The sequence below is a fragment of the Parasedimentitalea denitrificans genome, assembly GCF_011813015.1.
In the GTDB taxonomy this organism is placed as follows: domain Bacteria; phylum Pseudomonadota; class Alphaproteobacteria; order Rhodobacterales; family Rhodobacteraceae; genus Parasedimentitalea; species Parasedimentitalea denitrificans.
Genome location: NZ_QHLQ01000019.1, coordinates 1 through 57,671 on the forward strand (window position 1 = coordinate 1; position 57,671 = coordinate 57,671).

Below are 57,671 nucleotides of genomic sequence, written 5' to 3' on the forward strand. Positions count from 1 at the left end.
CCGCAGCGAGGTCGCTCAGAATGTCCGACCCGTCATCCTCGGACGTCTCGTCAATCTCCACCGCGGCCAAACTGCTCAGCGCATCGTCGGAGCTGGTGTCTTCTTCCTCGGCCACTTCCACCGCAGCGAGGTCGCTCAGAATGTCCGACCCGTCATCCTCGGACGTCTCGTCAATCTCCACCGCGGCCAAACTGCTCAGCGCATCGTCGGAGCTGGTATCAACTTCCTCGACCACTTCCACCGCAGCGAGCTCACTCAGGATATCCGCGCCGTCATCCTCGGGCGTCTCGTCAATCTCCACCTCTGCCAAACTGCTGAGCGCATCGTCAGAACTGGTGTCCTCTTCCTCGGCCACTTCCATCGCGGCAAGGTCACTCAGGATATCCGAACTGTCATCCTCGGGAGTCTCTTCGATCTCCACCGCTGCCAGGCTGCTGAGCGCATCGTCGGAACTGGTGTCCTCTTCCTCGGCCACTTCCATCGCAGCAAGGTCGTTCAGAATATCCGCGCCGTCATCTTCGGGCGTCTCGTCAATCTCAACCGCTGCCAAACTGCTCAGCGCATCGTCGGAGCTGGTATCCTCTTCCTCGACCACTTCCGTCGCAGCGAGCTCACTCAGGATATCCGCACCGTCATCTTCGGGCGTTTCCTCAATCTCCACCGCTGCCAAACTGCTGAGTGCATCGTCAGAACTGGTGTCTTCTTCCTCAGCCACTTCCATCGCGGCAAGGTCACTCAGAATATCCGACCTGTCATCCTCGGGCGTCTCATCAATCTCCACCGCTGCCAGGCTGCTCAGCGCGTCATCAGAACTGGTGTCAATCTCTTCAACGACGTCCTGTGCCGCCAAGGCGCTCAACACGTCGGCGCTGTCGTCTTTTGGTTCCTCGGCGACCTCTACCGACGCAAGGCTGGTCAGGGCCGCGCCAAGGTCATCCGACTTTGCAACTTCCTCTGGTGCGCGGGCACTCAGGTTGGCCAGAATATCGCTACTTTGGTCAACCTCAGCCTCTGGAAGCTCAACGTCACGTAGGCTGGACAAAGCGGCATCCATCCCTGCCCCAGCGTTTGGCCCATCAGCGGACAAGGCCGACAACAAACTGGTATCGCCCAGAATTTTCTCGATCAGCGCCTCGGCTCCGGATTTACCATCCATATAGGCCATCAGATTGCTCAGCTGAGTACGGGCCTCTAGCAGAGGGGCCAAGGCATCCACTTTGGCGGCAATTGCACCGGGGGAAAAATCGGACATCTTTTCAAATGTCAGGTCAACCGCCAGATTGCCCTCGCCGGTCAATGTATTGGGCACGGTAAACGCGGCACGTGGGGCAACAGCTTTCATCCGGTCGTCAAAATTGTCGACGTCGATTTCAAGGAACTTGCGGTCTGCAATGGCCGGTTGTTCCACCTTGGATTTACCCGTCAGGTCGCTCATCACGCCCATGACAAAGGGCAACTGCACCTTCTTTTCAGCACCGTACAATTCAACGTCATATTCGATCTGCACCCGAGGTGCGCGATTGCGAGCAATAAATTTCTGCGAGCTATTCGCCATTCGACTCTCCTCGTGCGGCTGCAAGTTCTGCGCGTAGAGATCGGATCTCGTCACGCAATTCCGTCACATGCTCGTCGACAATATCCGTTTCTGACCGCACCAATTCGCGCAGCTTTTCAAACTCGGCCTCGGCGTCATCCTCCACTGCGGTCTGCATGGTGTTGACCAGCAAACCGATGAACAAATTCAACACCGAAAACGCAGTAATCACAATGAAGGGCACAAAGAAAACCCAGGCCATCGGGAATTCGATCATCACTGGCCGCACGATCCCCATCGACCAGCTTTCCAGCGTCATGATCTGGAACAATGAATACAGTGACCGCCCCAGGGTTCCGAACCATTCGTCAAACGTCGCGCCGTACATCAGCGTCGCCATCACCGCAAAGACGTAATAGACAATCGACAGCATCACGATGACCGCGCCCATACCGGGTAAGGCATCCAACAATGCCTGCACCACCGCCCGCATCTGCGGCACCACCGACAGCAGTCGTAGGGCGCGTAGAACACGCAGCCCCCGCAGCGCTGACAGCCCCCGCGTGTCGGGCAAAAAGCCAATCGAAACCACAATAAAATCAAAGATATTCCAGGCCGAGGCAAAGAACCGCCAACCATAGGCGAACAGCTTTAGCACCAGCTCGGCAACAAATATCGCCAACACAGTGCGGTCAATCACCGACAGCAACCCACCGATCTGGTCGGTCACCGTAGACGACGTGCTAAGCCCAAGTGTGATCGCATTGAAAATGATTACGCCAAGGATTGTATTCCTGACGCTAGCACGTTCCACAAATTCCCGCGCGCGATCTCTCATTCCTAACTCTGGCTTGGCTTCCATTTGCTGTTGCACTCTCCCGGGTATCCCTTTGTTGCAGCTTTAAAAAGCTTTGACCGCAGATGATGACACATCAGCGGCGTTCTTGAAGAAATCAGCCCACTTGTTGGGGGAGTCGAGAGAGGGTGCCTTCTTGGGTTGCGCTTTGATTAGATCTTCCTTGGCCTTTTTCAGCGCCGCCAGCACATCCGAGGGTTTTCCGCCCAACTGCGTTTCGAATTTCAGCAGTTCTGATTGGCCTTTTTCCAGATCTTTACGGGCCTGCTGAATTTTCTTGTCTCCACTTTTGTCGCCGTCCAGCTTGGTTATGGCAGTAGAAAATTCCTGTTTCATCTGCCCGACCTTCAGGGTCATTGCCTCGTGGTTTTTGTTGGCGGCTTCAATCGCTGTCAGCGCCTTGTTGATCGCCTTTTCTGCATTGCTAACCTCATCGGCTGCGATCGCAACATTTGCCCGATATTGTTTGGCATATTCGGCGATATCCTTGGCCGTAGAAATCACCAGCGACACCGATTTGGTCAATAACGCCACTGCGCCAACAATTGTTGCTGCCAACAACGGTGCCGCAGCACCGGCGGTGGCAACAGTTGCAACAACTGCAAATGCAATGGCAGTGGCCACAACGACGAACTTGATGACAGTCCAGATCAGTTTGCCATGGTCTTTCTTTAGCTTTGACCCTTCCTGAATTTTTTTGCAGCCCGCCTCGTGGGCCGGTTTGGTCAGCTTACCAATGGCATCCTGATACAGTTTTTGCGCTTCTGCCGCGATTTTCACTAGTTCATTCTTCTTGAACGCGTTCATCTCGTCCGAAGCTTTTTCCACCTGTTTGCCAGTCGGCGGGGTCTTGGCGTATTTCTTGGTAAAGGCCTTCTCCATCGACATCATTTCTTTTTCGATGCCATCCAGAAGCTTTTGAATAGCTTTCAAAAGGCCCGCCATAGCCTTTTTATAGGCGAGCTGAATCGCCTTGCCGACCACTACAAGATATGAACTTTTGCTCGTGTCACTGATTTTTGTCAGACCAGAGTTTGTCCAGCTGAAGGTGGCATCCGCCTTCAGCTCGACATATTTCTTTGCGCTGGTCATCTTCATCTTTTCAACGACTTTGTAGCCGCTCGCTTCCATAACAAACTGCATTGAGTAACCCTTTAAAATCAATCAAATGAATAGCTGAACTCACCGTCTGTTATATCGATCGCCACCTTCTCGACCTCTTTGCCCTCCATTAGGCGGCGCAGGAATTCGGCCGAGATGTCAGGCAGCATGGTGTTTGTCACAATCGCGTCGATCATGCGGCCGCCGGACTCAAGCTCTTGGCAACGTTCGACGATCTTATCGACCACTGCATCGCTGTACTCGAACGGCACGTTGTGTGACTCCATCACCCGTTTCTTGATCCGGTTCAGCTGCAGCACAGTGATCTTGGCGATCATATCCGGGCTAAGCGGGTAATACGGAATGGTAACCAGACGCCCGAGCAACGCCGCTGGGAAGATTTTCAGCAGCGGATCGCGCAGCGCCTTGGCGATGCCTTCGGGTTCCGGCAGCAATTCGGGGTCACTACACAGATCCATGATCAAATCAGACCCGGCATTCGAGGTCAGCAGGATCAGGGTGTTCTTGAAATCAATGACCCGGCCCTCGCCATCCTCCATCACGCCCTTATCGAACACCTGGAAGAAAATCTCGTGCACGTCGGGGTGGGCTTTTTCAACTTCGTCCAACAAAACAACCGAGTATGGCTTACGCCGAACGGCCTCAGTCAGCACGCCGCCTTCGCCGTAACCGACATAACCCGGAGGCGCACCTTTCAGGCTGCTGACAGTGTGGGCCTCTTGGTATTCGGACATGTTGATGGTGATGACGTTCTGTTCGCCACCATACAGCACCTCGGCCAGCGCCAATGCGGTTTCGGTTTTACCGACACCACTGGTCCCGGCCAGCATGAACACGCCAATTGGTTTCGACGGGTTGTCCAACCCTGCACGCGAAGTCTGAATGCGCTTGGCAATCATCTTCATCGCGTGATCCTGTCCGATCACCCGTTTGGCCAGATGCTCTTCCAGATGCAGAATGGTGTCGATTTCGTCGCTGACCATGCGACCCACCGGAATACCGGTCCAGTCACCAACCACCGATGCAACCGCCTGATGATCTACAATCGGCAGGATCAGCGGGCTTTCTGCTTGCAGGGTTTCCAGCTCGGCGTTTTTGTCCTTGAGCTGCTGCATCAGATCAGCGCGTGCCTCGTCGTCCAACGGGCTATCGCCGGCCTCTTCCTCAGTTTCGGCGGGTGCGTCCACTGGCGCCGCGCCTTCGCGCAGTTTGGCGCGCAGATCCAGGATCTCTTCGACAACAGCCTTCTCTGCATCCCAACGTTCGGTCAGACCAACCAGCCGTTCTTCCTCGGCTGTTTTAGCAGTCTCAACCGCCTCGCGCCGGTCAGTGACCTCGTAACCTGCAGTTTCATCACGACCGATGATAAGCAGTTCCGTGGTCAGAGCCTCAATCCGGCGCTGACAGTCGTCAACCTCGGCAGGAACAGCGTGCTGACTAACAGCAACCCGTGCACAGGCGGTATCCAGCAAGCTGACCGATTTATCCGGCAGTTGCCGCGCAGGAATATACCGCGCCGACAGGGTGACCGCAGCTTCGATACCTTCGTCCAACACCTGCACCCGGTGGTGTTTTTCCAACATCGAAGCAATGCCACGCATCATCAGCGTAGCCTTTGGGATACTCGGCTCATCCACCTGCACCACTTGGAAACGCCGGGTCAGCGCCGGGTCTTTTTCGATGTATTTCTTATACTCCGCCCAAGTCGTCGCACCGATGGTCCGCAGGGTTCCGCGCGCTAGCGCTGGTTTCAGCAGGTTCGCCGCATCGCCAGTACCGGCAGCCCCCCCTGCCCCAACCAGAGTGTGGGTTTCATCGACAAACATCACAATCGGCGTATCGCTGGACTGCACCTCGTCAATCACCTGACGCAGACGGTTTTCAAATTCGCCCTTCATGCTGGCCCCAGCCTGCAACAGGCCCACGTCCAGCATCAGCAACCGCACGTCATGCAGCGCTGGCGGTACGTCACCACGAGCAATCCGCAGCGCAAAACCTTCGACCACGGCTGTTTTACCAACACCCGCTTCACCGGTCAGGATTGGGTTGTTCTGACGGCGGCGCATCAGCACATCGACGATCTGGCGGATCTCTTCATCCCGGCCAACGATCGGGTCAATCTCGCCATTGCGGGCCTGCTCGGTCATGTCGGTGCAATATTGCTCCAACGCTTCGCCTTTGCCCATGGCAGCCGGCGCCATCGCATCCGAGGCCTCGCCCGGTGCAGCCCCACCACCCGTGGTCGAGCCATCCTGCGCGCCCATGCTATCCTCGGGCGAACCATCTGTGATTGAATTGAAATTATCGGCCAGATCATCCGGTCCAATGCTGGCCAGTTCCGGCGACATCGACGTCAGGATATTGCGCAGGGCTGGTGTTTTCAGCATCCCAAGCAGCAGATAACCACTGCGCACCTGGTTGGCCGAGTACAGCAACGAGCCCCAAACCCAACCGCGTTCCATCGCATCCATCAGGTGGTCAGACAGATCCGAAATCGTCGACGCCCCACGCGGCAGCATATCCAGCGCCCGTGTCATCTCGGCAGCGATCTTGCCTGGGTCCAGATTGTAATGGTCGATAATCCGGTGCAGATCGCTGTCTTGACCCGCAAGGATCTGATGCATCCAGTGCACCAGCTCAACATAAGGATTGCCCCGCATCTTACAGAATACGGTTGCACTTTCGACGGCTTGATATCCCAGTTTATTCAGTTTCCCGAACAAGGACACACGGCTGATCTCGGTCATGTCAAATACCTCCCTTTAAACTTTCTTCCTGCACAGCCCCAAGGCTTGGATACAGGTACAAATCATCAACATCTGGACGCTCGGCATCGGGATCTGGTCGACTGCCGATCCAAGACGTGTGGCCCAACTGAGTGGTGCCGCCCAAACTGGCGCGCGGCACCTGATCGCCGGCCAACACCAGATTGACGTCCCAATCCAGAACGTCGCCAATGTAAGACCGTACAATATCCCGCATCCGGCTTAGGGCCGGACCGCCGGGTAGTAATCGTTCATAATCGGCCAGACTTAGCGGGCCGATCCGCAAGCGAAACTTGGCGCTGCGGCTCCAGACTTTTTCACCAATGCTGGTGGATTGACCCAGACCCCCGGCCATACCCAACTGCCACTGATCATCCGGTTCCAGATCCAGCCAGCTGCCAATATATTCCTGCAACTGCACTGGCACGTCAAAAAAGGCTGATAGGATAGACACCAAACCTTCGGGGTTTTTGACCTCTTGCCCCAGATGTCCGGCAAAATGCATCTTGGACATGTCCGGCATCGCGTCACGGCCCAGTAGATTGTCACCGTTATACCCCGACAGAGACGCCACTTTGCGGGCCATCGGGTCTTCATCGCGATCGAAACTGACGGCCGGCTGACCCTGCGCCCATGCCCGGTACATCAGCCCCATCATCCGATGGGTCAGCATGTCGGCAAATCCGACAATGGTCGGGTCGCGGTGGTTACGTTTGCGATCGCGGGCGTATTCCGTCAGGTGCAGCGGCAATGGCCCCTGCGGGCCAAACAGGCCAAAGAACCGATTGGTCAACCGCGCGGGCTGGTCGCCCTGTGGTGGGGTGAAATTCGCAATTGTATTGGGAGGGAACGCCAGTTCGGCCTCTTGACCAAGACGCAGTTTGTCCTGCCGCGGACGACGGCTCTCGCCCAGACGCGGTGCATCGGCGTAGTGGGCTTCCAAGATCCTGAGCGCCTGGAAAATATGATGCTTCCCAGGGTTTTCGACCAGTCGGTCGAAATGGCTCAGATCACCCGGCCCAGACCTTTCTCCGGTCGCCATCTGGCAATTTCCCCGCGTTTTTCAGTTGTTAGAACCGTTTCAGTAAATGAGTTGATGGTAGAGTAGCGACGCAAGAACCGTTCCAGAACGGCACCAAGCGCATAGATGTTGCTGCCCTCGAAGAAGCTTTCGTCAAAGCCCAGAGTGACCTCGATCCCCCGTACCGCAGTCGACAGAACTTCGTCGCTCATCCGGCGCACAATGGGGCGCGTAGAAATCGACACGATGCCTTCCATCTGCTTTTCGGTCACCCGATTGCCCAATGGCGCATAAAGCCCGACCAGTTCACGCAGCGCCGCAGCAGACTGCCCCTTGCCGGTTTCGGTGATCGAGGCGTAGTTCAGGCTAAGGTGTGAGATCAGCCGCCAAGCGGTATCTCCCTGCGCCAGCGTTGGACGGGGTCGCGTCGGAGAGACTGGCAGAGTGATAGATGTCACCGGCCCGCCTTCAGGCAGGTGGAACACATTTTCATCACCTGTGGCCAGCAGCATCGGCAAATCACGGTTTGTACATAACGCTCTGACCGCCAACTGTTCCAGGTCAGCCGAGTATGGCGCCTGTGTTCGGTCCACCAATGTCAGATAGGTCTCGGACCCAAGGTAGGAACTGCGCACCCCGCGCAACCGCTCCTTTTCAGATCGCTGCCGCATCCGCCGCTTTAGGGTGTAATATGCCGGAAACGTCTCACCCGATGCGGTGAAATCAGTGGCCGAATAAAACGGGCGGAAAATCACATCATCTTCGCCCTCGCCACTGATACCGGTGACGTTTTTCAGGCTGTAGATTTCAAAATCCAACCCGGCCGTTCGGTTAGGAACAACATGATGCTCGGTGTCATGAGGCGCGATCTGCACCCGGTCGCAGCGCTTTTCGAACAGGTTGATCGCAGGAACGGCATTCAGCGTAAACACTTCGGGCGATACAACCGTGGCAACCTCGCTCATGCCTTCGCGCAGCAGGATGTAGATATCCACTTCAGGCCCTTTGGCCCGTTCCAACGCCTGATGCAGCCCCTGCAGTTCAACAAAGCGGAACCGTTCGGGCATCGCAAAGAATTCTTGTAACAGGCGATAGCCGTCAAACACCTGTCGTGGAGTTGGCAACAGCGCCTCGTCTGCTTCGAACCCACGCTGCACAATCCGCCCCTCTGGCAACGGCAAATGCCAGTCGGCCCGCCGGTCAGTGGATCGCGCAACCAGCCCCTGCACCTGAGTGCACAGCAGTTCCAGCAACGGCCAGCTATTGCCTGCCTCATTGCTGAGATACAGCGTCAGATTATCCATCGCGAGATCCGAGATCGCCTCGCCATCGCTGCGGCGCAGACGGATCCGAATACCAGCACGGGCACTTGTACCGCCTGCCACACCAGCGGCCACCAGTTCGCCGCGTCCATCGATATACTCGGCCTCGGTGATTTCGATCGGCCACATGGTCATTTCAGTGGCAGTGCGGAATTCGCAGGCGGTTTGTTCCCCCTCGGTCAGGCGGCTGCGCAGAACAGAATGACGCGGCAGGACATAACCGCTTTTGACTGCCGAATTGGTAACGTCCGGCTTAAAGGCGGCAATCATCATCGACGGTGTCGGCGCTAGATAGTGGGGGTAGATAATTTCCAGCAGGTTCGACGTGAAATTTGGATATTGCAGCTGTAATTCCAGCTGCACCCGCGCCGACAGAAACGCCACCCCTTCGAGCAGGCGTTCTACATAGGGGTCAAGAACTTCGACCCCTTCCATACCCAGACGCGAGGCAATTTTTGGATAAGCGGCGGCAAACTCTCCGCCCATATCGCGCAGATAGTTTAGTTCGTTTTCATAGTGTTCAAGAAGCCGAGTATCCAAGCTACAGCCCCCTTTCCACAGCAACTTCTCCGGTGGTCAAATCAACCTTGCTGCGCAGGAATAATTCCAACGGCATCGGCTGCGCCCACATGTCGGCGCGGATATCCAGACCAACGGTCATTTTGGTGTCATCAGTTTCACCGCTCAGCAGAACATCAACCGATCCTTCAATGATACGCGGCTCAAAGTTAGAAATCGCCTGCTCTATCGAGCGACGAATGGCCTCGGATTTTTCCATCGTGGAATATTCGCCCGCCACTTCGCCCAAGCCGTAGTTAACCACTGATCTGGCCACTGACGGAAACTGTTCGGCATCAAAATGCGATTCAGCATTGTGGGTATTCAACAGCCAGGACAGATCACGCTGGATGATCTCACGAAGGCGGTTCAAATCAATGACTCGGGATTCCCGCGTTTCCTTCAGGCTGCCCGGCTCCTGATCTGTCAGCCGGTCCAGCAATGAAGGTTGCAGGCGTTCGCCGATAGTCTTGTCAGCCATTGTCGACCTCTTGGCCGTCAATTTCCAAACTGCGCAGATCCATCAGGGCCACGTCGCCCTTTTCGGTGGTCAGCAAACGTTGGCCCAGCCCAACAAAGGTATCGGCCCCGACATCGCGCCAATCGGTGGCTCGCGCCAGCATCAGTGCAGCATCTTCAGCCGGTGATCCGGGGTAGCGGGTGGGGATCAGTGCTGCCAGTTCACCGCCATTGGCCACGGTCAGCGTACCGGCTGTCCAAACAGCGTCCCGCAAGTCACAGGGCTCTTCGATTTCCAACTTTTGGATTTGCGCAAAAGGCAGCCAGAAATAGCGTCCGTTCACAATCACTTCTAGCACCGGTCCCAGACGCATATCAGCATCTGCGATCCATTCGAACCGCTCGCCATTGATCTCGCCGGTACTGGCGGGGGCACCTTCAAAAGCGCGGGCGCGCAGCTCTGCGGCCTCTTCGACTTTTCCCTGTGCCTGTAATTTCTGTGCCTCGATTAGCAGTGCCAGCCATTCCTCAGGCTCGCCAAAGATCATCGGGTCTTTTTCCCCTGCAAATACCTTTTCGCGGTACACTTCGCAGATAATCGCCTCACGGTAGGCCTTGGCCATCATGGTGGCGCCTTCGTCCAATTCAGCGCTAAGCTTCAATTGTGCAATGGCACGTTTCCAATCGCCCAATACACACAGCAGCTGAAACAGGAAAATGCGCAGCCTGGAATCCGACGGATCGGCTCGCACCAAGTCTTGCAGTGCCTTTAGCGCAGCTGCGGGATCACCAGATTTCAGATGCTCTTCAGGTGTCATCACACATTGCTCCGTCGGTCAAAACTATAAGACAAAAAAACTCCGGGCACCGAGGTGCCCGGAGTTGTAAAGCTGGATTACTCGACTTTGCCAGTCTGAACGTTCCACTTGAAGGTACCTTCGGTGGACAGCTTACCAGTTTTCTGGTTGGTCGATTTGTACTCGATTTCCATCGAAGCATAGGCCAGGGACCATGTTTCTTCAGGAATACCGTCTTCGCTGGCCGACAGCGAATAGCTATCGATAACAACGTCTTTCAGCTTCCAGATGCAATACACCAGCAGGCCATCAGATGCGCTGTCACCCGAGCGGCACCACTCCATGGTGATTTCCGAACGGACAGTGCCGTTTGCTACCGACAGGGCCAGGTCGTTCGACGCTTTGCCCATTTGCGATGTCAGCTCAACCTTACCAAAGTTCGAGTTGGCGTGCATCCGCTGGGTCGAACCCAGATCGGTCATTTCTACTGCACGTTCAACATTCCAGCTGGCAGATTGAACAACGATCCAGTCTTTATGACCGGACTCCAGTGCGTCACCTGTAATGTCCGAAATCAAGACAAACATGTTAGCAGCCATTTTCTTTTCCTTTCAAATTCAAAGACTCGTTACGAGTATCATGTGATTAGCTTGATGAGTGGGGCATCAAGCTCCTTTTTCCGAGGGCAGTTTGGATACCAGCCGCAGCGAGACAGAAAGGCCTTCGAGCTGGTAATGCGGGCGCAGGAAGAATTTTGAGCTGTAATAGCCCGGGTTACCCTCGACCTCTTCCACCACTACTTCGGCAGATGCGAGAGGCTTGCGCGCCTTTTCGTTTTCCGAGGAAATCTCGGCGTTGAAATCAACGTAATTGTTGATCCAATCTTGCAGCCAGGTTTCCATCCCCTGACGGCTTTTGAATGACCCGACTTTGTCGCGCACCATGCACTTCAAATAATGTGCAAACCGACAGGTGGCGAACAGATATGGCAGTCGCGCGCCAAGGTTGGCGTTTGATGTCGCATCCGGATCATCATACTCGGCCGGTTTATGAAGCGACTGAGCGCCCATGAACGTAGCCACGTCAGTATTTTTACGGTGAATCAACGGCATCATACCGTTCTTCGCCAGTTCCGCCTCGCGTCGGTCGTCGATCGCAATTTCAGTCGGACACTTCTGATCGACGCCACCATCCGTAGTCGGGAAAGTATGCGACGGCAGGTTTTCCAGCGTGCCACCACTTTCAACACCGCGAATACGCGAACACCAGCCGTAGGACTTGAACGAACGAGTGATATTCACCGCCATGCCGTAGGCCGCGTTGACCCAGGAGTAATCACCTGCATCCGGGCTGTCTGTATCTTCTTCAAAAGCGAATTCTTCGATGGGATCGGTTTTGGAGCCATAAGGCAAACGACCCAGGAACCGAGGCATCGCCAGACCAACGTATTTGGAATCTTCGCTTTCACGCAGGGAACGCCATGCGGCATATTCTGGTGTCTGGAAGATCTTTGTCAGGTCACGCGGGTTAGACAATTCCGACCAGCTGTCCATCTGGAACAGAGAAGGCTTTGCGCCGGTGATCAATGGCGCATGTGCTGCGGCCGCGATCTTGGACATTTCACCCAGCAGTTCGATATCCGGAGGTGACTGGTCAAAGTGATAATCCGCAACCAATGAACCATAGGGTTCACCACCCAATTGGCTGAATTCTTCGGTGTAGATTTTCTTGAAGATCGGCGACTGATCCCAAGCTGTGCCTTTGAACTTTTTCAAGTTCTTGTGGATCTCTTTCTTCGAGATCGGCATCACCCGGATTTTCAGCTGCTCATCGGTCTCGGTGTTGTTGACCAGATAATGCAGACCGCGCCAAGCGCTTTCCAACTGCTGAAACTCTTCGTTGTGCAGCACCAGGTTGACTTGTTCGGACAGCTTCTTGTCGATCTCGGCAACGATGCTTTGGATCGAACGCAGCGCGTCGTCGCTAACCAATGCGGTATTAGCCAGCGCCTGTTCGGCCAGCGTTTTGACAGCAGATTCAACCGCAGTCTTTGCTTGGTCCGACTTGGGCCGGAATTCTTTGTGCAGCAGGTTTGCAAATTCACTAGAGCCAAATGCTTCTTCAGCACCAGCGGCTTCTGCTTCGAGTTGTTCTTCAGCCATGTCTACCCTCCTTATTCTTCAGCGTCGCTGCTGCCACCGGGCGCAGCCTGCGCCGCGAGGGTTTTCAACAGGCTTGGATCCTGGATGATTTTCGAGATCAGATCCTCGGCGCCGGTTTTACCATCCATATATGTCATCAGGTTGGACAGCTGAGTACGAGCCTCCAGTAGCTCGCGCAGTGGGGCGACCTTTTCTGCGATTGCAGCCGGTTTGAAATCATCCATGCTTTCAAACGTAATATCCACCGCCAGATTGCCTTCACCCGTCAGAGTGTTGGGAACCGTGAACGCAGCACGCGGCGCCATCGATTTCATCCGGTCGTCAAAGTTGTCGACGTCGATTTCCAGGAACTTGCGATCGGCAATGCTGGGCTGTTCAACCTCAGACTTACCAACAAGGTCGCTCATCACCCCCATCACAAAGGGAAGCTGGACCTTCTTCTCTGCACCATAAAGTTCGACATCATATTCAATCTGAACTCTTGGCGCCCGATTTCGCGCTATGAATTTCTGTGAACTGCCAGCCATCTGTTACTCCTTACTCATCAAGTATTGTGCCACCGGCCCAAGGAATTATGGGAACGCGGGAGGCTGTATTCAGTCGTCGTCGTCAATGCCGCCGATCAAGTTGACATTTTCAATGCCGCGCGGTGCCATGTCATTCATGATGGTCAGGAAGTCTGCCCCGACCAATCGTTTCGCACGTTCCAGCAGGATCGGCAGCGGACTAGATGGTTCGGCCCGTTCGTAATAGCCGATGATCCGATCCAGTGTGTTGGTCACATCCGCAAGAGAATTAATGCCGCCGACCGGTCCACCAGCAGCAGCCGCGACCATAACTGGTGCCACACTGCCGGCTTCTTCACCGGGTGTCTCTTCCTCGGTCTCCGTAGGTGTCATGCTGGCATAGTCGCGAATACGTTTAGCCATCTGCCGAAGCAATTTGACCAAGGGCTGCAAGGCAGGCCCCTGCCCTGGCGTATGCTCATCAAATGCCGCCGAGATAGCGGCTACATTCTCGGCCGAGGTTTCAATGGCCGCGACACGCGCTTCCAGTTCCTCTTGGTCACTATCCTGAAACGACGCACTGACAGTGGCGGTGTCTGGCACAGTCTCCATATCACTCGGCGCCAGGATAATACCCTCTGCAGCCTCGATCTCGCGAAGTGAAAACTTTCCGAACCCGCGACTGTTGCTTAGGGGTGCACGCCGCAAGGACCGATACAAAGGCGACGGGCCTGCCATATCATCTGGCTGACCACATAAATCCTGAATCGCATTGATCCGCATTGTCGGGTCGCCATCGTCTTCGTCGAGCTGAGGATGACAACTGTCCCAGAACTGCTCCATGCAGCCACGCAAAAAAGTCGTGACATCCGCAAAGCCAGATAGGCCAGCATCAGTGCGCAAGATAGCGTCACCCAAGAACACAGCAGCACGCAAATCGTGACTACGCTCTAGTACATCCAGGGCAGTTTTCTGAACGGTCCGAAAGTCGGGATCAATAATAGTGGGCTCGCGGTCACCCTCTTTTATTTCTTCACCGTATTGGGCAGCCAGCTCCATTTCCGTGAAGACCGGATCATATTCAAGATCGTCACCACTAGGGGCGTCGTCCCCTTTTGACTGCAATAAAACAGTCGGATCCATATCGGCAGCCTCCCCAAATTTGTCCTACCATCCCATACCCCCTCTTATCAGAGCTGTGTAACGGCGCCGTCGGGGAGTCAGAAATGAGAAACAATAAACAATAACTTGACCCCAAGAGAGCCTTATCGTTTTCTTAAAGTCAATTGGTTTCACCGTTTTTGTAGGTACTTAAGACATGGTCGCAACCCGCGTTGCTGGGAACGAAGTAAAATCGATGGTGCGCCAAGGCGCCCGGAAACGCCTGTGTTTTGGCTTTTGTCTCGATAAAAATAACGACCCCGTGCTGATGACCGAACCTGGCAACAAGGCCGAAGCCCTTAGTGCGCAAATGAAAAAAGTCGGTGGCGAGCCTCCAATGATCTGGGGCACTTTTTTTGTGCAGTCAGATGAAATGGAGATGGTTTGCGAAAAAGTGTCCGCAAAAGTCATCAAACAGCTGAAACAGTTCCTGAAAAAGAATCAGCCCAAGGTAAATGTGCTGTTCTACGATAAAGGCCGCAACCTGCTGGACAGCCTGAAACCAGAGAAGTCCAACTCCGTTGTAACCGACGATAAGGTCTCGGATTTAGCCCCTCCCACAGGTAGCGAGGACGGCGCTCAGGATCTGATAAAACGACTAAAGAAAATTCGCCCCCGCATTGCATTGGCGCCGGGACCTTTGGAAACGAAATTGAACCGCGCGCTGGCCAAGGCTGTAGGGCAAATCAACGGTGGCAAACTGCAAGAGGCTGAAACGCTCACCTCGATGATCGAAATGGCGTTGGCCAAGATCGGTAAAACTGCTGAAAGCGATGAGCTCACTCAGTCCAAGGCGCAGTTAAACCGGGATAAAATGTCGCTGGGCGCCGGTGTTAAGCGTGCGCAGGCCTTGCGGGCCAATGTTGCCCGAAGCCCCGGCCAGGCACGCGGCAAACTGGACCGTGCAATCCATCAGGCCGCACGGTTGCTAAAGTCCCGTGATTTGCAGGGGGCCAACAAGATGATGGACAAGATTGAAAAAGCATTGGCGACGATCAGTTGACCAAAACAACGGAGACGCAGATGAAATTTAGATCCTTAGGTGCTGCATTATTGCTGGCAGTTCAGCCGATGATCGGACAGGCCGAAACAGGCCAGTTAATGGTCGAATTGAACAAAGTAGAAGAGATCGACGGCGGCGGATGCCGGGCGTTCTTTCTGTTTCGGAACCAAACTGAGAAGAGCTTTGCCGGCTTTGAAATGTCACTGGCCATTCTGGATGGACAAGGCGTGATTGACCGGTTGCTGTCGATTGATGCTTCACCCCTGCCGGTGCAACGTACAACTTTGAAATTATTCGAGATCCCTGAAATTTCATGCACCAACATCTCGGAAATTCTGCTGCATGATGTAACCTCGTGCCAGCCGCAGAACGAAGATCAGATGGACTGTTTCCCTATTCTTGATCTGGGTTCCAAAACCTCTGCTCAGCTGGTGAAATAACGATGGGTGGCCTTTTGGAAATGCTGATCACCGGCGGCCCGGTGATCATGCTGCTGGCGGTAATGTCCGTCTTCTCGCTGTCTCTGATCGGCGTCAAACTGGTACAATTGTGGCCAGTACGATCGGGCGAGGACAATCGCAAACGAGCCTTGAACCTCTGGAAGGAAGGCAAATCGGATAAAGCCATGGCAGCTATGGCAGATGGTTATGCCCCTGCCGATCGGGTGATGACCTACGCCATGCAGGCCTTAAGCAAAGGTTTGAACGGCCCCCGTCTTGAGGGTGAGCTGATGCGCCGTGGCAACGAAGAAGTGACGCAAATGAATAGCCTGATCCGGCTGCTAGAGCTGATCGCCATGGTGTCGCCTCTGCTGGGGTTGTTGGGCACGGTTTTGGGGATGATCCAGTCATTTCAAGAGCTGGAACTGGCGCAGGGTGCAGCCAATGCGTCGGTGCTGGCCGGCGGGATCTGGCAGGCGCTGCTGACCACCGCTGCTGGGTTATTGGTGGCCATACCTGCGGCTATAGCTGCCGGTCTGTTTTCCGCGCGAATTGATGGGGCTGCGCAGCTGATCGAAAACGCCGTGGGGCGTTTGTTACTGGCAAATGAAAGCCGTTAGCGGAGGTTAGCCCATGAACCTCAGGCGGCCGCCACCCCAAGGTGCCCTGATCTCGCTGGTGCCGATGATCGACGTGATGTTGATCCTGTTGGTGTTCTTTATGGTCACGTCGACCTATCTGAACCTCGACATGATCCCGGCTGTGCGTCCTTCAAATGAAGGCACATCGCAGGCCTCGGCTGCGCCCGAAGGCACGATCATGGTCCGCCTTGGCGCAGACGGAGCGACAGTGGTGCAAGGCACCGCACTTGACCCCGTTGCCTTGGGTCAACGGCTATCTCAGGACTTGGCCAAGGAACCGCTGATGCAGGTGTTGATCCTGCCTTCGGGTGCCGCCCCAACTCAGGCCTTGATTTCGGTAATGGACGCCGCCGCAACCGCTGGTGTTCAGCGCCTGCGGGTTCTGCGTTTAGAGGCCCAACCATGAAGCTGAACCGCCCCAAACGCCCGATGCAATCGGAAACCATCATCGCGTTGATCGACGTGGTGTTTTTCTTGCTGGTGTTCTTTATGCTGATCGGCCGCATGGATGCCACCGCACCGTTCGAGGTGCGCCCTTCGACAGCCCAAACCGGGCGGGATATGCCAGCCGGCGGCATCACTCTGGCGATTGCCGCTGATGGGGCTTTGGCACTAGATGGCGACGAGATCAGCACAGAAGATCTGGACGCAGAGCTGACGGCTCAACTGAAACAGCAACCCGATCTGCGCCTGCGTATCAACGCCCATCGCGCCGCCGAGCTGCGCCACGTTCTGCCTTATGTCACCCGCGCCGAGGCCTTGGGCCTGCGTGATGTGGTTCTGGTGGTCACTCCCGAGCGTGACGAATGACACGCAGCCCCGCAATATGGCTTGGCGGCCTGTCCGGGTCAGCGCTGGCGCATCTGGGCTTTGCGGCTGTGTTGATGTGGTCAATGCGTCCGGATCCCGTTGACCAGCAACCCAGCCCCCAAAGTGAACTACAATTGCAGGCCTACCGCGTCCCCCGTACCGAAGCCATTCCGCAGGCCCCCAAATCTGACCCCGCATCGCAAAGCGAGACACGTGGCGAAGGTGTTGCAGCCGGGGCGGTTCCGCAATCCACTGCCCAGAGCCTCACACCAGATGCGGATCAGCTTGCACAGGCCCAACCGGACAGTACTGCGCTGTCGGCGAATGTCCCGCGAACTCAACCTGCCAAGCCATTGGAGCCCCCGGCAAATACGATGCAGGCCAGCTCGGTTCCATCGTCCAAACTAACCGCAGCAGTTGCGCCAGAGGCTGTTGCGGCCAAGCCAGCTGAACCAGCAGTTTTAGAGGCCGCCAAGGCAAGCGCCACCTCTCCGACACCGCTCGCCGCTGCACCCATGCAAGCTAGCGCCGCACCGGTTTTGCTCGCTGATGCCCGCCCTGTTGCGACATCCGTTCCTGTCAGCACCCCAACTCGATCGCAGGCCCCTGAACCATCTGAGTTGGCAGCGGCCCCAGCAACGCCCAGCATTGCGCCACCGCTGACCGCAGATGCCCGTCCACTGGCCGTGGCTCAGCCAGACAGCACACCCAGCCCTGCGCAGCAGCCCAACTCAACAGCGGTACAAGAACAGCCCCCTGCCCCGGTCAAAACCTCCCTATCTGTTCCCGACGCACCGCACATCAAGGCAACACTGGCCTTCTCCGGCGAAGGCTCGGGCCAAGCTGACCCGGTTTCTGTTGCGGCCTTTCAAAGCTTCATGAGACCCGGCGATATCGCCACCACTGGTGACACACTGCGCGACGGCGTTGCAGGGATTCTGGCCGCTGTGCCGTGTTCGCGGTTGCAGGTCTTGTTTGACCCGGAAACCGCAACATTGAACCTGCGCGGTCACTTGCCAGAGGCCGGGTTGCGAGCCCCGGTTCTGGCAGCCCTGCAGGCGCAAATGGGCACCGATATTCAGGTCTCGGACCAGATGAAGCTGCTGCCTCGGCCCCAATGTGGTGCACTAGCGGGGATTTCGAATGTCGGACTGCCGCAAAGCACCGACCAGATCACCAATCCACTGCTGATTGGCGCGGACACCCATGCGCGGGTTTTAGACTATGCTGACGGCGACCGGATGTTCTTTGACCTTACCGCTCCGGACTACGACGCCTATGTCTATGTCGACTACTTTGACGCCGGCGGTTCCGTATTGCACCTGTCACCAAACGAGGTGGTGCCACTAACCTTGACCCCAGCCCAATCCCGTCTGCGCGTTGGCGCCAAGACCGCTGGCGACATTGGCCTACAAATCACGGTTGGTCCCCCCTACGGACAAGAAATTGCAGTGGCCTTTGCCGCATCACATCCGCTGTACCAAGGTCCACGCCCACTCAGCGAAGAGGCCAGTGGATATCTAAGCTGGCTATCGGACCGGGTGACCGAGGCCCGCGCCACGTATCCAGATTTCAAAGGGGAATGGGTATATTTCTTTGTGTCAACCGCAGCGCAGTAAGCACCAATCGCGCCTGCGACACTCTCTCAAACCCTATCACCTGACCAAAAACACCCAAACGCTCCCGCGCCCGCAGGAGCACTAGCTGCGCTGATCCACCTTGGCGGCCTTGGGCGTGGCACCGCGCATGCGCGGTGCCACGCCCAACGGGAGGCGCTTTCGCCAGAAAGCAAACGACGGGCGGGAGTTGCTGGGTCAAAGGTGCCTTATTGGCATCCACCTGTTGCCCAGCTTTTCAAGGCGCGTTTCATGACACCGCCAAAGGGGTGTTGTTTGGTCAATGACCGCTGCATGGTCAGGCTTAGATAGGCATTGGCTTGGGTACACAGCCGCTCTCGGTTCCATTGGTGGCAGTTCGCACAGGTTTGATCTTTCCAGTAAGCCTCGGGCAGGCCCTCGACAGGTGGGAACTCAGGTGAACCGGTAATCAATTCAGCCAGTGAAAGGCCAGACACAGCCGTCAACTCTGACGTCAGCGGGCTGGCAAATGTTATTGGCCCGGCCTCGGGCTGGGCTGGGGCTTCGTCAGCTTGGGGTTCTGCCACAGCGACGGTTTCTTCATCTTGTCCAGCCAGTGGATCCTCGCCTGTGCCCTTGCTCAACGCGGCGACTTCGGATCGGGCCATTTCTGAGTAAGTGCCACTGGGGTAGGATTGCAGGTAAGCCTCATAGGCTGCGAGGCTGCCATCGGCCTGAGCGGCCTGGAAAAGCTGGTTTTCCGCATCAGTTGGAGGGGCTACTGCATCGTTGGACGGTGGGGCCAGCTCTGCGGCGATCACCTCGGATAGCAACTGACGCGCCTCATCGGCATATTCACCGTTGGGATATCCACGCAGGAACAGGGTCAGTTGCACAGGATCACGTGTTGCCTGAACCGACTGCCAGACCTGTAGTTCACCGGCCTGAACAGGGGTGGGTTCTTCGGGCTTGGCAACAAACCGAAAGTCGCTGACCAAGGACGATGCATCCCAAGGTGTTTGCAATCCGTTGCTTTGTGTCAAAACGGACCGGCGCACCTGTTTGAACAGCTGTTCGATGGGCTGTCCTGGAACGGGGATATGATCAACCAGCGCTTTGGTGAAAGGACTGTTCTTGCCGACCCCATCCAGCGCCACGCCGCCTGGTGCAGTAGCATAGGCAAGGAATGTACCGGTGGGGGCCTTCATTTCGGCCAAACCGTTGTCGTTCAGTTCGGTGATATCGCTGAACGGGTTATTACGACAGGCATCAAGGATTACGATATTGGTGCGGTTGCGCGCCGAGGCCATCTGACGCAGCACTGATTGTGCCTCGACCGCGACCAGATCCAGATCAGCGGCGTCAGACAGCGACACATCTACCGGCAGCAAATAGTTGTTGCCAAAGCTTTGGACACCGTGGCCCGCGTAATAGAACAGTCCGGTAGCATCAGTTCCAGCATTGCGCAGGTCGCGGCCAAACTGGGCAATGGCGCGTTTCATTTCAATCTGGCTGGCATCACTTAGAAAAGTGACCTTAAACCCGACCCGCTCTAATGACTGGCTCATCAATTCAGCATCGTGAATTGGGTTGTCCAGCGGCGCCACCGAACCATATGACGAATTGCCAAAGATCAACGCCAGCCGTTCCTCGGCATTGGCACGATCGCCCCATGCCAATGGCATTGCGCCACATAGGATCAGCAATCGAAGGATCCACCAGAATTGTTTCACACTTAAAACTCCAAGCAAATTGATGATTGCGACACGCAAAGTTGCCGGAAATCATTTGGTAAAGTATTGCGCTCCTTGCCTTCGGGCGCAAGTTTCCTGTTAGTATAGACTAATCAGGTTAAGTTTGTGCTCTGACTTTTTCGTCAGAGTAGAATTTTTGATTTAATAAAAGGGGTCCCATCATGCGGCTATTTCCATCTCTCTCTGCGTTGTTGCTGATGTTTTGGCCAGGTTTTCTGTTGGCGCAAAGCCCTTTTGAAAATGGCTGGCAACTAGATCAGACGGCATCGAACATCACCTATATGTCGATCAAGAAAGGTCACGTCGCCGAGACCAACAGCTTTGCCACAGTGAACGGGCAGATTAGCGAAGACGGCACGGCAGTTCTGACCATCGCGCTGGATTCGGTGGACACCAAAGTAGATTTGCGCAATGTGCGGATGCGTTTCTTGTTTTTTGAAACCTTCTTGCACCCTCAGGCCATTGTCACCACGCATCTGGACGCAGAAGTCCTGAGCGATCTGGCAAGCCTGCGCAGAAAAGAAATTACGCTGCCTTTTAGTCTGTCTTTACATGGAGTTAAGGCCGAGCTGAGCGCGCCTGTTATCGTGTCTTTGCTGTCCAATGACCGGATCAACGTTGCCACCGTCAAACCAATTCCTATTCTGATGAAGGACTTCGGATTTGAGCCCGGCCGTGTGAAGCTGGAAGAAGCAGCTGGTGTTACGATTACTCCGCTTGCCATCGTGAGCCTGAACCTGACGTTTGACCGCACTACACCCGGCTCTGCGCCGGCCCTGGCTGATCCGGTTGTCACCGCCTCTACCGCGATGGAGACCGAAGGCAATTTCGACCGCACCGCCTGTGTGGGTCGATTTGAGATCCTGTCACGCACCGGCAGCATCAATTTTGCGCCTGCTGCGGCTAAACTAGAGGCAAGCTCGACCGCGATGCTGGACACGCTGTATGACGTCGTAAGCCGTTGTCCGGATCTGGTCATCGAGATCGGCGGCCATACCGATAGTTTCGGCAAGGCCGGGCCAAACCTGCGACTGAGTGAACGCCGTGCCAACGCAGTTTCGGAATACCTGCAAGGCAAAGGGATTCCTGCCGAGCGCATGAATGTGGCCGGGTATGGCGAGACAAAACCACTGGTGCCCAACAACACCGCGCAGAACCGGGCCAAGAACCGCCGGATCGAGTTTTCTGTAGTAAACTAAGGGCCCCCTGCCCTCCCCTGCCCCGCTTTTGCTGGTATAAATCATCGGGTAACCCACGGGTTACCCGGCTTGCACGATCCGCTCAAATGCCCGCAGTGCACGCGACAGAACCTCGGTTCTGAGGCTAGAAAAGTCGACATCTGCGCGGATCACACACTCCCCTACCCTACCGGTTATGTGGGTATTGCCCACTTTGAACTGCCGTTCTTTGGCTGTGCTTTTGGCGGACGCTTCGCGAAAGGACAGCAAATACTGAGCAAAAACAGCACCTTGCATGCTGCCGCTGTCACAGACCCGCAGGTTATCACGCAAATCTTCGGCGGTTTCGGGTGCATTTTTCAGCCTCCTTGATACCGCAACACCCTGATTTCGTGAGATTCTCTCGGGGTATTGCACAGTATCACCCAAGACCTGCAACAGGTGGATAAAACTACGAATGTAGGACCGCTTCATCTTGTGCAGCGAACCGTATAGCCGGGACACCACCTCCTCTACCCCCAGTTCTTGCAATTCCGGGTCAGCCGCGGCGGTCAGCGCCAGTTGAGCCATCTCGCCAAAGCTGAGAGCCTTATGCAGTAAGTTGCTTTCGACCATGTCGATGTACAGCTCTATCCGTGCCTCCTTGAGCCCGGTCAGGCGCGCAGTGATCATCGGAGCGGCCTCCCCCTGCTCTTGGGCCAATTGCTGGAGCGCCGTCAAGCGGCGCCATCCTGAAACCAGTTGATAGCAATCCTGCGCATCCCGACAGACTGTCACAGGCGTGCGTTGACCACGTAGCCGCAGTGAGGCCTTGAGCTCCTCCATCTCCTCTGACCCCTCCTGCCCTTTCAAATTCAGCCGGTCACGCGGCAGGTCACTGCTGTGGATCTGATCCAGCGGCAGCTCACGCGGACGCAGAATGCGGTAAGCTGGTTTGTCTGGGGTCTTATCCGTGGTCTGGGTTTGGGTGCGCATCTATCTGGACCTTGGCAGCTGAGAGTCCAAGTAAGGTAGCGACAAGGTATTTCGGTGGGGTGACAACGGCGAACGCAGATGGTATCCAAATGCAACACCCCCCGCAGTTTCGCAAGACGATGGTCACTGGTAGGACGCCGGTCAGGCTCTAACCGGGGGGTTAGAGCCTGAAATTTGCCAGATGATGAACCTAGCTGTCGTCTTCGGCCTGACTGTCCAACGCTTCAAAAAAGGCTGCGATTGCGCCTTCGAGGCGGCGTTGATCAATGGTCGAAAAGTCCTTGGCCATGGCCATTTCGATACGTCCATTACGTGCCAAACAGCGTACTGTCCCCGCGGGGACAGTACAGCGCAGGGTAGTCTTGGCACTGTCCACACGCGGGGCCGGTTTGGTCGAACGGCTGCTGGGTTTGTCCAGCGCCGCGCGCAGAATGGCCAGTTCATCCTCGGCCGTTTGGGGCAGGGCGATCTGCAAGTTTTCGCGTAATGCCACCTGATGGGCAGGGGCCTCGGAAAGTCGCTTTTTTAGATCAAGCCCCAGCGCGCGCGGGATCGCCTCGGGGAATTTCAGGTCAGCTCCGATCCATTCCAGCAACTCAGCGAAGTGACGCACGTAGCTGCGTTTCTGTCGGCCGGTGGAAGCGTAGAGAATGCTGATGGCCTGATCCAATGTCGTGGCCTCGGTCGCGTTGTCCTGCACATAGGAGAGCGCGAGTTGGGCCATTTCGGCAAAAGAGATATCGCGGCGCACCAGGTTTTCGTCGACCATGCGCCGGTACAGACCTTGCAGCGTTTCACCCTGGGCGACCAGGCCGGCAGGGATGGCGGCGTACATCTCGTCGCCGGTTTCGTCGTGCAGCGCGCGATAGGCGGACAGGCGGCGAAAGCCCTGAACCAGTTGATAGCCGTCACCGTCCTGTTCCACGCGAATAGGGTTCGATAGACCAAGGGTGCGGATCGATTCAATCAGCTCGGCCAGATCCGGATCGCGGGTCTGGCTGCGGTCACGCGTCAGCTTAGTTGTTTTGATTTGATCCAGCGGGATACGGTCGACCACCAGACCCAGCTTTTTGAGCCGCACAAACTCATGTGCCAGCCGGTCGTTTTCAGCGCGGATTTTCCGTTCCGCATCTGCGCGCACACGCAGCGCATCGGCGTTTTCAGAAATGGCCTTGGCCATTGGGCCGCGGCGGGTCTCGGCGGGTTCTGGCATCTCTGTCCCCGCGGGGACAGTTGGGGCAGGGGCCTCGACCGGGTCCGGTGAAAAGTTGATGTCAAAGACGCGTCGCTTGCTCATGCCTCATCCTCCAGACCATCCCAGGCCAACAGGGCATTGGTTTTGAATTCAGCATAGGCCTGATCAAATGACGCCCGTGCCCGGCGCCAAGTTTCGCGGGTCATATCGCGATAATCAATTTCATAGATCGAACTAAGGAAGCGGCCGGACTGTTCCACCGCGCGGGTCATTTCGATCGGGTGATCTGCTAGCCGTTCGCCGAACACCTTGCCAAAGGCATCACGCATAGCGCGGTGCAGATCGTTGCCGGATTCGTAGCGTGTCAGCAGGAACCGCACGTCCTGAAAGACCTTGGGCAGGGTAGCTGTCCCCGCGGGGACAACACCGTTGAACGCTGACAAATCCTCTAATGCTTCGGACAGCTGGCCAATGAACGAGGTGGTGGAGTCATATTCCCAGTAGCCGGGGCCGGAGGGGATGTAGAGCATGTCGGCGGCAAACACCGCGTTCATAGATTGGTAACCAATTGCCGGCGGGCAGTCGAAGATCATCATGTCGTAATCTTCAGCCGGGATCTGATCGAGATACCGCGACACCGCGGCAAAGAAAGACCACTCGGGGTTTAGGTGCCGATACTGGGCGCTGGCAAATTCAACAAAGGCGGCATTGGCACAGCTCGGGATCAGGTCGATGGTGGGCCAGCTGGTGGGTTTGATAAAGTCACTGACCCGCAGGTCCTGCAACCCCATGTCGGTGATTGCCTCGGGCAGGCGACGGTCGGGCAGGGCGGCGCCAGACTCGGCCCCCTGAGACGTCGCGTTCATCCGTTCGGTCTCACGCACCAGATCACGGGCCATGATGCCCCAGACAGTGTAATCCTCGGTCACGTCGTTCAGCCCCATGGAGTGGGACAACGTCGCCTGCGGGTCAAAGTCAACGCAAAGCACCCGGTAGCCATCTAAAGCGGCGGCATGGGCAAAGTGCAGCGCCACGGTGGATTTACCGGCACCACCCTTGAAGTTAGAGATCGCCACCCGCAGCGCCCGCTTGCCTGCCGGACGGTCCGGCATCAGCGACTTGCGGTTCACCTTGATGCGGCGGCGCAGCTCGTTGATCTCTTCCAGTGAATACCAACGCTGGCGACCGTCAGCTTCCACCTGGCCTTGGGGCAAGCTGGGGTCAGCGGCCAGGCGTCCGCGCAGGGTGGATTGGTTGGCCTTGAATATCAGCTCGGCCACTTCCCAGCTGGAAAACCGGCGTAGCTTTTTCTCCATCTCAGGAGAGAATGTCTGCTGCCTGATCCAGCTTTGCATCTTGAGCGATTGCGCCTGCATTTGTGACAGGTCTTCATGGGTAAACATTTGCGGTCCTCATCTCTGCTCGACGTTTGCGTTTTTTAGTGGACGCAAATTCCGCCTTACAGGTTATTTACGGCGAATTTGCAAAAAACGCAAAAACTATTATCGTATTGTAAAGGGGTTTGTCCCCGCGGGGACGTAGCCCTGTATAGCTGTCTGAACCGCGGCGAACCGATTCGGAGCAACGGGTGCTAGACGATTCGAAATGCTTGATTTGAAGGGTCTATTTAGGGGGACATGATTTACCCCCCACTGCATATTGGGGGACATTTTCGCGACATTAGGGGACAGACAGGGTGTCCCCTAATACCATTAATACCAATATTTCTTTTGAAATAGAGATTAAGCCCGACCAACAATTCACAGAGTGCTTGACAGAATCGAGCAAATGGACGCAAATCAGGTAAGTTAGATGAAAAGCGCTGAGTTGCTCTAGGTCTTGCACCCACAAGGGAGCCATCCAGCGTTAACACTCTACCATGATCCGGGCCAGTGAAGCCGGGACACCTGAGGTACAGACCTGCCGAAGTGCGGGATGCGAAACGAGGGCAGAGATGCTTGTCACCAAACCAGCCGGGCGCAATGCCTCGGTTATCAAATATGATATCCTCACAGCGCTGGGAACGCACGCCTTAGCGTTGGATAAGGGCAAGCAGCGATTGGTGCTGCGTTTCATGACCCTGATGACAGCCCGTTATAACTGGACCCGAGATGAGCTGGCTGTGGGCCAACGCGAAATCGCCCGCATGTGGCATGTTGATGAACGCACGGTAAAACGAGAGATGGCCAAGCTACGCGCCTTGCGCTGGCTGGTGGTCAAACGACAGGGCTATCGGGGCAGAGTTACTGAATACGGGATCAATTTGGATCGCATTCTCAGTGACACTCAGGATATCTGGGGCGCAGTAGGTCCTGACTTTGAACACCGGTTAAGTGGAGATGATACCCCCGCCAGCAATGTGGTGCCAATCCCGGTGAGCAGTGCAGCCCCGGCACCGGATCTGTCTGATGGCAATGAATGGAGCCTTGTGAAAGGGGTGATGCATGCCGAAGACCCAGCAGGCTATGCTTCGTGGATTCAAGCGCTTACTCGGCAAGGGAGAGCAGGGAGACGGTTGACCCTGCTGGCGCCAAGTCGGTTCCACGCCACCTATGTGATGGCGCATCTGATGCCGCGGCTGCTCGCTGCCTGTCGCGATGTCGATCCCGGTGTGGATGAGATTGTGGTGGTGTCGTGATGGTTGCGGTGGCTCTCTGTCACTTATAGGAGAGGCTGCGGACGCAGGCCGGTCCGGGGATCAGGAGTAAGCAAGTGAAGAACAGTGCGGCAGATCGGATCTGTGTGATTGGACTGGGCTATGTCGGCTTGCCCTTGGCGGTAGAGTTCGGCAAGCATCGCGAAGTGGTTGGCTTTGACATCAACCAGACCCGGATTGAACAGCTGGGCACAGGCCATGACCTGACACGCGAAATTGAGCCTTATGAGCTGGCTAAGGCTGAACACCTGACGTTCACCAGCAATGTTGCAGATATTGCGGACTGCTCGATCTACATTGTCACGGTGCCAACCCCGATCGATGCCAGTCATCGCCCTGACCTAGCGCCACTGAAACTGGCGTCGCAACTGGTGGGAGGGGTGCTGGCGCCGGGTGACATCGTTATCTACGAATCCACCGTTTACCCCGGCGCCACCGAGGAGGATTGCGTTCCTATCCTTGAGGCGCACTCAAAGCTGATGTTCAATCGCGATTTCTACGTGGGCTACAGCCCTGAACGGATCAATCCCGGTGACAAGACCCATCGGCTGCCCAATATCGTCAAAGTGACTTCTGGCTCGACGCCTGAGACAGCTGAGCGTGTTGATGCGTTGTACCGCGAGATTGTCACTGCAGGCACCTATCGCGCCGAGAGCATTCGCGTGGCCGAGGCGGCCAAGGTGATTGAGAACAGCCAGCGTGACATCAACATTGCGCTGATCAACGAACTGGCCAAGATCTTTAACAAGTTGGATATCGACACCGAAGCGGTGTTGCGTGCGGCGGGGAGCAAGTGGAACTTTCTGCCGTTCCGTCCCGGACTGGTGGGGGGGCACTGTATTGGGGTTGATCCCTCTTACCTGACCCACAAGGCCGAGCGGCATGGCTATTACCCGGAGATCCTGCTGGCTGGCCGACGGTTGAATGATGGTATGGGCGATTATGTGGCCCAACAGATGATCAAGGCGATGCTAAAGCGTCGGATCCAGATGGCAGATGCCCGTGTGTTGGTTCTGGGGCTGACGTTCAAGGAAAACTGCCCGGACCTGCGCAATACGCGGGTGATCGACGTGGTTCGAGGCCTAGAGGAGTTTGGCGTTGCAGTGGATGTTCACGATCCCAATGTCGCGCAAGCTGATGCGCAGGCTGAGTTTGACCTGGAATTGGTCCAAGAGCCAGCTCAGGGTGTTTATGACGGCATTGTACTGGCTGTGGCCCATGATGAATTCCGCGCCATGGATGAGGCCTCTATCCGCGCTCTGGGCCGGGCTGAGGCTCTTGTCTATGATTTGAAGTATGTTTTGCCGCCAGAACAATCAGATTTGCGCCTTTAGGTGCACTGAATTGCGATACGTGGACAAAAAAGCCCCCTGCAACGATTGCGGGAGGCTTTTGGTTTTAAGATAAGGCTGAAACGACCTTTAGCTCCGCAATTTGAGAGATTTCGATGCTGCCGTCGTTGCTGACCTTGATCCGGCTGCCGGTATCCAGTTGATCCAAGCCTTTGCAGGCGACCAGCATCAGGATGTCCTTCTCGCGGGCGACAATCGCCATATGGCTAAGCCAGCCGCCCACTTCGGACAAGACCGCGCCAGAGCGTTGCACCCATGGCAGCCAGGCTGGGTTGATCATACGGCAGACAAGAATGTCGCCATCCCGGAACCCGTCAAAGGTGGCCGGATCAACAGAGCTTTCGTCTTCAACCCAGAATACCCGACCTGTGACACTGCCTTCGCCGGACACACAGGTGCCGCCAAGACTGCCATCGCCAGCCTGAGCCAGCTTGCCCAGTGACAGCATTTCACAGTCGCGCAGGGTCAGGCTGACCTCAGTCGGTGCCGACTTCTTGCGTAGTTCGGCCTGATGTTTGCGGTCTTGGGCGGTCTGACGGGCATCGGACTGATCCCAATCAGCGGTTAGAACTTCATCCAGCGTCAGATGGAAGATCAGATCGTCCAATTTGGTGACACGGCCAAGCGCCAACACAGCGCGGCGGATTTCAGCTACGATGCGCAGGGCCTCATGTTTGGCCTGTTCCTTTAGATCCTGGAACGCCACTGCCAGTTCCAGAACCTCGCTCAGCTCACCTGGTAGGTTGGCTGGCGGCGGGTGAGCGGTTGTGGGTTCATCAGCCGTGTCGAGCAGCGACCACAGCAGGGTAGGGGCCTCGATGTAGCGGGGCGAGCTGAGCTCGTAGTCGAAAATCGACCGGTGGCCCATCAGTTGCAACGCCTTGGTCTGGGCTGATTTTCCCTTGCAGCTGGCGATCAGAGTTGACGGTGCATTGGGCAGGGCCGCCTGCATCAGCTGGGCACGCAGCGCCGGGTCGTCCTGTGCGGCTGCACTGGCTTCGCCCATGGTGAAGCCAGCCAGAATGTTGATCTTTTCCGCCTCGACATAGATGTCCTGCACCAGCATCTGTTGCAGCGTGTCGATGGTTTCGATCAGCTTGGGCAGGGGCAGAGCAGTATAGTCAACCGCCTGCCATACGGCCAATTGGTCGGCCAGATCGGGCATCACTTCGTTGCGGAAGTGATCGGCCATCGGGCGGGCCTGTTTGCGCAGTTGCTTGGCCTTTGATGCGCTGACATTCAGCGTCATGCCTTGTTTCAGAGCCACATCAACGTAGGTTTTGCCGAACAGGTTGATCATATGGCCGTCTGGGCCCTCGGGCAGGCCGTAGGGCACTCCCAGCTGGCGGCAGGCCAGATCCACACTGCCACCTGGCGACCACATGCGGCCCATCAGCGAGAAGGACAGCGGCGTGGGGCGAGGCAGGACCTCGGACATTTCGTCCTGCGCCAGAATGGCCTGATCAGGATCTGAGTTCCCAAATCGGTCGAGCACGTTGCGCCATTCGGCCAGACGGATTTTCTCTTCCTCTGAGCCAAGGTTCAGCGTGGTGATGTCGCGGCTTTGTACGATTTGGAACTGACCGTCGGCATAGGCCCATTCCACATCCTGTGGGCAGCCAAATGTTTTTTCGATTTGGCGACCCAGTTTTAGCAAAGGCGACAGGTCCAGTGTCTGATCCTGATCGTCGTCAGCTGGCAGCCCTGTATAGCGGCCGAAACGCAGCGATGTTGGGGTGACACGGCCCGAAACCAGATCTTCGCCACAGCCATTGACCCATTCGATCATCACCATCCCGGGGGCGGTGGGGTCCTGGGTGAACATCACGCCGGCATATTCCGACTGCACCATCTGTTGCACCAGAATATTGCCTGCGTTTTCATCCGTGGCGCAGACATCATAGCTGGCGGCGCGGTCAGAGGTGAAACTGGCCACAACCTGATCCAGCGCATCGCGCATGGTGTCGGCGGTCACATCCAGAACCGAGTCAAACACGCCGGCAAAGCTCTGATCGGCGCCATCTTCGTTGCTGGCGGAACTGCGCACCGCACAGGGTTTTTCACCGGCAAGCTGCCAGATTTGCGCCGCAAAGGTGTCTTTCTGGTCTTTCGACATTTCCCGCAGGTCTGCGATCGCCTCGGAACGGACCACAACACCACCGGGAACGGGCAGGCCGGCGTTTTTCAGGATCGACAGGCGCAGGGCCTTGTTGCCCGAGGTTTCCAGCTCTTCGCTATAGCCCATGGGGATGACACCACGAGGCAGTTTACGCAGGGCGGTTTTATGTGACCGTTCTGTAATGGACTGGCGTAGTCGGCTGAACATGCCGGTGACATAGGCGCGTTGCACCAATAGTAGCGCCAAGCTGCAGCACAGATAGGCATTTGCGGCGGCGCCGAGAGCAAACACCATAGCGAACAGGGCAGGAAGCCCCAGACCCAGCCACCACATGGACTGGCGACGGGTTTTTGCCACAGCCCAGGCCAGATAGACGCCGGCAAGTGCGGTGAACAGGAGCGGTAGGATAAATGTTGGGTCGGGCTGGCCCAGATCAGACATCCACAGGAACGGAATTTGCACGGCAGAGCTGGCCTGTTGCGCGGCAGAAACGCCGAGCATCATCACCGGCAGGAACAGCAGCGCAGTCAGGTTGCGCATTGGGGTCAGCCCCTTGTCTGCATAAAACGCCTGCACTGCACGGGCCTTGCGGACCGGATCATCGGCCAGCTTCTCCTTGACGGATTTCAATTCAGCCGCGGTTTCGGCTGTGGTGATCTGATCGCGTTCGGATTTCAGCGCCACTGGTAGAACCAGCAGCCGGGTCAGTAGTGACAGGCCCAATAGCCCCAACAGGATATGGCTGCGTTCGTGCACCCAGAGCAGGCCAGTGGATACGGCTGCGATCGCCTTGTCCCATAGGCCCTGCTGGTTGGCGGCTTGCCAGTCCTGAATGTGGGGTTTGGGCGCTGGCGGAATAAAGAACTCCCATGGCAGGGTATAGCGACCACGGAAATCAAATCCCTTTTGCGCCAGTTCCAAGCCCAAAACCTGGCCCATAAAGCAGCTACGACGGTCATAGCAGGCGGCAATTGTGGGCTTGGCCGGGTCCAGCGCATCAATGCGGCGCATCAACTCGTCCGTTGGCAGGGCGCGAATGGGGATGTTTGCAGCACCCGGCAGGTGGCCGGTCTCAAAGTCACCGGGATAGCGCGTATCGACGATTTGCAGGGCTTCGGTATCCAGCAGGGATTTGAATTCATCGGTGCTGAGCAATACGTCCTTTCCCGGGTATTCAGGAATGGCGCGCAGATCAGAGAGCGATTTAACCTCGGTGTCACTAAAGCCATTGCCTTCGACAATCCATTTTTCAATTCCGCCGGAGATAAAGCGGCAATCAATACCCATTTCGGCCAGCTTTTCACAGGTCTCTGAGCTGCGGTTACCGTTATGGCAGAATAAAACTACCGGTTGATCGCCGGTTACAGGCTGTGACTGGAGAAAGTCAGGGAAACGGATATGGGTCGCTCCGGGTAAGGTTCCCATCGCGTTTTCACCCGTTTCACGGATATCATAAAACTGTGTTTCACCACTCTTCAGCAAGGCTGCGGCCTCGCTTGTTGAAATGGCCAAGGGGTGATCAAGCTGCTTGTTAAAGCTGGTTTCCTTTAGCGTCTCATCCTTGATCGTGGTGCCGGAAAACTGGGCCGGCCGCACCAATGTCGCCTGCAATCTGGCCAACTCAGCCGAGGTTTGTTGCGAATACTGCCAATAGTTGAGAGCGATCAATGCGGCAGAGATCATGACGAGTGTTGCGATCAGTTTTACTGGGTAACTCTTTGCGGGCCCGCCTTTTTTCGGTGCGAAACCAAGCTTGGTTGCGACAACCGCACCAAGGCCGGACAGCATTGCAAACCCAACGGCAAACACTTGGCCAAGGGACGATACGGACCCTATCACCAAGTCCGGCGAGGGGATCGCGAACGAAGCGGAGGGCACTACCAGAAATGTAATGGCGCACGTCGTAATTGTGCAGGTGCCTCGTAGGGCTTGGCGAAGGGCGGTGGGCATAATGTAATTTTCCACGTGTGTTCACGCCGGTCGATTGTGCGCCGGTCCATAAAAATTATGTCAAGTTGTCATGAAAACGTCACAAGTATTACCGTTTGGTTAACGTTCCGAAAAAAATCAATTAAATCGAATAGCTGTCCCAAAATTCGAGGGAAGGTTAACCTTATCTTTCGATCAATGTGACCAGACTGGTTCTGAGCTATAAATTTATTAAGCACCTGAACAGCAGCCTGAGGATTATAACATGACTTTTGCATTCACTATTTTCCGCAAGATCAGTCATCGCATCTCTATGTCTCGTCTGGCTGCTCAGCTAGGGGTTGCTGTCTTGGCCACCGGGTTAACTATACTGCCAGTGACCGCGCAGGCGGATTTGACCCTGACATTTGGCACCTATGCCGCTGACAAACCGACGGATACCGTTCGCAAATACCGACCGTTTCTCAATTTCCTGGCCGAACGGATGAGCGCGGAACTGGGTGAAACCGTCACTATCAAGATGAAGATCGCCAAGGAATATGAGGCAGGGATTGACCAGCTAGCAAGCGGAGAGGTCGATTTCGCCCGTTTTGGCCCTGCGTCCTATGTTCTTGCCATGAAGCAGAATGCGGATGTGCAGCTGGTAACTATGGAGTCCAAGAAGGGCAGCAAGCGGTTCAAGGGTGTCATCGTGGTTCATGAAGACAGCGATCTACAGTCGGTTGAGCAGTTGACTGGGCGCAGTTTTGCCTTTGGTGACGAACTGTCCACCATTGGTCGATACCTCGCCCAGTCGCATTTGCTGGAGGCTGGGATTAGTGGAGCAGAGCTGCAGGATTTTGCCTATCTGGGCCGTCATGATCTGGTAGGCGAGGCTGTAGGGGCCGGTCGGTTCTCTGCTGGCGCACTAAAAGAAAGCACTTACAAGAAATTGGTAACTAAAGGTGTCCCTATTCGGGTGTTGATGTCGTTTGACAATGTGACCAAACCTTGGCTGGCCAGCGCGAATGTATCCCCTCGTGTTGTGGAGGCAATGCGCCGTGTCATGCTGGCGTCCGAGAACGAAGAGATTGTGCGCCAGATTTCCAAGAACGGTTTTCTGGAAGGAACCGATGCTGACTACGATTTTGTGCGTCAGGCAATGACCCGAAGTAATTTATTTTGAGAACAAGAAAGACAAATTTCGATGAAACGGACGAGTATCCTTTTCCAGATTGTTGTGTCGATGGCACTTGCGGCTGTTTTAGTTGCTTTTGTCGTTGGTGATCTGGCTCGTCGCTACGAAACACAGCGACTGACACAACAACTGTCTGAACAGGCGGACCTTACGGTTTCGTTGCTGGGCGGACTGATGCTGGATGCCATTATCGTCGAGGATGTGCCGGTACTGGAGACAGGGTTGAACGAGGCGATCTCACGCAATCCCAAAATTTTGGGAATTCAAATCCTGAGTGAAGACCGGACAGTAATTGCCGAGGCCCATACCATCGCATGGGACGAGCCGCGGAGTTTCGTCATGTATGATCGGCCGCTAGAGTGGGAAGGCATGGTGCCTGCTCATATGGTCGTCAAATGGTCGACCAGTGAAGGCCAGGTTCTGCTTCAGAAAACGGTGCGTCAGACAATTTTGTGGACGGGCCTGACAGTTGGCGCGCTGTCCTTACTGGTTTTGTGCTTAATCCATATTCTGGCCATGCGGCCTTTGCATATGATTCACCAACGAATGTCAGATGCAATTTCAGGGCTGAAACGACCATCGATACAACTCCCTTGGTATGCTTCACGCGAGTATTCGGCACTGAATTTTTCGGTTGGAGTGCTGGAGGACACATTTACAGAGCGGGACGAACGCGAGTTTGCCCTGGAGCAGGCTCGCGAAGCGGCGGATGTCGCCAATGGGGCCAAATCTGAATTCCTGGCCAATATGTCTCATGAAATTCGCACCCCAATGAATGGGGTTATTGGCATGGCAGAGCTGATCCTAGAGACAGATCTGGACGAAGACCAAAAGATGTACGCCGATACCATTGCCACATCCGGTTCGGCGTTGTTGACGATCATCAACGACATTCTCAACTTCTCAAAGATTGAATCCGGCAAAATGAAGCTGGAGCTTGATACCTTTAATCTGCAGACCGCCATTGAAGATGTGGTGACATTGCTGTCGCCGGCTGCGGTCGACAAGGGGGTCGAAATAACCCTGCGGTATGATCCTGATTTGCCAACAGTTTTTGAGGGTGATGTCGGGCGCATCCGCCAAGTGGTCACCAATATCATTGGCAACGCAGTTAAGTTCACGCTGGAAGGCTATGTCTTCATCGAAGTTTCCGGTGGGGTGAGCGGTGATCTTTGCGATCTGACCATATCGGTCACGGATACTGGCATTGGCATCCCCGAAGACAAGATCGACCATATCTTCAACGCTTTTGAACAGGTGGACGGTGCCGCTACTCGGAACTTTGAGGGCACAGGTCTAGGTCTTGCGATCTCAACCCGGCTATTGCGACTGATGGGTGGGGAGATTTCAGCTCGCTCTAACCCGGGAGAAGGGTCGGTCTTTACGATGCAGTTGCCGCTGCTGGCCAGTGGCGAAGACTGTGAACCGGTCTGGGTTGATAGTCTGGACCTGAAAGGTTTGAAGGTTCTGGTTGTCGATGATCTTGAACTGAACAGAACGATCCTTTTTGAGCGCCTGACGACCTGGGGAATTCACTGCACATTGGCGTCTTCCGGAGAGGAAGTTCTAGAGATTTTGGCGGCAGCCCGGGAGCGCGGTGAAGCGTTTGATCTGGTGCTGCAAGACTATCAGATGCCGGGTATGGATGGGCGGGAACTGGCCATCCGGATACGCGCCATTCCGGAGCATGCCAAGTTGCCACTGGTGATCCTTTCGTCGGTTGAGCAGTCGCTGGATTCAGAGACGAAGCAATTGCTTTCCCCGTGTGAACTGGCCCTGAAGCCGGTGCGATCAGCGCAAATGCATAGTGTGATCAGCCGCTCGTTGCACTTGGCACCAGAGCCGCCTGTACCTAACCCCGAGATTGCGACTGGGGGACAGCAAGGGAAATTGTTGCGGGTGTTGCTGGCTGAGGACAATAAGACCAATCAATTGGTAGTGCGCAAAATGTTAAAGGATGCTCCGGCTGAAACTATTGTCGCTGCAAACGGACTTGAGGCAGTGCAGATGTACCGCGATACCTGTCCTGATGTGGTTTTGATGGACATGATGATGCCTGAAATGGATGGGTTGGAAGCAACCATGATCATTCGCGAGTATGAGGATGCGCACAATATTGCCCACTGTCCAATTATTGCGCTGACCGCCAATGCGATGCCTGCTGACAAAGACAAATGCTTGCAGGTCGGCATGGATGGTTTCCTGAGCAAGCCAATCAACAAAAAGGCCCTGTGGGGCGCGATTGCGAAAAACACCGAAACTTCAGTTGTGTTGAAAACCGGAACCTGACCCCAGGGTCAGGTAGAGGGGCTGCGAAACAGCAGGTTGGCAACGTTGGATACGGCGAACAGTATTGCTGCAAGGCATACAATTGTTGGCCCTGTAGGGGTGTCAAAAGTAAACGCCAGTTGCAATCCACCAAAGGCTGATATGCTGCCAATAAAGGCCGCCATCAGCGCCATGCGTTCCGGGGTGGAGGCAAAGGGCCGGGCCGTTGCAGCGGGAATGATCAGCATCGCGGCAATCAGTAAAACGCCGACAACTTTGATGGCCACTGCGACAACCAGGGCTAGGGCCAAAGTCAGAACCAGTTGTTCGCGACGTGGGTCAATTCCGGCGGCATAGGCCAGATCAGGATTGAGTGTAGCAGTCAGCAAGGCCGACCAGCGCCACCATAACAAGCCTAGGACAAGCAGGGCTCCACCCCAGATCACCGTCAGATCCATCGGGCCAACGGCCAGAATCTCGCCAAACAGGTAGGCCATCAGGTCAATTCGCACACCCTGCAAGAACGACACAGCCACCAGACCAAAGGCCAGCGCTGAATGGGCGAGGACGCCCAAGACCGTATCCATGGCGTAGCCTCGGTTGCTGAGCGTGGAAACGGTGGCGGCCATTAACAGCGAGACAATCAACACCCCTGCAAAAATCGACATTTCAAAGCTAAGTGCCAGCGCCACCCCTAGAATTGAGGCATGTGCGGTGGCGTCGCCGAAATAGGCCATTCGACGCCAAACGACGAAACACCCAAGTGGGGCAGCAGCGATGGCAACCCCAAGTCCGGCCAGCGCCGCGTAGATTAGAAAGCTGTCGAACAGAATCATTCTGCGGCCTCGTGATTGTGGTGGTCGTGATCGCAGTCGCTGTCATGCGAGTGGTTGTGTTCATGGCGGTACAGCGCCAGCGCCCCATGGGTTCCGGTGCCGAATAGCGCACGATATTCGGGGGCCGATGCAACCTGCTCGGGTTCGCCCTCGCAACAGACATGACCATTCAGGCAGATCACCCGGTCCGAGGCCGCCATGACCACATGCAATTCATGGCTGACCATCAGGACAGCGCAGCCCAGTTGTTGGCGAACGGTTTCGATCTGCTGATAGAAAGAGGCGGAACCGGGTTGGTCCAACCCTTGGGTTGCCTCATCCAGAATGAGCAGTTGCGGATCACACAGCAGGGCGCGGGCCAGCAGAACCCGTTGAAACTGCCCGCCGGACAGGCGCGACATTTGCCGATCTGCCAGATTAGCCGCACCGGCCCGGTCAAGAGCTGTCTTTGCGACGGAATTGGACACGCGTTTAGGCAGGCTTAGGAACCGGCGCACAGTCAGGGGCAGGGTGGCGTCGATATGCAGCTTTTGCGGAACATAGCCGATGCGCAGGTCGGGGGCGCGGTTGATCTGGCCAGAGCTGGGCTGCAAAGCGCCAATGATGGATCGCAAAAGCGTTGATTTACCCGAGCCATTTGGCCCGACGACTGTGACGATTTCACCTTTGGTGATGCTAAAATTGACATCGGTCAGAACGGGATTGCCGCTGTGGCGAACGCTAAGGTTCTGTAACGTAACAAGGCTCATGATGCGGGGTGGTCCTGGCATTTCGGGCACAGGCCTTCGACTTCGACCACAGTGCCTTCGATCTGAAAGCCGACCTCTTGTGCCAGTTGCCCCAATTGCCCCTCGTTCAGGTTGGTATGAGTTTCGGCCACGGCGTTGCACTGGCGGCAGATCATGAAAATGGGCGCGTGTCTTTCGCCTGGATGGGTGCAGGCGATAAAGGCGTTCAGCCGCTCGATTTTATGGGCGAAACCATGTTTGACCAGAAAGTCCAACGCGCGATAGGCGACTGGGGGTTGAGAACCAAGACCTTCGTTTCGAAGGTGGTCTAGAATATCATACGCCCCAAGAGACTGGTGTTGTTGCAGCAGAATTTCCAAAACGCGGCGACGTACCGGGGTTAGCTGTAGCCCCTGTTCACTGCAATGTTGATCCGCCGCTGCAACGCAATCGCTGATGCAGTTTGCATGGTTGTGCGTTGTAAAGCCGATGGATCCCATCTGTCACGTCTCCGCTGGGTTAGGTCATTTAGCGCTTGATATGTTATAGTATGACATTTAACAAGCCGTGTAATGTTATAAGATCACATGAGGCGCTTTATGTTACGAACAACTGCAATCACAGCCATGGCAAGTTTGCTATTCACCAGCGCGGGGCAGGCCGATGTGCCGCGTGTTGCGACAGATATCGCTCCGGTGCATGGGCTGGTTGCGCGGGTGATGCAAGGAGTGGGGACGCCGGACCTAGTGGTGCAGCCGGGGGCTTCGCCGCATGGTTATTCGATGCGCCCGTCCGAGGCTCTGGCCCTGAACCGCGCGGATTTTGTATTTTGGATGGGCGAGGCGCTGACTCCGTGGCTGGAGGGATCAGTTGAAACGCTGGCCGCGGATGCAACTGTGGTTGAGTTGCTGGACAGCGACGGGGTGATTGCTCTGCCGTTCCGAGAAGGCGCGCGGTTTGCGGCACACGACGATCATCACGCAGAAGAGGGTCATGAGGATGCGCATGAAGAGGGCGAACATGACCACGACGGCCATGAGGATGCTCATGAAGAGGGTGAACACGACCACGACGGTCATGACTACGGGCACGAAGACGGTGGTCATGACCACGATCACGGGCATGAGGGTGTAGATCCACATGCTTGGCTATCACCAGAGAACGGCAAACTGTGGCTAGATCTGATCGCTACTGAGTTGACAAAGCATGATCCAGATAACGCCGAGGCCTACCGTGCGAACGCGGTGGCGGGCAGGGCAGAGATTGATCAGGCTGTGGTTACAGTCGACGCTGGATTGGCACCATTGCGGAGCGGCGGCTTTGTGGTGTTCCATGATGCCTATCAGTACTTTGAGGCCAGTTTTGACCTGTCGGCACTGGGGGCAATTTCACTTAGCGACGCGTCGTCGCCCAGCCCGGCACGGATCGCCGAGGTGCGAGATACGGTGGCAGAACTGGGGGCAAGCTGTGTGTTCTCGGAACCGCAGTTCAATCCGGGATTGGTGGCGACGGTTCTGGATGGGACTGGGGCCAAGACAGCTGTGATTGATCCGATGGGAACAGAGATTCCGCTGGGGCCGCAGTTTTATACGACTTTGCTAATGGATCTGGGTCAACGTATGGCTGACTGCTCTTAACAAAATGCAACAGCCCCGCCGCAAGCGACGGGGCTGTTGTTTGATGTGCGACCTGACGGATCAGGCGTCGTCTTCGTATTCCGACATTGCTGGGCAGGTGCAGACCAGGTTGCGGTCGCCATAGGCGTTATCAACCCGGTTGACCGGCGACCAGTATTTGTCGACACCCAGAGAACCTGGAGGGAAGCAGGCCACTTCGCGGGTGTAGGGACGATCCCAGTCACCCACCAGATCCCGCACTGTGTGTGGTGCGTTTTTCAGTGGGTTGTTCTCGGCGTCGATCTTACCATCGATGACATCCTGCGCCTCGGCCCGGATGGACAGCATCGCATCGCAGAACCGGTCTAGCTCGGCTTTGGGCTCTGACTCGGTTGGTTCGACCATCAGCGTGCCAGCCACTGGCCAGGACATGGTTGGTGCGTGGAACCCGCTGTCGACCAGACGTTTTGCAACGTCATCAACAGTGATGTTGCCCGCATCCGCCAGAGGGCGCGTGTCGAGAATACATTCGTGTGCCACGCGACCGGTTTTGGATGTGTAAAGAATGCCATAGGCATCTTTCAGACGGGCCGCGATGTAGTTGGCGTTCAGAATGGCAACCTTGGTTGCTTGGGTCAGACCTGCGCCACCCATCAGCAGGACATAGGCCCAGCTGACCGGCAGGATCGATGGCGAACCGAAGGGGGCTGCCGAAACCGGACCAACTGCGGAACCATACTCGGGGTGGCCGGGCAGGTGCTCGATCAGGTGAGATCTGACACCGATCGGACCCATGCCGGGGCCGCCGCCGCCGTGAGGAATGCAGAAGGTTTTGTGCAGGTTCAGGTGGGACACGTCGCCGCCGATTTTGCCGGGCTGGGCAAGGCCCACCATGGCGTTCATGTTGGCGCCATCGATATAAACCTGACCGCCGTGATCATGAGTGATCTGGCAAACCTCTTGCACGGTTTCTTCGAACACACCGTGGGTGGACGGGTAGGTGATCATGCAGGCAGCCAAAGCATCGGAATGCTTTTCGGCCTTCTCGCGGAAATCAGCCAGGTCGATGTTGCCGTCTTCATCCGCTTTGACCGGAACCACCTTGTAGCCAACCATCTGGGCGGTGGCGGGGTTGGTGCCGTGCGCCGAAGTTGGGATAAGGCAAACGTTGCGGCCACCCTGACCGTTGGCCGCGTGGTAATTGCGGATAGTCAGAAGGCCGGCGTATTCACCCTGCGCACCCGAGTTGGGCTGCTGGGAAATGGCGTCGTAACCGGTGATCTGACACAGCTTGTCGTTCAGATCGTTGATCATCTCATGATAACCCTGCGCCTGATCCTGCGGCACAAAGGGGTGCAGGCTGGCGAACTCAGGCCATGTTACTGGGATCATTTCCACTGTGGCGTTCAGCTTCATTGTGCAAGAGCCCAGCGGGATCATCGACCGATCCAGCGCCAGATCGCGGTCAGCCAAGCGACGCATGTAGCGCGTGATCTCTGCCTCGGCCCGGTTCTTGTGGAAGATCGGGTGGGTCAGATACTCGCTTTCGCGCAGGGCGTAATCTGGCAGACGATAGGCGCGGTTTGCAACGCTGTCGTCTTTCTTGTCGATGCCAAAAGCACCCCAGACGGCTTCGATTGTTTCTGGGCGGGTCTGCTCGTCCAGGCTAACGCCGATCTTGGTTTCGCCGATCTTGCGCAGGTTGATGCCACGGGCAACGGCGGCTTCCATAACGGTTTTCTGCAATGGGCCAACTTCGACAGTGATGGTGTCAAAGAAGACTTCTGGTTCAACCTTGTAGCCGTTTTCTTCGAGGCCTGCAGCCAGACGCGAAGTTTTGCGGTGCACGGACTGGGCAATCGCTTTGATGCCATCAGGGCCGTGATAAACCGCATACATGGACGCCATGACAGCCAGCAGCGCCTGAGCGGTACAGACGTTGGAGTTGGCTTTTTCGCGGCGGATGTGCTGCTCGCGGGTTTGCAGCGCCAGGCGGTAGGCCTTGTTGCCGTGGGAATCGATCGACACACCAATGATGCGGCCTGGCATAGAGCGCTTGAGCTTGTCAGTGGTGGCCATATAGGCGGCGTGTGGACCGCCATAGCCCATCGGAACACCAAAACGCTGGGTCGAGCCGATGGCGATATCGGCACCCATTTCACCAGGCGATTTCAGCAGCGCCAGTGACAGGATGTCGGCGGCAACAATGGCGAGGCCTTTGTTAGCATGCAATGCGGCGATTTCGTCAGTGAAATCACGCACATGACCGTAGGTACCGGGGTACTGGAAGATGGCGCCAAAGACGGTTTCGGCGACCAGCTCATCTGGGTTAGCAACGATAACCTCGACACCCAGTGGTGCGGCACGGGTTTTGATCACGGCGATTGTCTGCGCGTGACAGTTGGCGTCGACAAAGAAGGCTGCGTTATTGGCCTTGGAACGGCTGCTGCGCTTGGCCATGGCCATAGCTTCGGCAGCGGCGGTTGCTTCGTCCAGCAGCGAGGCATTGGCAATGTCCATGCCGGTGAAATCGCTGACCATGGTCTGGAAGTTCAACAGTGCCTCAAGACGGCCTTGCGAGATTTCTGGCTGATACGGAGTATAGGCGGTGTACCAGGCAGGATTTTCCAGGATGTTGCGCAGGATAGGCGCAGGCGTAGTGGTGCCGTAATAGCCCTGACCGATCAGAGAGGTCAGCACCTTGTTCTTGCTTGCGACCTCTTTCATGTGGAACAGCGCGTCGCGCTCGGTCATGGCAGGACCCCAGTCCAGGGCCTCGGCCTGACGGATCGAGGCTGGGACCGTTGCGTCGATCATCTCGTCCAGGGTTTTAAAGCCAATAACCTGCAACATGTCAGCCATTTCACGTGGGCTGGGGCCAATGTGGCGGCGGTTGGCAAAATCATAGGCTTCGTAATCGGTCAGCTTGAAGGCCATGGGGGTGTTCCTTTGGAAGGGTCTGCGCGTGCCGGGGCTTCGAGAGCCTCCGGTGGGGAGTTTGTGGTGAAGCGGAAACTGTCCGGGGGACAGTTTCCACCTCAAACGGGCGGAGCCCAAATTTAGCCGATGAAGGCTTTGTAGCCATCCAGATCCATCAGATCTTCTAGCTGATCCGCGTTGGTTAGCTTGATCTTGTAGATCCAAGCGTCGCCTTCGGGGCTTTCGTTCAGGGAACCTGGGTTGTCTTCGAGAGCGCCATTGGCTTCGATGACTTCACCGTCAACTGCGGCATAGATTTCTGAGGCGGCTTTGACGGATTCGATAACGCCGATGTCGTCGCCTTTTTCAAAGTCGTCGCCGACTTCTTTCTGCTCGACAAATACGATCTCGCCCAGCTGGTCAGCGGCGTGTTGGGTGATGCCTACGGTGGCGGTTTCACCTTCAACGGTCAGCCATTCGTGCTCTTCGGAATAATAAGTTGTCATTGTTCGGCTCCTGGACTTTAGCGTTTGTAATTCTGGGTGACGAAAGGCATTGCAGCGATTTCAGCAGGTTGCGTCTTGCCGCGAATGAGAAGATTGACTTGTGTTCCTGGTTCGCTGTGTTCGGTTGCGACATATCCCATTGCAACCGGCGCGCCAACCGTTGGACCAAATCCGCCCGAGGTGATGGAGCCAATGGTGTTGCCGTCGGCATCTTGTACTTCGACACCGGCACGGGCGGGCGCGCGGCCTGTTGGTTTGATGCCAACCAGTTTCTTGGAAACACCTTCGGCCAGATCACGCTGGATGCGTTCGGCACCAGGGAAGCCACCTTCTTCGCGGCGGCGTTTTTGCATGGCCCAGGTCAGCGAGGCCTCGACCGGCGAGGTCGAGTTGTTGATGTCATTGCCATAGAGGCACAGGCCGGATTCCAGACGCAGGCTGTCGCGGGCGCCAAGGCCAACGGGTTCGCAGTCGTCATGGGCAAGGAAAGCGCGGCAGACCTCGACGGCTTTGTCTTCGGGGATGGAGATTTCAAAGCCGTCTTCGCCGGTGTAGCCGAGGCGTGAAATGCGGCATTCGACGCCGTTGATGTCGGCAACCATGGTCTGCATGAATGTCATTTCACGCGCAGCTGGGCAGATGTCGCCAACTACGTTTTCAGCGGCAGGACCCTGTACCGCAACCAATGCGCGGTCAAAAATTTCGGTGACTTCAACACCATCCAGGTTTTTCGCCATGTGCGGGATGTCCTGATGACGCATGGATGCGTTGACGACCAGGAACAGGTGATCGCCGGCGTTGGCCACAATCAGGTCATCCATGATGCCGCCGTCGGGGTTGGTAAAGAAGGTGTAGCGCGCTTTGCCTTCTTTTAGAGTGGTCATCGCGGAAGGCACCAGTGTTTCCAGCTTTTCGGCTGCACCTTCACCGCGCAGGATCACCTGACCCATGTGGCTGACGTCAAATAGACCGGCCTTGGTGCGGGTGTGGTTGTGCTCGCCCATGATGCCCATGGGGTATTGTACTGGCATTTCCCAGCCGGCGAAATCCACCATCTTGCCGCCAAGTTCAACGTGCAGATCATATAACGGGGTACGTTTTGGCGCGTCAGTCATGGCGGGTGTCTTTCTGTTGGGTGCGGTTCAGGGGTGCAGATTTCGAGATGTGGCGGCTGTTGTGGACCCTGCCAGAGTTTGGCCAATTCTGACCTGCTGAACAACCGTGGATCATTTTTGGTCTGGTTAAGGTCATCTGATGGCCTCGGGAAATGGCGGGTTCAAATCAACAGTGTATGCGCTTGTATACGTATAGAGCGTATAATGTTCCTTTAGGAAACTTTTTCCCTATTGGCAACAAAATTGATTGTAAGGTTGTTTTGACAGTGTGAAAGTCGGGATTAAACCGCCTGAAGATAGGAGAAAATGCGCATGGAGCCGGTTCAGACAGAAGATGCAGGCCCCGTGGCTGAGGGGAGGGAAGCGCCCGATGGGCAGGTTTTGGGCCAGATGATTCGCTCTGCGCGCAAGGAAAAGGGGCTGACGCTGGAGGACGTGGCAAAGATGGCTGCGATTGGCCGGTCTACGTTATCGAAGATCGAAAACAACCTGACCAAGCCCAGTTTCGATATCATTCGGCGACTGATGCAGGCGCTGGATCTGAAAACGCCACAACTGTTTGTGCAGTCAGGCAAAAGCGATATCTCGGGGCGCCGGGACTATACGCTGACCGGCAAGGGGGAGCATCAGGAAACCGCCACCTATGACCACGAGCTGCTGTGTACTGAGCTGACCAGCAAACGCATGCTGCCTTATATCAGTACGATCAAAGCCCGCGATGTGAGTGAATTTGAAAGCTGGGTCCGCCATCGTGGCGAAGAGTTCATGTATGTGATCAGCGGTTCGCTGACATTGTATACTGAACATTACCGGCCGCTAGAGATGCGCGCTGGTGACAGTGTCTATTATGACAGCGGCATGGGGCACGGCTGTGTGTCCACCAGTGATGAAGATGCGCGAGTACTGTGGGTGTCGTTGGAGATGTGAGCAGGCCGGTGGACTGATTCCGGTCGCCGTTTAACATAATCCAAATTACCGGCGAATTGGGTTTGGCCTGCGCTCATCCCATCAGGCTCAGATCACTGCGAGGTCCAGACGGTCATCGGTTGATCCAGCCCTCGAATTTCCTGATCGGGTTGTCGGTCAAACGGGACTACCAAACTGGTGTCGATATTTTCTGTTTGGATTTGCTGACGGAGCGACTCGCTTATTACGATGTTCGACTGCAACTCTCGGGTCATGACTTCGAGCCGAGCTGCCACATTCACGGCTGTTCCGATCACTGCGTATTCCAGCCGGTTTGCGCCGATATCACCCAGAACCGCCTCACCATAATGAATGCCGATGCCGACGTTTATCTCTGGCTCACCGGCACGGCGTCGCGCCAGGTTCCATTGGTTTAGCGCCGAGATCATGTCGCGGGCACAGGCCAATGCGTTGGTGGCATCCTGAGTGCCAGCCATGGGGGTGCCAAAGGTCGCCATCAAACCATCGCCTAGATACTTGTCCAATGTGCCATGGTGACGGAACACTTCGCGTTCCATCCGGCCATGAAATCCGCGCAGCAGTTCGATCACTTTCAGGGCGTCCTGCCCGGCGGCCAGACGGGTAAAGCCGATTATGTCGATGAACAGAACAGCGACATCCTGCCGACGCACTTGTTTCAAGGGGTCATCGTTTTGCGATAGTTGGTCCACCACGTTGGGCGAGAAGTACCGCGATAGATTGGTGCGTTCCCGTGTCAGGCTGGCATTGTTCATCAGCAGTGCATTGAACCGGCGGACTGAAAACCCAAGGATCACGGCAACGATGAGAAAAACCACCACTTCCTGGACCCTCATGTGAACCATAAAGTTGGTGGGATCCATGAAGCGTATCAACAGATCATTGCCTGCAAATGTATCAGCTGACTTTTGCTTTAGCGCCTCATCCACTGGGGACAGCCACCAGGCCAGGGTGACGCCTGTCATCCATATTCCTGCGGACCAAGTGCCAATGGCGATTACCGTGCGCCAAGAATAGGCCAAGGTGCCGGCTGCCAGAATGACATAGAAATAGATGAAGTTATCGAACCGATACTGCATTGCGATCGGGAAATCCTGCGGCGCAAACGGGTTGGGTATCACCATCCCCAATGTCATGATCAAAAGGTCCATAAAGATCAGAAACAGCTCGGCCTTCGACCGGCCGACTTTCCCCAGCCGGCCCATCAGCCAGCCATTAAGGCAAAGAAGGGCCAGTATCCCATGGTAATAAAGGACGTCCCAGGCCGGGTTAAGAAAGACCAGCATCACCCCGATAAGAGGCATCGCAATCCACCGGGCGCGAATGGCCCATTCCAGCCCTCGGCGTTTGTGGGTCGCTAGGGTGTCCTCGACATAGGCATTATCGGCAACAACATCAGCAAGATCTACGTGCCGTTTGGGGCGGAAGGATGACTGGGGCGCAACTGTGGTGTCGGTCATGGCTGTTCCTTTGGGACGAAGCCTAGATATGCCCGTACTAGATCAAAAGGAACCCCCCTAACCAATGCGTGAATCAAAAGACCCCGCCTGACAGGCGGGGCAAGGTATGGTGCCGCGTGATGAGACACGGGCACCGGCGGTGTGGCTGAGTTTTTGGTATTGGTTAGATCAGGCCTGCATCTCGGCGCGGATTTGTTGACGCAGGACGTCAATCGGCACCGTCTTGCCGTCACGCTTAAAGCACCAGTAGGTCCAGCCGTTGCACGAAGGTGCGTTTTCCAGCTTGGCGCCAACCTGGTGGATCGAGCCTTTGACGTCATCGCCAACCAACGTGCCATCTGCGCGCACCTTGGCCTTGTGGCGGCCATTCATGCTGAGCAGCTGTTCACCTGGGCGCAGCATGCCGCGTTCGACCAGCTGGCCAAATGGCACCCGTGGTTCGGCGCGCTTGGAGGTGGAAACCTGCAATGCATCGCGGTCGAACTTGCGGACCGAAGCGATACGCTTTTCGGCCACCTTGCGGTATTCTTCTTCGCGCTCGATGCCGATGAACTCGCGGCCCAGCATTTTGGCGACGGCACCGGTGGTACCTGTGCCAAAGAATGGATCCAGCACAACGTCGCCGGGATTGGTGGAGCCAACCATAATCCGGTGTAGCAGGCTTTCTGGTTTTTGGGTTGGATGGGCCTTTTCGCCGGCCTCGTTCTTTAGACGCTCGTGGCCGGTGCAAATTGGCAGCACCCAGTCACTACGCATCTGGATACCTTCGTTCAGCGACTTCAGCGCTTCGTAGTTGAAGGTGTATTTGCCGCCTTCGGCCTTGGACGCCCAAATCATGGTTTCATGCGCATTGGTGAAACGCTTGCCGCGGAAGTTGGGCATTGGGTTCGACTTGCGCCAAACCACATCGTTCAGGATCCAGTAGCCTTGATCCTGCAGGGCCGAGCCAACGCGGAAAATGTTGTGGTATGAACCGATCACCCAGATCGCGCCATTTGGTTTCAGCACACGACGGGCGGCTTTCAGCCAAGCCTTGGTGAACTGGTCATAGGCGGCAAAGCTGGAAAACTGGTCCCAATGGTCGTCAACGGCGTCGACCTGACTGTTGTCAGGACGGTGCAGCTGACCCTTCAGCTGAAGATTATAGGGTGGGTCTGCAAAAATCAGATCGACTGACTCCGCAGGCAGACTGTTCATCACATCGATGCAGTCCCCACCAAGAATCGTGTTTAAAGGGAGCGCGGCTGCGCTCTTTACCATAGTTTTGTTCATGTCTCTGCCTCGATGCCACGGCGTATTTTTACGCTCATTTGGTTATCCACAGGATGATTCATCCGTGATTCGAGGTCAATTTCTTTTTTGAATCAAATACCTGTGGTTTATTCTTGATACAACATCTGGTGTATCGGCTTGAACGAACGCCTATGATGTTGTGTCACCCCCAAATCGACTAAGGCCGCTTTGTGCTGCTTAGACGGGTATCCGGCGTTCTTTTCCCAACCGTAGCCTGGGTACTGTTGCGCTAAATCCACCATCAATCTGTCGCGACACAGTTTTGCCACAATCGAAGCAGCGGCAATCGACACTGATTTGCCGTCGCCTTTGATCACTGCTTCGGATGGCAGTTTCAGCCCGTTGGGGATCAGATTTCCATCAATCAGTAGGTAGTCAGGGGCTGGATCCAGCATCGCCACTGCCCGCTCCATCGCCAGATGTGACGCCCGCAGGATGTTGATCTCGTCGATTTCCTCAACCGTGGCGTGGGCTATCGCCACTTCTCCATGGTCAAAAATCTCTTGCTCGACGGCTTCACGCTTTTTGGCGCTTAGCTTTTTGGAGTCGTTCAATCCGGGCGGGATGTTTTCCGGGTCAAGGATCACCGCGGCAGCAGTGACCGGGCCGGCCAATGGTCCGCGTCCTACCTCGTCCACTCCGGCAATCCGCAAATAGCCACGCTGTTGCGCGGCGCTCTCTAGGCTGTAATCTGGTTGTTCCATGTATCTGTCAGACCCAAAATCAGGCCCCAGTACAAGGAAAATTTTGACGAAAAAAGGAAGGCCGAAGCCCTCCAGTCTGCTCTAGGCTCTTTACGGCCGGAATTAGCGCCGCACCATGCGATAGCCATTGCGGCGCAGGCATCGGGGTTTGAACGCATTCTTATGTTGGCGTCCGTTCCAGAATGTGACGCGACATTGTTGTGGCAGCGATTTTACACTGTGGCGGTAATTCTTGCGCAGGCAGCGCTGCCCCACCAGGTTTCGACCGTCGCGAAACTCGGGGACGTAACGCAGACATTCTTTTGGCAGATCATAGCGGGTTACCTGCGGCGGCAAGGGGCGCGGTGTCGGGTACGAAGGAGTTGGATCAACTCTTGTGCGGGTCACGGTTCTGTTTTTACGGCGTTCCTTGTTTATGGCGACACCCAGAACGCCCAGGACAGCGAGGCCGGCAAGCAGCTTGGCAACATCGTCATCGGCGCGGGCTGGAGCGGCGGAAAGCCCTGTGATGGCAATTGAGGTCGCAAGAACAAAGGCAATGAATTTGCGGTGCAGGTTGGGGCGGATGGCGGATGGCATGGCGGAACCTTTCCAGTTGGGTGTCATGATCGGCACGTGGCCGGTATGTCTCATGCTGGCTTTGGGGCGGTCAGACAGGCAATAACAGCCCAGTGTTATTGAATATCCACTGCTGCAATCGTTTGTTGTTATTGAATATCGCCCCGTCATTGCCCAAGGTGATCGACATGAAACATCTTCTTTTGAAACCCGCGCTGATTGCCGCCTTTATGGGGCTGGCTGCCCCTGCCCTAGCGGCGGATTGCTATGCCGATTACAAGGCCAAGCAGGACAACCCATTGCGGTTGCACTACGGTGTGATTGAATTGTCCGGCGACTGCCAAAAAGGGGCCGCCAAGGCTGAGATTCGCGATCGCATTGCACCGCAAGGCTGGACCCTGTTGAATGTCATATCGGTCTTTGGCCCCGAAGGACTGGAACAAAGGAAGCCCGATGCCGGATCCTACTATCTCCGTTTCTGAAGCCCGCAGCGCCGGTGGTCGGGTCATAACGTTTGGAATAATCGCCATTGTTGCCCTGCTGGTTGCAGCGGGGACCTTGTTGCTGCTGACCCTGCCCGACGCCAACGCGTTTAACGCGCGGGTGGAACAGTTGTTTGTGGAAAATGATCTGACCACGCAGGCTGAGATCAAGCTGCTAGAGATCCTAGCGCAATCCGGCACCTCGTTTGCGGATACGCTGAGCAGTTATCGCATGGTGATCTTTGTCCTGCTGGTGTTTGCCACCGCGATGATGATCGCGGCCTTGATTGTTTTGTCGATGCTGGTGCTGCTGAACCGGCGCATGGCGCAGATTGAGCGGGCTGGCATTCAGGTGACAGAGCTATTGATCAGTCGGGAGGAAAACACCGTGTACCTGAACAATATGGGGTTCCGCTTGACCCCGGCGGCGATGGAAACCCTGTCGGTTCTGGCAGAAGCCCGGCTGGATGGCGATGTGATGTCGGGTGCTGAAATCGAGGGGGTGGTTTCGGGTCGTGATGCCACAGACTGTGAAGAAGCGGCCGGGGCTACCCGAATAAAGCGGTTGCGCGATACCATGGGCAATCAGCTGATCAGTGAGTTGTTGGTCAAAAACATCGCCAAACGGGGCTATGTGCTGGCGATCAGCAAAGATGTGATCCGGATGATCTGATGCGCCTGGATGTCTCTGGCCGGCCATAATTTGGAGATGTCAGATTTGAGTATTTTGGCAAAAAGAAACACGGGCGCTGGCTCTGGAATTCAATCTGTGGCACCCCACATAGTCACTGCGCACAGCTGATAAGAGGGCCCGGCCAATGAATGTACATGTAAAGCCGGAAAAGGATGGGTATTCCATTCTGATTGAGCAGCTTAACGGCACAGTATCGCTGCACCACGATGGCGTTTTACTGGCGCAGAGCGATCAGGCCAAGGTGATGTATGAAACGCGCCTGACGCCGACCGTGTATTTTCCGCCTGAGGATGTGGTTGCTGATCTGTCCAAACGGACGGAGTTACAAACTTTCTGCCCGTTCAAGGGCACGGCGATTTACCGTGATTTGATCTTGCCGGGGACATCGATAAAGAATGCGACTTGGGCCTATAATGAGGCCCAGGACGAGGCCTCGGCGATCCGGGGTCATATTGGCTTTATGCCCAATGCCTTTACCGATGTGGATTTTGGCGACAATGAAATCCTGACGCGGGATGATGGCAATATTTCCGGGCCAGTGATTGACTGGCTGCTGCGCGAGGCGGCCTATTTGCCGACGCCAGAAGAGTTCACTGCCGCCTTGGCCGCCAAGTTGCGGGATCAGGGGGTGTATTTGTCGCGTATGGCGGTGATGGTCTGGTCGCTGCATCCGATGATTGCAGGCAAGAATTTTGTCTGGAGTAAGGAAAGTGGTGAGGTCACCACCTTTGCGCCATCCTATGAGATCCATGATCACCCAGCCTATCAGAACAGCCCCTTGCGGCATGTTTCTAATGGATTGGGCGGGGTTCGGCATCGGCTGAGCGGCAGCCATCCGACCGATGCGTTTCCGATTCTTGAGGACCTGAAAAAGGAAGGTGCAACCGATTATGTCGCGATGCCGCTGCGGTTCTCGGACGGGCGCATCAATGTTTTGACCCTGACCAGCGACCACCCTACCGGGTTCTCCACTGAAAACCTGGGTTTTATTTTCGAGTGCTCGGCAGTGATCGGCCGCTACTACGAGGTTTTCATGCAGCGCGAAAATGCACAGGCGCTGTTGGAGACTTATGTGGGCAAGCGATCAGGCGCCCGTGTGCTGGGCGGAGAGATCCATCGAGGTGATGGGGATGATATTGATGCGGCCATCATGTTTTGTGACCTGCGTGGATCTACCCTGCTTGAAGAAGAGCTAGGCCGTGCGGAATATATCAAGGTTTTGAACCAGTTCTTTGAAACCACGTCGACGATTGTTCATGAAAATGGTGGTGAAGTTCTGAAGTTCATCGGCGACGCGGTACTGGCGGTGTTTCCCGCTGATAGCGATCCGAAAGCGGCCCGCGCGCAGGCGCTGAATTCAGCGCGGACTATTGTGGCACGGCTGGATGAACTTGCGCAGGAGGAGGCCGACCATCGCTGTGAATGTGCGATTGGCATAGCCTATGGCGGTGTCACCTATGGCAATGTGGGGTCGCAAGAGCGGTTGGATTTCACTGTAATCGGCCAAGCGGCCAATATTGCGGCCCGGTTGGGTGACTACGGCAAGGCTCTTGGGCATCCGATTGTGGTCAGTCAGGATATTCTTGATGAAGGGACGCATGCCTTGCCCTTGGGGGCGGTGGCGCTGCATAATGTGTCTAAACCAGTAGAAAGTTTTGCCATTTCAGTGCCGTAAGCGGTGAAACTGTGGCGATGCATTCAGGGTCAATTGCCCGATGCTAGGTTCTCGGTTGCCACGTTATCATAGGCGGCAACCGAATATAGTTTAAAACTGGAGAGATCAGAACAGCATAACTGCACCGGCGTCTTCTTTGACCGGGGCTGGTTTCGCTGCTGCGCGTTCCTGATCGCCAAGGCGGCGGTCGTTTTCAACCCGAGTCTGCTGTGCATTGCCGGTCACTGGATGAAACCGGACGCGGCGCGCAGAGGTGCCGCCAACACTAGAAGACACACAAGAGATACCTTCGTCACGCAGAAAACGCTGCACGAAGTCGGCATTCGAGAGGCCAATGTCTGACAGGTTGACAGACATTTTTGCACCGCCAAATACCTTGGCTCTTAGCTGGCTTCGGATAGCACCCTTTTTAAGCACGCCGTTAATCAGCAGTTCCATCGCATGAACACCGTAGCGGGCGTTCTTAGCGTCCTCGACGCTGGTGCTGGGCAACAGAAAGTGGTTCATGCCTCCAACGCCGCTTTCGGCGTCGTACAGACAGGCCGAGATGCAAGAACCCAGAACGGTGGTAAACATCACCGATGGGCTAGTAGACACGCGGTACTCGCCCTGCAGGACTGTAACTGATGACGTATTTGCGAAAACAGAACTCAAAGCAGTGTCCTTCCCTTAAAGATTATCAAGCCTTACAGGCCTGAAGAAGTGTTCCGGCCATACGCGCCAATGACACTTGTTTTTGTGCTGCACCAGTCTGCCATGCAACGCGCGGCATGCCATAGACAACGGAGCTTTGTTCGTCTTGGGCAAACGTTGTGGCCCCTGCCTTGCGGAGCTCTAGCAGGCCTTTGGCGCCATCTTGCCCCATACCTGTTAATATTGTTGCAACAACGTTCTTGGCAAAGGGCACTGCGGAGCTGAAAAGTGCATCAACTGATGGCGTGTGGCCAGAGATGGCCGGGCCCTCTTTCAGGCGGGTTTTGTGGGGCTGGCGAGGTGTCAAACCAAGGTGCCGCTTTTGACCGGCCGCAATGTGTACAGTGCCTGGTTTCAGCGCGATACTGTCCTCGGCTCCGACAACAGATGCGGCGCAAATTCGATCTAGCAGGGCCACCAGACCGGCGCCAAAGTTTTTGCCGGTGTGCTGAACAATGACAGTTGGCGGGCAGTTGGCAGGAAAGCCGACCAACAGGCTGCGCAGGGCTTCGACACCGCCAGTAGACGATCCGATCAGGATAATCTTGTCTGTGTCATTGGCGGCGGCAGGAGCCCCGCCTCTTGCTGATTGACGGCTAGGGGCAGCACTGCGGCGTGGTGCTTTCACCATCATGTCGAAATATTGAACGAATTGAACGGGATGGTCGGATTTGCTCAACTCGAAAATACCGGCGCCGCGATCTAGCAGCGGGTTGGATTTTCGCGCCGGTGCGGCCGAATGGCTGTCCATCACCGAGACCCAGCGCGTATCGAGCGCAGAGAACATCGCCATCATCATTTCGAATTCAGGAAGTTTGGTGAACCCATCTTCGACGAAGGCAAAAGTAGGCGAAGCTGCCTCCGCCTGATTGTAGGCCGTCATCAGGTTGTTGGCCAAGAGAACTTGAATGCCTGGGTAGGCAGATTCCATGTGGCTCTGTAGCGACCGAGCAAATCCCCGATCCAGAGTTACGATTAAAACGCTTAAGGACGACAAATTTTTACCCATTCATTATTGCGTGGTTGAATGACAACCAGTTTCAAGGAGACGGAGCGGTTGGCCAATCCGGGGTGGTCCCAGAGTTTTGCCAGCGTTTGCCGCCTAGGGTTAAAAGTCCCACAAGACATCAGTCGGCCCTGAGGTGGCCGTCGCTTTTGCGATATGCTGTCTGCCGAAACTGTAGCTTAGTTTGGACAAAATACTGTTAATCCGAAAACACCGGGATGCGCCGTCAAGCATGAGCTGTGACACTCGTTGCGACAGACTGAACGCCAATTGGAGAGATCTAGCTGGCTCCATTATATCCTCCCAAAGGATCGTGACCTGGATTGCAGTATTTGTACTGATGCCTTTGATGGTCCACTGGGAGTTAATTTGAACCTTACAAACGACATGTATTTCCATTTTTTGAAATTGAATTGCGTGTCTATTGCCGCTGGTTGGCGTCAGTACGTTGCCAGGAACTTAAGTTCGGGACTGCGGAAAAGCGGTAATATAGTATAAGGAGTCTTTTGGGTGCCAGAGCTTCGAACTGCCAATCTTCAGACGGTAGTCAAAGCAATGCGAGAGAAGTTCTCATAAAATACAGTGAAAATTGTCGCCCCAAGAACCTCCTTGATAATCGAAAACCCCGGGTGCTCGGCAATCAATTATTAAGGCGCGCGGCCTATGTGTTTTGCATCGAAGTTCAACACGTCGCCGACAACGGGGGTGCGAATCGCTGAATATGCCGACTGAACCACAAACATATGTTTTGGATTTGCCAAATGCATTTTCTGAGCTGACACCACTGATCACGTTCCTGGATGGAGCGGGATCGCAACCGATCAAGATCGATTGCAGTGAGGTGGCGATGATGCCGTCTCGGTGTCTGCAAATGCTGCTTGGAGCAGAACAACAATGGCGATCCGAGGGGTTAGATTTCTCGGTCGTAAATATCAACGAAGGCTGCCGCCGGGCATTATCCCTGATGGGGGTCGATGCAAACCGATTTGAAGATAAGGAAACAGCATGAAAACCAAAGTTTTGGCGATAGATGATTCCCGCACTATTCGTAATCTGCTTGCAGCCTGCCTAGAGGAAGCTGGATTTGAATATCACAGCGCCGTGGACGGCCGTGAAGGGGTAGACTTGTACCCTGACCTGGCCCCGGATGTGGTGATCACTGACATCAACATGCCTAACCTCGACGGTTTCGGCGTGATCGAAGAACTCCGCGGTGATGGCATCAATTCCAAGGTTCCGATCCTGGTTCTAACTACCGAGAGCTCAGCTGACCTGAAGGCGCGTGCGCGTTCTGCCGGTGCGACCGGTTGGATCACCAAACCCTTTGATGATGATTCTCTGATCTTTGCACTTAAGCGCGTAACAGGGGCGGTTGCATAAAATGACTGGTTCGATCATGGATACATTCTTTGAGGAGTGCGAAGAGCTCCTTGAGGCAATGGATGCGGGTCTGGCTGCCATCGAAGAAGGCGACCAGGACGCGGAGACCGTCAACGCGGTGTTTCGGGCTGTGCACTCCATCAAAGGCGGCGCTGGTGCGTTTGGCCTAGATGACCTGGTGGCCTTTGCGCACAACTTTGAAACTGTTTTTGACGATGTACGTTCCAATAAGCTGCAACTGGACGAAAAACTGGTCCAGCTTTTGTTCCGGGCCAGCGATCACCTGTCTGATCTTGTGACCTGCGCACGGGATGGTGGTGAGGTCGATCAAGCACATCACGATGTGCTGATCTCGGCTCTGGGCGAATACATTGACGACGACGAAGAAGAACTGGTCTTTGAGCCTATGGGTGTTGGGGCCGCGTTCGATCCTGCCCCCCTGCCCTCGCTTGCCGAGGCGAAAGAGGCCACTTTCGACATTCGTTTCCATCCGTTGAAAGAGATGTTTGATACTGGAAATGAACCATATTTCCTGTTTCAGGCTTTGTCTGACTTGGGCGAGCTTACTGTTCGGTTGGACGATAGCGAACTGCCTGGGTACGACGCGATGGAAGATGGCGAAAGCTATCTATCCTGGGAGCTGACATTGGTGACCAGCGAAAATCGGTCAGCGATCGAGGCTGTGTTTGAATTTGTCGAAGGTCTATGTGAGCTGTCCATCAGCTCTGAAGGTGAAGAAGAAGCCGACGCCGATGCTCTTGCAGCACTGAACGCGGCTTTCGGCCTTCCTCCGGTTGAAGAAGAAAGCGCGGTGGCGCTCCCTTTAGAGCAGCCGGTGCCTGACGCTGTCGAAACCCCCGCCCCGGTTGATGCCGTGGCTGAGGTGGAGGTCACTCCGGTGCCGGAAGTTGAGTCTGAAAAAGTTGCGATCAAAGCGGCGGGTTCGAAGAAGGAATCAACAAAGTCGAGTGGGCCAAAACCCACCCTGCGAGTTGAGCTTGACCGTGTTGACCGCCTGATTAACGCAGTAGGAGAGTTGATCATCAACCACTCCATGCTGGCTCAGCAGATTGCCAACCTGGACGTTAGTGATACCCGTGATGTCGAGACCGAGCTGGAAGGGTTTAAAAACCTGGCTCGTGACATTCAAGAAGGTGTCATGGCGATCCGCGCCCAGCCTGTGAAACCGCTGTTTCAGCGTATGGCCCGTATTGTCCGAGAGGCTTCGGCCGCTACTGGCAAAACAGCCAAGCTGATAACAATCGGTGAGACCACTGAGGTCGACAAGACGGTGATTGAACGTCTGGCCGATCCGTTGACGCATATCCTGCGCAACGCGGTTGATCACGGGATTGAAAGCCCAGAAGCCAGGGCTGCGGCTGGTAAAGAAAAAGGCGGCGAAATTACCCTGACTGCGGCGCATCGTTCCGGCTCTGTCTGTATCGAAGTCAAAGATGACGGCGCTGGGTTGAACCGCAAGAAGATCCGCCAGATCGCCATTGATAAGGGTCTGATCCCTGAAAATGCCGAACTGAACGACAGTGAGATCGACAACCTGTTGTTCTTGCCGGGCTTCTCTACTGCCAAAGAAATCTCGAACCTGTCGGGTCGTGGTGTTGGTATGGATGTGGTGAAAAACGCGGTGACGGCGCTGGGTGGTCGGGTCAATATCTCCTCGAATCCTGGCCAAGGTTCTGTGTTCTCAATCATTCTGCCACTGACGCTGGCCGTTATGGATGGAATGGTCGTTTCGGTTGCCGGGCACACAATGGTGGTGCCTATCACGGCTATCGTTGAAACCATGCGCGGTAACGATGACATGATCAACAACCTCGGTGCGGATGGCACACTGTTGTCTATTCGTGGCAGTTTTGTTCCGATTTGTGATGTTGCTGGCAGCCTTGGTCTGCGTAGCAACACAGGGGACGAACCGGCTGGTGTCTACCTACTGGTTGAAACCGAAAATGGCGACCGGTGTGCCCTTGCAGTGGACGACATTCATGATCAACGCCAAGTGGTGATCAAAAGTCTGGATGGCGTCTGTGGCAATGTACCTGGCGTTTCCGCCGCAACTATTCTTGGGGACGGCAAAATCGCCATGATCCTTGATCCTGAAAGCATCGTAACGGCGTCGTCCTCGGCAGCCGTCTTTGACACCGACCGGAGGATGAGCAATGCAATTGCAAGCTGAAACCAAACACACTGAACACAGCGAGTTCGTCAGTTTCACTGTCGCAAGCCAAGCGTTCTGCCTGAAAATAACCCAGATCCGTGAAATTCGGCGCTGGCAACCGGTCACGGTTCTGCCTCATGCGCCGGCCGATGTTCTGGGCGTGATGAACCTGCGTGGTGCGGTGATTCCGATTTATGATCTGTCAGCACGGTTTGGTCTTGAGCAGGCCGAAGCCAGCGAGCGCAACGTTGTTATTGTTGTCTCGGTTCATGACAAACCCGTCGGGCTCTTGGCTGAATCCGTGTCCGAGATCATCTCGATTGATCCGGAAGACATTCAGGAAACACCGCAGGTGGATAGCCGTAACACTATGGATTTCATTCAAGGGATTATCTCTCAGAATGATGAAATGGTGCGGATCATCAATCTGAACGCGGTTATTGCCTCGACGGAGCAGGTGGCACTGTGACCATAGCCAGTTCGATAGAGTCCGGAGCGGGCCAATTTACCCTGTCAGATCAGGATTTTGATGCAATTGCCAAGTTTGCCCATAAGAACTTTGGGCTGGCTCTGTCGAGCAACAAGAAACCCTTGGTCTCGTCGCGGTTGTCGCGGCGGCTAAACAAGCTGAAGGTGCGGAACTTCAATAAATACCTGGCGAGCTTAGATGCGCCGGGTGGCGAGGGTGAGCGCAGCGAATTGTTGTCGCTGTTGACCACCAACGTGACGCAGTTCTTTCGGGAATCGCATCATTTTGATACTCTGCGCAACGACGTTTTGCCGCCGTTGATCGAAAAGGCCCGCAGTGGTGGCCGGGTTCGGTTGTGGTCTGCGGGCTGCTCTAACGGGCAAGAACCGTATACCATTGCCATGGTGCTTCATAAGCTCTGCCCCGAGGCAGGTCGGTTGGATATCAAGATTCTTGGCACCGACATCGACCCGGTTGTTGTCCGCACTGCACAGGCGGCGCAATACCCTGCCGATGAACTGGCCCAGATCCCGGCTGAATACCGGGTCAAGGCTGATGCTGGCGCAGAAAACAAGATCCCTGAAGCTGTCCGCTCCTTGGTTAGCTTTGGTGTTTTGAACCTGATCGAACCGTTTCCGTTTCGCGGTAAGTTTGATGCCATTTTCTGTCGCAACGTGGCGATCTATTTTGACAATCCGACCCAGCAAAATGTCTGGTCGGCGTTTCAAAAGTCGCTGAATCCGAATGGCTACCTTTTCATTGGTCACTCGGAACGCATGTCCGGCCCTGCAGCCCAACAACTAAGGGCCTCGGGGATTACAACCTACATCAACTCTTCTGCCGGCTCCCTCGCCTAATTTGCCGGATCTGAAGTCACTACAAGGAAACTAAAAAATGAGCCTCAAAGACTCTCTGCGCGTTATGGTTGTTGATGACATGTCCACAAGTCGTGGAATTCTGACCCAGACATTGGATGAACTGGGTATCAAGAACTATATGGTTGAAAACAACGGTCAGTCCGCCTTTCAAAAGATCGCCACCAATCCGGTGCATCTGGTCCTTTCGGACTATAACATGCCCGG

The 57,671-nt window shown here is 55.7% G+C and carries 50 protein-coding genes and 1 pseudogene (1 of these 51 running past the window's edge); 22 read left to right on the forward strand and 29 right to left on the reverse strand.

Going from position 1 to position 57,671, the window contains the following annotated elements; all coding sequences use genetic code 11:
* Positions 1-1,078 precede the first annotated feature (1,078 nt).
* The 12 genes and pseudogenes from tssB (DL239_RS16370) to tssA form a co-directional block, all read right to left on the reverse strand.
* A pseudogene (gene tssB, locus DL239_RS16370) lies at positions 1,079-1,555 on the reverse strand (type VI secretion system contractile sheath small subunit); the annotation flags it as partial.
* Positions 1,545-2,372, reverse strand: a complete 828-nt coding sequence (locus DL239_RS16375; RefSeq protein WP_240931895.1) for an ion transporter — start codon at positions 2,370-2,372, stop codon at positions 1,545-1,547. The gene DL239_RS16375 and the pseudogene tssB (DL239_RS16370), both read right to left, overlap by 11 nt.
* Before the next feature lie 63 nt (positions 2,373-2,435).
* Positions 2,436-3,533, reverse strand: a complete 1,098-nt coding sequence (locus tag DL239_RS16380) for a hypothetical protein (RefSeq protein WP_167685182.1) — start codon at positions 3,531-3,533, stop codon at positions 2,436-2,438.
* Between the two features lie 17 nt (positions 3,534-3,550).
* Positions 3,551-6,259, reverse strand: a complete 2,709-nt coding sequence (tssH, locus tag DL239_RS16385) for a type VI secretion system ATPase TssH (RefSeq protein ID WP_167685183.1) — start codon at positions 6,257-6,259, stop codon at positions 3,551-3,553.
* Position 6,260: 1 nt separating this feature from the next.
* Positions 6,261-7,319 (reverse strand): type VI secretion system baseplate subunit TssG, encoded by a 1,059-nt coding sequence (tssG, locus tag DL239_RS16390; RefSeq protein ID WP_167685184.1) that lies wholly within the window; start codon positions 7,317-7,319, stop codon positions 6,261-6,263.
* A complete protein-coding gene (gene tssF, locus DL239_RS16395) occupies positions 7,283-9,160 on the reverse strand; it encodes a type VI secretion system baseplate subunit TssF (RefSeq protein WP_167685185.1) in 1,878 nt (625 codons plus the stop codon). The genes tssG and tssF overlap by 37 nt, the downstream gene beginning before the upstream one ends.
* Position 9,161: 1 nt before the next feature.
* The gene (gene tssE, locus DL239_RS16400) at positions 9,162-9,659 is read right to left on the reverse strand and encodes a type VI secretion system baseplate subunit TssE (protein WP_167685186.1); all 498 of its coding nucleotides are present in this window, start codon (positions 9,657-9,659) and stop codon (positions 9,162-9,164) included.
* A complete protein-coding gene (locus DL239_RS16405) occupies positions 9,652-10,455 on the reverse strand; it encodes a type VI secretion system accessory protein TagJ (protein ID WP_167685187.1) in 804 nt (267 codons plus the stop codon). The genes tssE and DL239_RS16405 overlap by 8 nt, the downstream gene beginning before the upstream one ends.
* A 77-nt stretch (positions 10,456-10,532) precedes the next feature.
* Positions 10,533-11,033: an Hcp family type VI secretion system effector gene (locus DL239_RS16410; protein ID WP_240931896.1), complete on the reverse strand. Its 501-nt coding sequence runs from the start codon at positions 11,031-11,033 to the stop codon at positions 10,533-10,535.
* A gap of 66 nt (positions 11,034-11,099) precedes the next feature.
* The gene (gene tssC / locus DL239_RS16415; RefSeq protein ID WP_167685188.1) at positions 11,100-12,596 is read right to left on the reverse strand and encodes a type VI secretion system contractile sheath large subunit; all 1,497 of its coding nucleotides are present in this window, start codon (positions 12,594-12,596) and stop codon (positions 11,100-11,102) included.
* Between the two features lie 11 nt (positions 12,597-12,607).
* Positions 12,608-13,123: a type VI secretion system contractile sheath small subunit gene (tssB, locus tag DL239_RS16420; protein WP_167685189.1), complete on the reverse strand. Its 516-nt coding sequence runs from the start codon at positions 13,121-13,123 to the stop codon at positions 12,608-12,610.
* A gap of 69 nt (positions 13,124-13,192) precedes the next feature.
* Entirely contained in the window at positions 13,193-14,245 is a 1,053-nt protein-coding gene (tssA, locus tag DL239_RS16425; RefSeq protein ID WP_167685190.1) for a type VI secretion system protein TssA, read from the reverse strand.
* Between the two features lie 175 nt (positions 14,246-14,420).
* Between tssA and DL239_RS16430 the strand changes: the two genes are divergently transcribed.
* Genes DL239_RS16430 through DL239_RS16455 form a run of 6 tightly spaced genes read left to right on the forward strand, consistent with a single transcriptional unit; the run spans position 14,421 to position 18,776 of the window.
* Positions 14,421-15,266: a hypothetical protein gene (locus DL239_RS16430; RefSeq protein WP_167685191.1), complete on the forward strand. Its 846-nt coding sequence runs from the start codon at positions 14,421-14,423 to the stop codon at positions 15,264-15,266.
* Between the two features lie 20 nt (positions 15,267-15,286).
* Positions 15,287-15,706: a hypothetical protein gene (locus DL239_RS16435; protein WP_167685192.1), complete on the forward strand. Its 420-nt coding sequence runs from the start codon at positions 15,287-15,289 to the stop codon at positions 15,704-15,706.
* Positions 15,707-15,708: 2 nt separating this feature from the next.
* Positions 15,709-16,326, forward strand: a complete 618-nt coding sequence (locus tag DL239_RS16440) for a MotA/TolQ/ExbB proton channel family protein (RefSeq protein WP_167685193.1) — start codon at positions 15,709-15,711, stop codon at positions 16,324-16,326.
* A 13-nt stretch (positions 16,327-16,339) separates the two neighbouring features.
* Positions 16,340-16,753: an ExbD/TolR family protein gene (locus DL239_RS16445; protein WP_240931897.1), complete on the forward strand. Its 414-nt coding sequence runs from the start codon at positions 16,340-16,342 to the stop codon at positions 16,751-16,753.
* Positions 16,750-17,157: an ExbD/TolR family protein gene (locus DL239_RS16450; RefSeq protein ID WP_167685194.1), complete on the forward strand. Its 408-nt coding sequence runs from the start codon at positions 16,750-16,752 to the stop codon at positions 17,155-17,157. The genes DL239_RS16445 and DL239_RS16450 overlap by 4 nt, the downstream gene beginning before the upstream one ends.
* Positions 17,154-18,776 (forward strand): DUF4384 domain-containing protein, encoded by a 1,623-nt coding sequence (locus DL239_RS16455; protein WP_167685195.1) that lies wholly within the window; start codon positions 17,154-17,156, stop codon positions 18,774-18,776. Before DL239_RS16450 ends, DL239_RS16455 begins: the two co-directional genes overlap by 4 nt.
* A gap of 206 nt (positions 18,777-18,982) precedes the next feature.
* Here the strand turns inward: DL239_RS16455 and DL239_RS16460 are convergent, their stop codons facing one another.
* Entirely contained in the window at positions 18,983-20,467 is a 1,485-nt protein-coding gene (locus DL239_RS16460; protein WP_369410582.1) for a caspase family protein, read from the reverse strand.
* Positions 20,468-20,649: 182 nt separating this feature from the next.
* Between DL239_RS16460 and DL239_RS16465 the strand changes: the two genes are divergently transcribed.
* Positions 20,650-21,687: an OmpA family protein gene (locus DL239_RS16465; RefSeq protein ID WP_206188497.1), complete on the forward strand. Its 1,038-nt coding sequence runs from the start codon at positions 20,650-20,652 to the stop codon at positions 21,685-21,687.
* A 60-nt stretch (positions 21,688-21,747) separates the two neighbouring features.
* Here the strand turns inward: DL239_RS16465 and DL239_RS16470 are convergent, their stop codons facing one another.
* From DL239_RS16470 to DL239_RS16480, 3 genes are all read right to left on the reverse strand, one after another.
* On the reverse strand, positions 21,748-22,641 hold the full coding sequence (locus tag DL239_RS16470) for a ParB/RepB/Spo0J family partition protein (protein ID WP_167685196.1): 894 nt from the start codon (positions 22,639-22,641) through the stop codon (positions 21,748-21,750).
* Positions 22,642-22,831: 190 nt separating this feature from the next.
* Positions 22,832-23,938: a ParB/RepB/Spo0J family partition protein gene (locus DL239_RS16475; RefSeq protein WP_167685197.1), complete on the reverse strand. Its 1,107-nt coding sequence runs from the start codon at positions 23,936-23,938 to the stop codon at positions 22,832-22,834.
* The gene (locus DL239_RS16480) at positions 23,935-25,239 is read right to left on the reverse strand and encodes an AAA family ATPase (RefSeq protein ID WP_167685198.1); all 1,305 of its coding nucleotides are present in this window, start codon (positions 25,237-25,239) and stop codon (positions 23,935-23,937) included. The genes DL239_RS16475 and DL239_RS16480 overlap by 4 nt, the downstream gene beginning before the upstream one ends.
* A gap of 551 nt (positions 25,240-25,790) precedes the next feature.
* On the opposite strand from DL239_RS16480, the gene DL239_RS16485 reads away from it, so the two are divergent.
* The gene (locus DL239_RS16485; RefSeq protein ID WP_167685199.1) at positions 25,791-26,474 is read left to right on the forward strand and encodes a hypothetical protein; all 684 of its coding nucleotides are present in this window, start codon (positions 25,791-25,793) and stop codon (positions 26,472-26,474) included.
* A 74-nt stretch (positions 26,475-26,548) separates the two neighbouring features.
* Complete coding sequence (gene tviB / locus DL239_RS16490) at positions 26,549-27,826, forward strand: Vi polysaccharide biosynthesis UDP-N-acetylglucosamine C-6 dehydrogenase TviB (protein ID WP_167685200.1); 1,278 nt, start codon at positions 26,549-26,551, stop codon at positions 27,824-27,826.
* A 64-nt stretch (positions 27,827-27,890) separates the two neighbouring features.
* On the opposite strand, the gene DL239_RS16495 is transcribed toward tviB, so the two are convergent.
* Complete coding sequence (locus tag DL239_RS16495) at positions 27,891-31,913, reverse strand: PEP/pyruvate-binding domain-containing protein (protein WP_167685201.1); 4,023 nt, start codon at positions 31,911-31,913, stop codon at positions 27,891-27,893.
* 292 nt (positions 31,914-32,205) lie between these two features.
* On the opposite strand from DL239_RS16495, the gene DL239_RS16500 reads away from it, so the two are divergent.
* Positions 32,206-33,057 carry a PhnD/SsuA/transferrin family substrate-binding protein gene (locus tag DL239_RS16500; protein WP_167685245.1) on the forward strand — a complete coding sequence of 284 codons (852 nt, stop codon included), beginning with the start codon at positions 32,206-32,208 and terminating at the stop codon, positions 33,055-33,057.
* 21 nt (positions 33,058-33,078) lie between these two features.
* The gene (locus tag DL239_RS16505; RefSeq protein WP_167685202.1) at positions 33,079-35,358 is read left to right on the forward strand and encodes a response regulator; all 2,280 of its coding nucleotides are present in this window, start codon (positions 33,079-33,081) and stop codon (positions 35,356-35,358) included.
* Between the two features lie 8 nt (positions 35,359-35,366).
* Here DL239_RS16505 and DL239_RS16510 read toward each other — a convergent pair whose 3' ends face one another.
* From DL239_RS16510 to DL239_RS16520, 3 genes are read right to left on the reverse strand one after another with little or no spacing between them, the layout of a single operon-like run.
* Positions 35,367-36,173, reverse strand: coding sequence for a metal ABC transporter permease (locus tag DL239_RS16510; protein WP_167685203.1), 807 nt, complete (start codon positions 36,171-36,173; stop codon positions 35,367-35,369).
* A complete protein-coding gene (locus DL239_RS16515; protein ID WP_167685204.1) occupies positions 36,170-36,922 on the reverse strand; it encodes an ATP-binding cassette domain-containing protein in 753 nt (250 codons plus the stop codon). The genes DL239_RS16510 and DL239_RS16515 overlap by 4 nt, the downstream gene beginning before the upstream one ends.
* Positions 36,919-37,401, reverse strand: coding sequence for a Fur family transcriptional regulator (locus DL239_RS16520; RefSeq protein WP_167685205.1), 483 nt, complete (start codon positions 37,399-37,401; stop codon positions 36,919-36,921). Before DL239_RS16520 ends, DL239_RS16515 begins: the two co-directional genes overlap by 4 nt.
* A gap of 99 nt (positions 37,402-37,500) precedes the next feature.
* Here DL239_RS16520 and DL239_RS16525 point away from each other — a divergent pair, with 99 nt between their 5' ends.
* Complete coding sequence (locus DL239_RS16525) at positions 37,501-38,538, forward strand: zinc ABC transporter substrate-binding protein (RefSeq protein WP_167685206.1); 1,038 nt, start codon at positions 37,501-37,503, stop codon at positions 38,536-38,538.
* A 60-nt stretch (positions 38,539-38,598) separates the two neighbouring features.
* Here the strand turns inward: DL239_RS16525 and gcvP are convergent, their stop codons facing one another.
* The 3 genes from gcvP to gcvT all read right to left on the reverse strand — a co-directional run bounded on the left by gcvP (position 38,599) and on the right by gcvT (position 43,057).
* Positions 38,599-41,454 carry an aminomethyl-transferring glycine dehydrogenase gene (gcvP, locus tag DL239_RS16530; protein ID WP_167685207.1) on the reverse strand — a complete coding sequence of 952 codons (2,856 nt, stop codon included), beginning with the start codon at positions 41,452-41,454 and terminating at the stop codon, positions 38,599-38,601.
* A 122-nt stretch (positions 41,455-41,576) separates the two neighbouring features.
* Positions 41,577-41,942, reverse strand: a complete 366-nt coding sequence (gene gcvH, locus DL239_RS16535) for a glycine cleavage system protein GcvH (RefSeq protein WP_167685208.1) — start codon at positions 41,940-41,942, stop codon at positions 41,577-41,579.
* 17 nt (positions 41,943-41,959) lie between these two features.
* Positions 41,960-43,057, reverse strand: a complete 1,098-nt coding sequence (gene gcvT, locus DL239_RS16540) for a glycine cleavage system aminomethyltransferase GcvT (RefSeq protein WP_167685209.1) — start codon at positions 43,055-43,057, stop codon at positions 41,960-41,962.
* A gap of 312 nt (positions 43,058-43,369) precedes the next feature.
* Between gcvT and DL239_RS16545 the strand changes: the two genes are divergently transcribed.
* A complete protein-coding gene (locus DL239_RS16545) occupies positions 43,370-43,984 on the forward strand; it encodes a helix-turn-helix domain-containing protein (RefSeq protein ID WP_167685210.1) in 615 nt (204 codons plus the stop codon).
* Positions 43,985-44,076: 92 nt separating this feature from the next.
* Here DL239_RS16545 and DL239_RS16550 read toward each other — a convergent pair whose 3' ends face one another.
* The 4 genes from DL239_RS16550 to DL239_RS16565 form a co-directional block, all read right to left on the reverse strand.
* A complete protein-coding gene (locus DL239_RS16550) occupies positions 44,077-45,462 on the reverse strand; it encodes an adenylate/guanylate cyclase domain-containing protein (RefSeq protein ID WP_167685211.1) in 1,386 nt (461 codons plus the stop codon).
* Between the two features lie 168 nt (positions 45,463-45,630).
* Positions 45,631-46,734 (reverse strand): site-specific DNA-methyltransferase, encoded by a 1,104-nt coding sequence (locus DL239_RS16555; RefSeq protein ID WP_167685212.1) that lies wholly within the window; start codon positions 46,732-46,734, stop codon positions 45,631-45,633.
* 107 nt (positions 46,735-46,841) lie between these two features.
* Positions 46,842-47,459, reverse strand: coding sequence for a ribonuclease HII (rnhB, locus tag DL239_RS16560; RefSeq protein WP_167685213.1), 618 nt, complete (start codon positions 47,457-47,459; stop codon positions 46,842-46,844).
* Positions 47,460-47,561: 102 nt separating this feature from the next.
* A complete protein-coding gene (locus tag DL239_RS16565; protein ID WP_240931899.1) occupies positions 47,562-48,092 on the reverse strand; it encodes a hypothetical protein in 531 nt (176 codons plus the stop codon).
* 113 nt (positions 48,093-48,205) lie between these two features.
* Between DL239_RS16565 and DL239_RS16570 the strand changes: the two genes are divergently transcribed.
* The 3 genes from DL239_RS16570 to DL239_RS16580 all read left to right on the forward strand — a co-directional run bounded on the left by DL239_RS16570 (position 48,206) and on the right by DL239_RS16580 (position 50,868).
* Positions 48,206-48,499: a hypothetical protein gene (locus DL239_RS16570; RefSeq protein ID WP_167685214.1), complete on the forward strand. Its 294-nt coding sequence runs from the start codon at positions 48,206-48,208 to the stop codon at positions 48,497-48,499.
* The gene (locus DL239_RS16575) at positions 48,471-49,172 is read left to right on the forward strand and encodes a winged helix-turn-helix domain-containing protein (protein WP_167685215.1); all 702 of its coding nucleotides are present in this window, start codon (positions 48,471-48,473) and stop codon (positions 49,170-49,172) included. The genes DL239_RS16570 and DL239_RS16575 overlap by 29 nt, the downstream gene beginning before the upstream one ends.
* Positions 49,173-49,317: 145 nt before the next feature.
* The gene (locus DL239_RS16580; protein ID WP_167685216.1) at positions 49,318-50,868 is read left to right on the forward strand and encodes a DUF427 domain-containing protein; all 1,551 of its coding nucleotides are present in this window, start codon (positions 49,318-49,320) and stop codon (positions 50,866-50,868) included.
* A 105-nt stretch (positions 50,869-50,973) separates the two neighbouring features.
* Here the strand turns inward: DL239_RS16580 and DL239_RS16585 are convergent, their stop codons facing one another.
* Positions 50,974-51,522, reverse strand: a complete 549-nt coding sequence (locus DL239_RS16585; protein ID WP_167685217.1) for a chemotaxis protein CheD — start codon at positions 51,520-51,522, stop codon at positions 50,974-50,976.
* 25 nt (positions 51,523-51,547) lie between these two features.
* Positions 51,548-52,492 carry a CheB methylesterase domain-containing protein gene (locus DL239_RS16590; RefSeq protein WP_167685218.1) on the reverse strand — a complete coding sequence of 315 codons (945 nt, stop codon included), beginning with the start codon at positions 52,490-52,492 and terminating at the stop codon, positions 51,548-51,550.
* 796 nt (positions 52,493-53,288) lie between these two features.
* Between DL239_RS16590 and DL239_RS16595 the strand changes: the two genes are divergently transcribed.
* The 6 genes in view from DL239_RS16595 to DL239_RS16620 are tightly spaced (at most 37 nt apart) and all read left to right on the forward strand, a layout consistent with a single transcriptional unit that may run on beyond the window.
* Positions 53,289-53,576, forward strand: a complete 288-nt coding sequence (locus DL239_RS16595; protein WP_167685219.1) for an STAS domain-containing protein — start codon at positions 53,289-53,291, stop codon at positions 53,574-53,576.
* The gene (locus DL239_RS16600) at positions 53,573-53,947 is read left to right on the forward strand and encodes a response regulator (RefSeq protein ID WP_167685220.1); all 375 of its coding nucleotides are present in this window, start codon (positions 53,573-53,575) and stop codon (positions 53,945-53,947) included. The genes DL239_RS16595 and DL239_RS16600 overlap by 4 nt, the downstream gene beginning before the upstream one ends.
* Before the next feature lies 1 nt (position 53,948).
* Positions 53,949-56,138 carry a chemotaxis protein CheA gene (locus DL239_RS16605; RefSeq protein WP_167685221.1) on the forward strand — a complete coding sequence of 730 codons (2,190 nt, stop codon included), beginning with the start codon at positions 53,949-53,951 and terminating at the stop codon, positions 56,136-56,138.
* On the forward strand, positions 56,122-56,589 hold the full coding sequence (locus DL239_RS16610) for a chemotaxis protein CheW (RefSeq protein ID WP_167685222.1): 468 nt from the start codon (positions 56,122-56,124) through the stop codon (positions 56,587-56,589). The genes DL239_RS16605 and DL239_RS16610 overlap by 17 nt, the downstream gene beginning before the upstream one ends.
* Entirely contained in the window at positions 56,586-57,446 is an 861-nt protein-coding gene (locus DL239_RS16615; RefSeq protein WP_167685223.1) for a CheR family methyltransferase, read from the forward strand. Before DL239_RS16610 ends, DL239_RS16615 begins: the two co-directional genes overlap by 4 nt.
* A gap of 37 nt (positions 57,447-57,483) precedes the next feature.
* Positions 57,484-57,671, forward strand: partial view of a response regulator gene (locus tag DL239_RS16620; RefSeq protein WP_167685224.1) — the 5' end (the start) only. 199 nt of this gene lie beyond the right edge of the window; the window shows 188 of its 387 coding nt (coding positions 1-188); it begins with the start codon at positions 57,484-57,486; the stop codon falls past the right edge of the window.

What these genes read in the sequence shown, in the direction of transcription:
- DL239_RS16375 (WP_240931895.1), bottom strand. Translation starts at nt 2,372, where the DNA reads ATGAGAGATCGCGCGCGGGAATTTGTGGAACGTGCTAGCGTCAGGAAT.
- DL239_RS16380 (WP_167685182.1), bottom strand. Translation starts at nt 3,533, where the DNA reads ATGCAGTTTGTTATGGAAGCGAGCGGCTACAAAGTCGTTGAAAAGATG.
- tssH (WP_167685183.1), bottom strand. Translation starts at nt 6,259, where the DNA reads ATGACCGAGATCAGCCGTGTGTCCTTGTTCGGGAAACTGAATAAACTG.
- tssG (WP_167685184.1), bottom strand. Translation starts at nt 7,319, where the DNA reads ATGGCGACCGGAGAAAGGTCTGGGCCGGGTGATCTGAGCCATTTCGAC.
- tssE (WP_167685186.1), bottom strand. Translation starts at nt 9,659, where the DNA reads ATGGCTGACAAGACTATCGGCGAACGCCTGCAACCTTCATTGCTGGAC.
- DL239_RS16405 (WP_167685187.1), bottom strand. Translation starts at nt 10,455, where the DNA reads ATGACACCTGAAGAGCATCTGAAATCTGGTGATCCCGCAGCTGCGCTA.
- DL239_RS16410 (WP_240931896.1), bottom strand. Translation starts at nt 11,033, where the DNA reads ATGGCTGCTAACATGTTTGTCTTGATTTCGGACATTACAGGTGACGCA.
- tssC (WP_167685188.1), bottom strand. Translation starts at nt 12,596, where the DNA reads ATGGCTGAAGAACAACTCGAAGCAGAAGCCGCTGGTGCTGAAGAAGCA.
- tssB (WP_167685189.1), bottom strand. Translation starts at nt 13,123, where the DNA reads ATGGCTGGCAGTTCACAGAAATTCATAGCGCGAAATCGGGCGCCAAGA.
- tssA (WP_167685190.1), bottom strand. Translation starts at nt 14,245, where the DNA reads ATGGATCCGACTGTTTTATTGCAGTCAAAAGGGGACGACGCCCCTAGT.
- DL239_RS16430 (WP_167685191.1), top strand. Translation starts at nt 14,421, where the DNA reads ATGGTCGCAACCCGCGTTGCTGGGAACGAAGTAAAATCGATGGTGCGC.
- DL239_RS16435 (WP_167685192.1), top strand. Translation starts at nt 15,287, where the DNA reads ATGAAATTTAGATCCTTAGGTGCTGCATTATTGCTGGCAGTTCAGCCG.
- DL239_RS16440 (WP_167685193.1), top strand. Translation starts at nt 15,709, where the DNA reads ATGGGTGGCCTTTTGGAAATGCTGATCACCGGCGGCCCGGTGATCATG.
- DL239_RS16445 (WP_240931897.1), top strand. Translation starts at nt 16,340, where the DNA reads ATGAACCTCAGGCGGCCGCCACCCCAAGGTGCCCTGATCTCGCTGGTG.
- DL239_RS16450 (WP_167685194.1), top strand. Translation starts at nt 16,750, where the DNA reads ATGAAGCTGAACCGCCCCAAACGCCCGATGCAATCGGAAACCATCATC.
- DL239_RS16455 (WP_167685195.1), top strand. Translation starts at nt 17,154, where the DNA reads ATGACACGCAGCCCCGCAATATGGCTTGGCGGCCTGTCCGGGTCAGCG.
- DL239_RS16465 (WP_206188497.1), top strand. Translation starts at nt 20,650, where the DNA reads ATGCGGCTATTTCCATCTCTCTCTGCGTTGTTGCTGATGTTTTGGCCA.
- DL239_RS16470 (WP_167685196.1), bottom strand. Translation starts at nt 22,641, where the DNA reads ATGCGCACCCAAACCCAGACCACGGATAAGACCCCAGACAAACCAGCT.
- DL239_RS16475 (WP_167685197.1), bottom strand. Translation starts at nt 23,938, where the DNA reads ATGAGCAAGCGACGCGTCTTTGACATCAACTTTTCACCGGACCCGGTC.
- DL239_RS16480 (WP_167685198.1), bottom strand. Translation starts at nt 25,239, where the DNA reads ATGTTTACCCATGAAGACCTGTCACAAATGCAGGCGCAATCGCTCAAG.
- DL239_RS16485 (WP_167685199.1), top strand. Translation starts at nt 25,791, where the DNA reads ATGCTTGTCACCAAACCAGCCGGGCGCAATGCCTCGGTTATCAAATAT.
- DL239_RS16495 (WP_167685201.1), bottom strand. Translation starts at nt 31,913, where the DNA reads ATGCCCACCGCCCTTCGCCAAGCCCTACGAGGCACCTGCACAATTACG.
- DL239_RS16500 (WP_167685245.1), top strand. Translation starts at nt 32,206, where the DNA reads ATGTCTCGTCTGGCTGCTCAGCTAGGGGTTGCTGTCTTGGCCACCGGG.
- DL239_RS16505 (WP_167685202.1), top strand. Translation starts at nt 33,079, where the DNA reads ATGAAACGGACGAGTATCCTTTTCCAGATTGTTGTGTCGATGGCACTT.
- DL239_RS16510 (WP_167685203.1), bottom strand. Translation starts at nt 36,173, where the DNA reads ATGATTCTGTTCGACAGCTTTCTAATCTACGCGGCGCTGGCCGGACTT.
- DL239_RS16515 (WP_167685204.1), bottom strand. Translation starts at nt 36,922, where the DNA reads ATGAGCCTTGTTACGTTACAGAACCTTAGCGTTCGCCACAGCGGCAAT.
- DL239_RS16520 (WP_167685205.1), bottom strand. Translation starts at nt 37,401, where the DNA reads ATGGGATCCATCGGCTTTACAACGCACAACCATGCAAACTGCATCAGC.
- DL239_RS16525 (WP_167685206.1), top strand. Translation starts at nt 37,501, where the DNA reads ATGTTACGAACAACTGCAATCACAGCCATGGCAAGTTTGCTATTCACC.
- gcvP (WP_167685207.1), bottom strand. Translation starts at nt 41,454, where the DNA reads ATGGCCTTCAAGCTGACCGATTACGAAGCCTATGATTTTGCCAACCGC.
- gcvH (WP_167685208.1), bottom strand. Translation starts at nt 41,942, where the DNA reads ATGACAACTTATTATTCCGAAGAGCACGAATGGCTGACCGTTGAAGGT.
- gcvT (WP_167685209.1), bottom strand. Translation starts at nt 43,057, where the DNA reads ATGACTGACGCGCCAAAACGTACCCCGTTATATGATCTGCACGTTGAA.
- DL239_RS16545 (WP_167685210.1), top strand. Translation starts at nt 43,370, where the DNA reads ATGGAGCCGGTTCAGACAGAAGATGCAGGCCCCGTGGCTGAGGGGAGG.
- DL239_RS16550 (WP_167685211.1), bottom strand. Translation starts at nt 45,462, where the DNA reads ATGACCGACACCACAGTTGCGCCCCAGTCATCCTTCCGCCCCAAACGG.
- DL239_RS16555 (WP_167685212.1), bottom strand. Translation starts at nt 46,734, where the DNA reads ATGAACAAAACTATGGTAAAGAGCGCAGCCGCGCTCCCTTTAAACACG.
- rnhB (WP_167685213.1), bottom strand. Translation starts at nt 47,459, where the DNA reads ATGGAACAACCAGATTACAGCCTAGAGAGCGCCGCGCAACAGCGTGGC.
- DL239_RS16565 (WP_240931899.1), bottom strand. Translation starts at nt 48,092, where the DNA reads ATGAGACATACCGGCCACGTGCCGATCATGACACCCAACTGGAAAGGT.
- DL239_RS16570 (WP_167685214.1), top strand. Translation starts at nt 48,206, where the DNA reads ATGAAACATCTTCTTTTGAAACCCGCGCTGATTGCCGCCTTTATGGGG.
- DL239_RS16575 (WP_167685215.1), top strand. Translation starts at nt 48,471, where the DNA reads ATGCCGGATCCTACTATCTCCGTTTCTGAAGCCCGCAGCGCCGGTGGT.
- DL239_RS16580 (WP_167685216.1), top strand. Translation starts at nt 49,318, where the DNA reads ATGAATGTACATGTAAAGCCGGAAAAGGATGGGTATTCCATTCTGATT.
- DL239_RS16590 (WP_167685218.1), bottom strand. Translation starts at nt 52,492, where the DNA reads ATGGAATCTGCCTACCCAGGCATTCAAGTTCTCTTGGCCAACAACCTG.
- DL239_RS16595 (WP_167685219.1), top strand. Translation starts at nt 53,289, where the DNA reads ATGCCGACTGAACCACAAACATATGTTTTGGATTTGCCAAATGCATTT.
- DL239_RS16600 (WP_167685220.1), top strand. Translation starts at nt 53,573, where the DNA reads ATGAAAACCAAAGTTTTGGCGATAGATGATTCCCGCACTATTCGTAAT.
- DL239_RS16605 (WP_167685221.1), top strand. Translation starts at nt 53,949, where the DNA reads ATGACTGGTTCGATCATGGATACATTCTTTGAGGAGTGCGAAGAGCTC.
- DL239_RS16610 (WP_167685222.1), top strand. Translation starts at nt 56,122, where the DNA reads ATGCAATTGCAAGCTGAAACCAAACACACTGAACACAGCGAGTTCGTC.